The organism is Gammaproteobacteria bacterium (assembly GCA_041395725.1).
In the GTDB taxonomy this organism is placed as follows: domain Bacteria; phylum Pseudomonadota; class Gammaproteobacteria; order Pseudomonadales; family Pseudohongiellaceae; genus NORP240.
Genome location: JAWKZW010000001.1, coordinates 4,822,501 through 4,879,671, shown reverse-complemented (window position 1 = coordinate 4,879,671; position 57,171 = coordinate 4,822,501). Strand labels below are relative to the sequence as shown.

The window sequence follows — 57,171 nt, the reverse complement described above, 5'->3', positions numbered from 1 at the left end:
GTCGCGATTGCACTCTGGAGGAAAAGCAGGATCCTAATTACCAGCCCTTGCCCCGCTACTGGGTAGATCGATGGGAAGTGACGTTACGAACTGCGCAAGCTCCATCAGATGTCATTAAGGCCTGTAAGAAAGTTGATACTGAAGCGCTTTTGGAGGCGCTTAAGCAGTGGGCTGCAGGACAAGCTCGAAGGAATAGGCAGGAATCGCTAGTGAATGAAATTTTGCAGCCGCCCAGTCACTCAGCGACTGGCGTGAGAGATGCTGTTACCGATGATTGGTTCGCAGATGAAACAACAGGGCTAGCTGGGGATGCCGAGCTTAATGCTGACCAGTACCCATTAGAATCCGATGAGCTTGAAGATTTGGTTCAACTACTTCGAGCTCAAGAAGCGGATAACTTGTGGGATTGGGTGAAAACGGCACTTGAAATAAGGTGTCCGAAATATCTATTGGGATGGCGTGACATATGCCGTTCGACAGATGAGCGGACTGTGATTGCTGGGATTGTACCATTGAGTGCAGTTGGGAATAGCTTCCCTTTAGCTCATCTTGGGCTAGAAATTGATGCCAGGAAGATCGCTGCATTCGTTGGGAGCTTGGTTTCATTGACCTTTGATTTTGTCGCTCGGCATAAAGTTGGCGGCACGCACCTAAATTTTTTCATAATAAGGCAATTGCCAGTTTTGTCACCAGATCAATACAAGGAAGGTCATCTGGACTTCATCTCGCCTAGAGTTGTTGAGTTGACCTTTACGGCCAAGGATTTAAAAGTATTCAGCGAGGAAAATGGCGTTAGTTGTGATCCTTTTGCATTCAATCCTCTTCGGCGGCATCAGCTCAAGTGCGAACTAGATGCCTACTATGCAAAACTCTATGGGCTATCTCGCAATGAGCTGCGTTATATTCTGGATCCCTCCGACATCATGGGAGTCGACTACCCTTCTGAAACGTTCAGGGGGCTCAAGAACAAAGAGCTAAAGGAGTTTGGCGAGTACCGTACTCAGCGGTTGGTCCTTGAGGCTTGGGATAAGCTGGAAAGTGGCGAATTACATTGAGAATCAAATGAGAACAGATTGCATCATAAGGACATGATTCGCCATGACGCTTGAAGAACAAATACAGCATGAGCTTTCATCTACTCCCGGGCAGACGGCGCGTAAGGTTGCCGTCAAGCTGGGAGTAGACAAAAGGGAGGTCAACAGCCTGCTCTACGGCCGGTTAAGTGGAAAATTCAAGCAGGACAGTAAATACTGCTGGTGGCCACAGGGCAGTGCGGCTCAATCCCAGTCGGAGTCGATCCAAAAACCGGAAGCGACTTTTGCAGATACCCCCCTTGCCGATCTGGCGCGCTACTACCTGGCCTGTCTAGGGCAAGACGATGTTGGTGAAGTTAGTGTCTGGGCGCGTAGTAATCACAAAGACTTCGACTATGTAGAGCTGAATGAACTTCCCCAGGACAATATCCAGGGTGCCCTTCAGAATCCTCAGGCGGCAAACCTGCTGAATAAGATGCACCGTGACCGTACGCCCAAGATCTTCTATTTGGGCTATCCCATTTCCATTCATCGCTTTACTTCAAAGGCGGGCAACGTGATTCACCGGCTGCAGCCAGTCTTCGTTGTTCCGATTGAGTTTGAGGGTCCAAACAATCGAGGAGCCGCAAGTTTGGCGTCCGATTTCCCCATTATGAACATGGCGGTTCTCAAACGCTTCTCCAATTCAGATCAGGCAACGGTGATGAATGAATTGCTGCAACTGGAAGACGAGCTAGGTTATTCCGACAGCATGGAGCCGCCCGATCTGGATGATGTGGCACGCCGGCTGTTTGAAGTGCGTAGCGAGTGGCCTTGGCGGGAAGAGTGTGTGCCCGAGGAGTTGAGTGAGGAGCTACCGATCAGTGAGTTGGAGGACCCGGGAATTTACAATCGCGCCGTTTTACTCGCTGCAGAGCGTAAACCCTATACGCAGGGGCTAGAAACAGAGCTGCGAAACCTTGCCAAGTTGGCCGAGTCTGATTACGCCAATACAGCATTAGGGGCGTTAGTCAATTCGAATATCAAATCAGATGCGGGTAAGGCAATCAAGGAACCTCTTCTTGAGGTGCTACCGGCTAACACAGAGCAGCGTCAAGCGATAGGTAGCTCACTGACGCAGCCCTTGACCATCATCACCGGTCCGCCCGGGACCGGGAAGTCTCAGGTTGTGACCAACTTGCTCATAAACGCTGCTTGGCAAGGTAAAAAAGTGCTGTTCGCGAGCAAGAACAATAAGGCAGTGGATGTTGTGGAAACGCGTGTTAACAGCTTAGGTCCTCGACCGCTGTTATTGCGCATGGGATCTAATGAGTATCAAGTTAGGTTGAAGGATTACCTGCAAGCGTTGCTCTCCGCAACGGCTGGCCAAGATGAGAAGAGGGAGTACGAAGAACGCTTGCAAATACACAAGAAATTGGCCGAGAAAAGCGCCAAGTTGCAGTCACGACAAAATAAGGTCATCAATTTACGGAATAAGGTGGACGCCTTAGAGCAACGAGTGGAACCTTTGCGTGAGAAACTTAGCGCAAAACTCTTTTCGGCTGTCCGTTCGCTAGATCTTGCCAGGCTGTCGGAAGATCTTGACGGCCTGCATAATGCTACTATCAATGCCTCTAAAGCGCACCAAGGGTTGCTCACTCAACTAACCTGGCCGCTACTGCGAAAATCGAGATTTGAAAGACTGTCGATTTCTTGTGAAGAGCGGGGAACTCCACTACTAGCTATTCGGGTAAAGGCACCTGATAAAGTACCGTCAGATCTATCGATTGCGATCTGGCTCAAATTCAGTGAATTCATTAAAAATCGTGTTGAGGATCTAAAGTCTGTCAGAGAATACTTTGATGCGCTGGAGGCGCTAGAAAAGGAAGATTCACTAGAAACATTGAATCAATCAATACGAGATGTCATGGAGGAGATCTCGGTGAATTCCGGGAAGCTGTGGTCAAGCTGGCTGCGTGTGCGACCCTCACAGTTATCCAGTGATGATCGTCAGTTGCTTTCCAAGTACGTCTCAGTGCTACAGATAATTACGGACAATAACCAGGGCCAAACCAATAGGGGGGTCTGGCGCCAGTACTATGAATTAACGGAAAAAGTTTCTCATTTGCTGCCATGTTGGGCGGTCACGTCTTTATCGGCCCGAGGCAAAGTACCTTTTACCGCAGCGTACTATGACTTGGTTGTCTTTGATGAGGCCAGTCAGTGTGATATTGCTTCAGCACTACCACTGTTGTACCGAGCCAAGAATGCGGTAGTGATTGGTGATCCCATGCAGCTTTCCCACATCAGCGGGATTCACAAGCATCAGGACCAACAGCTCCTGGAGCGGTTTGATTTGCAGGAGAATTTTCTGCAATGGGCTTATTCGTGGAACTCTTTGTTTGACATGGCGCGTTCCTATGCGCGGGGAGAAGACATAGTCAACTTGAGGGACCATCACCGTTCCCACGCAGATATCATTAATTTCTCAAACAATTTCTTCTACGAAGGGAGATTGCGTGTAGCCACTCGCTACGACTGGTTACGGAGACCTCAGACAGATTCGCCTGGCGTTCGTTGGATCGACTTACCGGGGCGAACTATCCGCCCACCAAATGGCAGTGCAGAGAATCCACCGGAAGCACAAGCCATTGTTGATGAGTTGAGACACCTAGTATTGGAGCAAGGGTACAAAGGCTCAATCGGAGTCGTCAGCCCGTTCCGGGCACAAGCTAACCAAATTAAGAATCTCTGTAACCAAGACAGGGAGCTGCAGAATAGGCTCGATGAACTTGAGTTTCTCAGCGATACCGTACATCGGTTTCAAGGTGATGAGCGGGACGTTATGGTATTTTCGCCAGTAGTATCCAATGGGGCGGCAATCCAGTCATTGGGCTTTTTGAAGAGGAACGGCAACCTATTCAATGTTGCAATAACGAGAGCCCGCGCCATGCTGCTTGTCGTGGGAGACAAGTCGGCGGCAAAGAATAGTGGTGTTGAGTACTTGGCTGAATTTGCGAAGTACGTGGACAACTTAGATGACTCTGAGGTAGTAAGAGAGCATGTGCAACGATCCGACTTGGGGCCTGAATATCCAACTACAGTTGACTTATCAAAGGTTTCGGAGTGGGAAATAGACCTTTACAAGGCGCTTTACCAGGCAGGTATTCGTCCAATACCACAATATCCGGTAGAACAATATTTATTGGATCTGGCGCTTATTGAGGGTAACAGGCGGTTGGATATTGAAGTAGATGGTGAGCGCTATCATCGAAATTGGGACGGAGAGCTTTGTCGTCGAGATCAAATAAGAAACCAACGAATGTACGAGCTGGGCTGGGATGTTCAGCGGTTCTGGGTATATGAGATCAGAGACGACCTAGATAAATGTATCGCGCGGATCCAAGCTTGGGTAGAGGGCGCCGAAGATGAGTAGATATAACCCGCACAACGAAGTTGATCGTATTTTTGAAGTCAGCCAGCAGTGGAAGGACACGTGCCTACTCGGAGGTGGAAGTTTATTTAGCAGTAAGGATCTTTGGCAGTCAGAGTATGTTGACGAGCTGATTAAATATTACGTAGAGAATCTTGATACGGGTGAAGGAAATTTTCTTGATAAGCTAGAGCTCCAGCTTGAGCCAGCCAACGAAAACACCAAACTCCTTGCTGCTGAAATTCTGTATGTGCTTCTGCTAGCGCCGAGTAATATTAAGCCAGAGAAAAAGCGGGAAAATGTCAGCACAATATGGAACTGGGCAAGTCAATCACCTGTACCAGCAGATCATCCACTGTTTGAGGATAAAGCTTTGGGGGGCTGTGGTAGTGGAGGAGTTGGATTTAATAATTTCAGGTGGAAAGAGCTTGTTTATGCCATCCAATTGTTCAAGACGCTGTTGAGTTTGCCCCTGGAGAAACGCAGACAAATACTTTCAGATGGTTGGGAATTCGCGAACTGGCTTGAGGAAGTTCCGGATAGTGAGAATCGTCAGTTTAGACACATGCTTTTACATTTGTTATTTCCCGATCAGTTTGAGCGAGTATTTGGTGGTACGGACAGGGTAGCAATCGTATCAGGATTTCTGCAAGAGAGACCCTCTAGGGTAAAGCGTAAATCGGCTATTCAAATAGATCGGGACTTTAAGGCAATTAGAGAGAAAGCCGCCGAAGAGTACAAATCGGAAGAGCTGGATTTCTACGCGCCGCCACTCGAAGAAGAATGGCATCGTAACAAAACTACCAACTGGCTTTTTACTTGGAATCCGCGGAAGTGGGCTTGGGATAACTTGACCCAAGATATACAGAGGGTTGCGCAAGGTGAAACGATCATTCAATCTTGGAGTTGTGTCAACAAGCATGTTTCTATTGGTGACAAGGCTTGGTTAGTTCGTGTTGGGGAATCGCCGAAAGGAATCTTTGCGGTTGGAAATGTAGTTTCTGAGCCTTATGAGTCTGAGCACTATGACGAATCAAAGTCGGAGGCTGGAGAGAAACACCAAGTCGTGGATATTGAATTTACCACCATCAAAGATGTATTTAACGATGCATTTATTACCGACAAAGACCTGTCCCGCATAACGATAGATGGACAAACCTGGTTTCCGCAAGCATCGGGAATTGAGATTAAAAAAAGAAGCGCCGGCCTCCTAGAAAAAATATGGGGGCAACTCAGCACTCCATCTTCAGTTCAAGAAACCACTCCCCAAAAGCGAATTTACCCGATCAACCGAATTTATTACGGCCCTCCTGGCACAGGTAAAACCTTTAAGCTCGCCAAGCTCAAGGAAGAATACACTGCTACCGCAATAAGTGCTTCGCGCGAGCAATGGCTTGCCGATCAGTTGAGGGACAAGCGATGGTTTGACGTGCTTGTGTTAGCACTACACAATCTTGGTGGTCACGCTTCAGTGTCTCAGCTTTTAGATCACGAATTTGTGGTTCAAAAATCAAAAGCACAGGTGAGCGTTAGTAATCTGCGACAGAGTGTTTGGGGAACCCTACAGGTACATGCTGCCGAAGATTCGTCGACGGTAAAGTATTCTCAGCGACGATCACCATTGGTCTTTGATAAGAAAGAAGACAGCACTTGGTATTTGTTGGATAACTACAGAGCAGATTGTCCTGAGTTGATTAATCTAGCCAATCATTTGGACCGGGGCCCGGGTGCAGGTGAGGCTACGCATCGATTTGAATTCGTCACCTTTCACCAGGCTTACAGCTATGAAGATTTTGTCGAAGGCATCAGGCCTGTTAAAGGGGATGAGTCTAGTGATATCTCCTATGAGGTCGTGCCAGGAATTTTTAGACGAATTTGCCAGCGGGCTAAAGAAGATGAACGAAATAAGTACGCGCTATTCATTGATGAAATTAATAGGGGCAATATAGCAAAAATATTTGGCGAATTGATAACGCTCATAGAGCAGGATAAGCGCGCCGGTGCGGATAATGCGATGCAGGTGACTCTACCGTATTCGGGCGATTCTTTTAGCGTGCCGATCAACTTAGATATTTACGGAGCGATGAATACGGCAGACCGCTCAATAGCGCTGCTTGATACTGCCCTCCGTAGAAGGTTTCGGTTTCATGAGTTGATGCCAGATTCGGGGTTAATTAAGGGGTCTAGGGGCGACGGCTATATTGAAGATGGCGAAGGAGGCGTAATTAACCTCAGAGACCTCTTGGACACCATGAATCAAAGGATTAGGTTTTTACTGAATAGAGATCTTACGCTGGGGCACGCGTTCCTTTACAGGGTGCGTAGTTTTGATCAACTGAGAGAGGTGTTCATCGATCAGTTTATTCCTCTCCTTCAGGAACATTTCTATGACGATTGGCGTCGGATTCAGTTGGTATTTGGGGATATTACGCAGGGCGATCAGGCGGTGGAACCGCAGATAATCGAGCACTCTACTTTAACTAAAGAGGCAGTCTTGGGGTTCGACGAGGAAAATTATGATGATCAGGTGGAATACCGGGTTGCGAAGCGTGAGGAGATAACACCTGATGCGATCCGGAAAATCTATGCGTAGTTAAAGTTCAATAAGATGGCCAAAATCCTAAGTTGCATAGAACATGAGACTATTACGATTAGCGCGGCAAGTGCGTCAGATAGAAAATCAATCGATGAGTCTTATGTCAATAGATTAGTAAAATTCACCTCGCATATGCCTCCTGGGGCATTGAGCTGGGGCCACAGATCAATCAAATTTTCCCAGTTTTGTGGCGTAATTCAGCTTGATGATCTTACTATTGAAATCTTACCAAAGGTGTATGGTCGGGAACATGAGCCTGGAGCTTCCCGTCATGCCTTAGTGCAGATGTTAAGAAAGTCTGGATTCTTAATAAGCCATAAAGGTTCACAGGCAGCCATCAACATACAGCGCCACAGCGTGCTAGACATTTTCATATTGCATTTCTGCGGTGAATTGGCGGCCTTAATGACCCAGGGTTTGCTGCGTGAATATATTGGTCTCGAGGACAATTTAAACGTAATCAAAGGCAGGCTAATCACTGAAGTCCAATTGAAGAAAAACTTTCATCACAAGGAGCGCCTTTATTGTCGGTACGATGAGCTAAAAGAAGACATACTCATTAACCGAATAATTAAGTATACGCTTCGAGTATTGTTCACGCTGGCTCGCTCAGGGGAGACCAAGCGGCAGGTGAATGAGCTTTTAATGCAGTTTGATTCGGTTGGCGACACACCAGTCGCTAAACAAGATTTTTCAAAGCTGGTTTTTGGTCGATGCAATTCTCGGTATCAACCTATTGTTGAGCAATGTCGTATGTTTATTAGCGGTTGTAGTCCTGATGTGCTCGCTGGTCGCGGTAGTGCGGTATCGCTACTTTTTGATATGAACCGACTCTTTGAGAGCTGGGTAGCTGCGATATTGAGACCCATTGCGTGGCGACAGGGGCTGAAGTTAAGGACGCAGGGCCCGCAAAAGAATCTTGGATATTGGTTGGATAGTGATCAAGCAGTGTTTCAGCTGCGCCCGGACATTTCACTTTTAGCACAAGATAACTCTATCGAGGTTATCGCTGATGCAAAATGGAAAATACTAGATGAATCAGATAAGAAATTGGGTATTTCACAAAGCGATCTATACCAGCTTCAAGCCTATGCAAACCGCTACGGTGTTCATAAATTGAAACTCTACTATCCCAAGCAATCGGGCTTAAGCACGAATAAGACATTGGTCATGCAGGGGATACATCAGGCAAGCCTGGAGGTCGTACCCCTCGATATGACCAATAAATATCCGATTAACGAGATAAGTACAGAGTAAGTTGTCGATGCCCCTGATAAGGCGAGTTCAAAATTTTAATATTGAACGTGGCATGTGAACTAAATGGTACTAACTGGCGAAAATCGTAACACTTATGGTTTTAGTATTATGCGAACGTTGGATTGATGGCAGAAGTGCCTGGATCACGAGTTCAACTGATCAAAAGGGAGTCTTATAGAATTTCTAAGTTACTGATAAATAATAAAGATATTTATTTCCCAATTCCATAATGTGGTCTTTACTGTTGCATTTAGGTTAAAGATCAGTAAGCGTCCAGCCAACCCACCTTGCTATTCCGGTATCCAGTTATGTGGCAACAGGTCATTAATGCGACTTGCCTTCTGAGTCGGTAGCCTGGCCAGCACATCTCTGAGATAAGCATAGGGGTCAAGCCCATTCATACGAGCTGACTGTATCAGACTCATCACAGCAGCGGCACGCTGACCACTGCGCAACGATCCAGCGAATAGCCAGTTGGAGCGACCCAAGGCCCACGGGCGTATCTGATTCTCGACCCAGTTGTTGTCGATAGGCACCGCGCCATCTTCCAGATACCGGGTCAAGGCACGCCAGCGTTTCAGGCTGTAATCGATAGCTCTGGCTGTAGCTGATCCGTCCGGTACCTTTTGCCGTTGCGTAAGCAGCCAGGCGTGGAAGTTCTCCAGCAGTGGGCCGGCCCGTTGTTGTCGCAACTGACAGCGCTGATCATTATCCAACTCTCTGGCCTGACGCTCGATCTCGTACAACTGACCGATAGTATTCAAGGCACTGGCCGCCAGGGTGCTCTTGTTGGCAGCGTGCAGCTCAAAGAACTTGCGCCGGGCATGGGCCAGACAGCCGATCTCGATGACGCCCCGGCCGAAGCCCGCCTTGTAACCACTGTAATCGTCACACACCAGTTTGCCTTGCCATTCGCCCAGGAAGGTGCGGGCATGTTCCCCGGCACGGCTGGGCGCAAAGTCATAGACCACTGCTCGGGTCTGGGCATTGTGCGTTGTGCAGTAGGCCCAGATATAGGCGCGGTGGGTTTTCTTCTTGCCCGGCGACAGCATTGGCACCGGCGTCTCGTCGGCATGAACCACCGGCTGGCTCAGGATAGTCTCGCGCAAGGCATCCGCCAGTGGCTGCAACGCCACGCCGCAGCGGCCCACCCATTCGGCCAGTGTGGAACGGGGAATGCCCAGACCGGCACGCTCGAAGATTCGTTCCTGGCGGTACAGCGGCAAGTGGTCGGCGTACTTGGCCACGAGCACCTGGGCCAGCAGACCAGTGGTGGGCAGCCCTTTGTCGATAACATGAGGCGGCACCGGAGCCTGTACCAGCGTTTCGCAGTCTTTACACACCCATTTGCCACGGACATGCCGTTCAACGGTAAATTCCCCGGGGGTATAGTCCAGCTTCTCACTGACATCCTCGCCAATCCGCTGGAGCTGACAGCCACACTGACACCGGGTGTTGTCCGGTTCGTGCTCGATCAGCCGGCGTGGTAGCTCCGGTGGCAGGGCTACACGCTTGGGTTGCTGTTTTGGCTTGGTCTGTGAGAGCGGGTCAGCCTGCGCCGCCTCCAACTCCGCCTCGATGCCGCCCACGTCGGCGTCAACGATGTCTTCCAGGAGAGTGCGTTGCAGAACGTTCAGTTGTTCACTGTGTTTGCCAAAGCGATGGCGTTTGAGTAACGCCATTTCGTGGGTCAGTTTTGCATTGAGCGTTTCAAGAAAGCGGTTGCGATGCTCAAGGCGAGTAGCATGATCCGCTTGCTGTTGCAGGATCTCTTCCCGCTGTTTCAGTGTTCTCAGCGACGATTCCTGCTCGGCGAGGCGCGAGAACAACGAGGCAGTCAGGGCTCGTAGTTGCTCGGCATTAAGCTGGCTTACGTCGGGATGTGACATGGACCAAGTATGCCACCGATGGGAGGTCAGTGCGACACAAACGGGGCCCGGCATTCACTACAAAGCACGAATGACGCCAGCCTCACCCAGACGCTGCCAGGGTAGTCCCTGAACGAGCGCCTGAAGTTGCTCCTCATCCACAACCAGGTGCTTGCCGCGCCAGGGTTCGGCCCAGTGAAACTTGCCCCGGTTCAGACGTCGGGCACAGAGCCAGACACCAAGGCCGTCATGCACCAACACCTTCATACGATTGGCGCGTTTGTTGGCAAAGGCATAAGCGCAATGGGGCCTGGCACTGCCGAACACCTGGACTACCCGGGCCAGTGCCTTATCCGGCCCGGCACGCATGTCCAGCGGTTCGGTGGCCAGCCAGATCTGGTCAATGCGGATCACTGCAGCAGGTCACGCAGCAGCGCCAGACAACGATCCGACTGAGAGACTGGCCAACTCACCTTGATCGATTGTTGCCGGAAGGGAATCTCAAGGCGGACACACTCGTCCACTCCGCCACCTAAACTGGATGACCGGTAGTGCTACAAAAGCTGGCGTAGTTACCGGCAACGAATTCGCCTTGGCCTGACGAATCCACTTATGGACCAGGTTGGCATTAAGGTCGTGTTCCCTGGCAATTCTCGCAACAGACGCACCGGGTTCTTTGCAAGCTGCTACGATCCTGTGTTTGAAATCCGGGGCAAACCTTCGACGCTTAACAGGTGGGGCGAATACGCTTAACTCGTTCATGATAGTGTCCACTTAAAAATAGGTGGACACTATCGATAGATCAGGCAGAACTAGCAAGATGGGTTTGCCGGACGGTTACAAAGATCAAGCTCTTCAGTAAGTTTTAGCGTTTGCGAGATTAATGAAATAATTTGGCACCGCAAAATCACCCGACTTTAGTTTCTAACCGGTTCTCACTTTCATGCTTAGTGTGTAGTGTTATCACTAATTACGTGGGATATTAGGCCTCCATCAAGAAACTGCTCAGAGGGAGTGTTCAAATGCCATTAGGAGATTTCAGATCAATTTATCTGCCATACTGCTTAGAACGACAGGAAAATGGATCGTATGCAGTTCTAAACCGAGAATATAAACCTGTCGGGTTTAACACTAACGAGCATATAAGCTACGAGGACTATCCAGTTACTACCAACTTCAAAAAGCTTGGCCCAATGACAGCAAAAAGACTTTCATATGATCAGTCCGAGTCACTCGATAAAGTTTATCTGTATAACGACGGATGTCTTCCTACTTCCTCAAAAGAATCTATGGAAGCTTATCTGGAGAAGATAGCTGTTCTGGCCAAGCTTGAAGTAGACGATGCATGACCTTGGTAAATTATCGTCTTGAGCTGTAGTAAGAGGCTCTACGAGGCAAAGTCAGAACCTGTGGTGGCGTCCAGGTTTGCTTCTGAACAGTCCCACTGTACTGGCTCATCATTATTGAATCAAACATATTGGGCGATTCGATCTTCAGTTTCTTCATGTCTTGCTTATTCATAATTTGAATCAGGCCGTGGGGATTCGGTTTTTCAGGTATTCTGCATACTTCAGATCTAAGCCTATCCATCTCGGGAATCCCTTTCGATGCCAGGCTGATCATTTCAGCGGGATCTATATACTGGCCTTTCACCACGGCTAGGTAGGTTTTGTAGAATTTGTCCCGCAGCAACCAGGAATACTGTGCTCTATTGTTCTTAAACGTCTCTGCGTAGGTCTTAGGTCTGGAGTCGCTTTCATTATCAACGGGCAAATAAACGCGATCAGCGTTAGTCTGCCGATTACCAGATAATGATCCTCTAAACATATGGAATTGGGTCTTCGTTCCTGAAAATGCGTTGGCAACTTGTCGCTTCAATCCAGCGCCCATTCCGTCACCATCCCAGACAAACCAATCAGCGTTGTCATTACGAGCATTACCAGTTGCCCAATCACAACCTTCATCGATCTCGCCGGCGTCTAGTGATTCTGCGCGTAAAATTACCGATCCATGTCGTAAGCAGTAACCCTTTGCATCACTGCCTAGGTCCGATGGATCATGGGCTGCCACTTTAGCTCCGTATGGTTTAAACATGGCAGAGAAGCGTGGATCGAGGTGCGCATCTACTGCTGCATCAAACCACTCAGTTTTAATGATTGAATTGTCTACTTCATCGTTAAAGTGGCCCTCCCAGATCCAATTGTATTTCGCTCTAGAGAGGTTTTCGTAGTCCCATAATCTGAGTGTTTCGCTTTCTTCATTCCACCAGGGGTTCTGTCGCCAGTTCATCTTGACGATAAGGTGAAGCTCATCCTCGTAGAATCCATCCCTATCCAGTTGTTTCTTATAGGGAACTATAAAACGTTGACTGAATGGATCGGCAGATGATTGTGGGTTGGCAGAGAACCAACACTCGGCGCCTGGATTTCTAATAATGGTAGGCAGCAATTTGTCCAAGGATTCCTGGCTCGCTCTATGTGCTTCCTCGAACCAGGAATATTTATATCCTTGTGCCGACTGGATAGAGTCAGGATTTCGGGCCGCACCCCTGTAAGTGGTTTTGGCTCCGGTTGGTGCAATGACGGTATTTTCCTGGATACGAAATCCTTCGATTTTTAACCGCTTAAGAATGGAGTCCTTGAAAACTCTGTGGACAGAGTCCGATAAAGAGTCTTGGTATTCTCGCAGGCAATAGATATCTGCAGCCTCAGTGCACATTTTCATGGTGAAGATATCTCCGAAACCAATACTTTTGCCTGAATTCCTACCTCCGATTGCAACCTTGATCGGTTTGCTCTTGGTTAAGAAAGGCTCAAGCCTGCTATTTATCTTTAGATTTGGCATCTATGAACTCCACTGTGAACTGGTGGTCGACTTGGATAGGATCCCCGTTAGGCCCAGACACGATCTTCTTGGCTTGGAAAGCTTGGATGTCGATGTGATTGCCTATCAACTGCAGCGCTCTGGCAGCGGCAGCCGCATTGAATGCATAGACGGGACGGCCATCCTCCTTAATGTGATTCCCCCTACTATCAGTAACCGGACGTACTTCTTGCATGCATCTCTCATGCAACTTTATTGCTTGTTTCAAGACATAGTCAGCCTTTATACCAGTGCGTTCCGACCGTTCTGTAAGCGCTTCTTGGATGGCTTCGGCAACGACAGGTTTTGATAGGTTCTCAGTGCCTATTTGTTTAGCTGTTTTTGAACTATAGCCAGCACGGATTGCAGCTTGCGTTGCGTTCAGGTCGACTAGATATTCGTCGACGAACGCTTTTTGTTTATCTGTTAACTTGGACATAATCATCAACCATTCATATTAGGTCATACTTACCACTTGCCGAACACGCGCATCAAAAAAAAGCATCTATTTAGCTAGGGGATCTAGGGGCAAGGTAGAAAACTAGAGCTCTATATACTCATTCATATATAATTTTTATTACGCTATCTAGTAGTCACCTAAAATCCTATATTCCCTAAATCGGACGTCATGAAACCTTGTTGGACCGTAATGGAGCTAGGGGATACGCTAGGTTTTTAAGTACTAGAACCTATTTCCAATAGTTCGATTAATCATCTAGTTGGTTGCGCGATCGTTTACTTCGTTAGCCTTACAAACCATGTAGCTCAGAGAAACGTTTGTGCTCCCGGCTCGATCGAGTCTCCTCAGAACGAGCCCATCTACCATTCGGTCCACGAACCTATTCAACTGTTTTCCCAGGCGAATTCTATTAATGCCGTCTGTTCCTGGAGCTATTTCAGAAATAAGTGTACGTAGCCGCCCTTGCTCTCCTGTCGCGACTGGAGGTATTTGTGAAAGATCTGAAACCTGGAAAGAAACGCTATTGGGGTAAACAACTGACAAAAGGCTAAGTAAGTCGTTCAGCAGTGCCTTGTCTGGGTCTACATTTCGTAGCCGGTCCTGTGAATCAATGGGGTTTTTATATCCGAGCCAAAGCAAGCAAGACGCAATTCTCCTATACCATTCTTCGAAACTTCCCAGAGCTGCAGAATTGACTTGGGGAGAGCCTGCTAGTTGATACGCTCTAAAAATTGTGAATAGCGCCGAAATCAATTCGGCTCTGTTATTTATCACATAGGTTTCGAGGCCGGTAATCTTAAAATTTCTCAATTCTGGTCTTTCAACGTTTGGGCTTAACCTTAATGTCAGCGATCGCCTAGTCATGTCACCTTTCATCACTAAGTTGTTTCCGGTTGCTGCCAGCGTAACTTTTGTTGGTAAACTGATGGTTTCACTACTACCCAGAATTCTGTCTGACCAGATTTCGGAGGTTAGAAGTACATTCATGGATTCGCCTCCCACTGGAGTTGTCCAGTTGTCGAGAACAACAGAAGAGTCGCCCCGGCTCAACATCGCTGTAATGCGCTTTCTCGTCTCTTCCTCCGCAGCGGAACCTTTCACTGGAGGCATTATGGATGGTCTTCTCCCGCGTACGACCAGATTTGCACAATTCACCAATAGGTCTTTACCGCTACCTGGAGTGCTTGCATCAATAGCGAACATTGGTGCAGTAGGTAGTTCGGCTCGGATGACCATTGTCATCATGTATGAAAGAAGTACAGACTTGTCTTGATCATGATCTACGAAAGGGAACTCGCTAAACACCTCCAGTAAACGCTCGCTTGCAGCCTTTACTTCATCGCTCGAAGGTGAATTCGGTACCGTTAAACCGGGTACCGAACCTGTGAGATACAGTCCAGTATCTGGATCATAACCATTAGCATTCACAAGTTGGCCGTTTGGCTTCAAAACGGGAACATCACCTAAACCGGCTAGCTGAGGAATTCGCTTCCATTTATTTGGTGATTCCAGTAAGCCTGCCACTGTTATTTCACAGGGGTTTGTTGATTTAGAAGAAGTTCCTCTTAACCAGGTTGCTACCTCGCTAAGTAATACTCTCAGGCCTGCCGATTTTAGCTGCCTTATGGTAGCTATCCCGGAACTTTCAGTACCCCCGGCGGAGATGACTTCGACTAAACGTTGTGCTCGTTGAAAGACTGTTGGTGGTGCCATTTCGGCAAGCGAGTCAGCTGCCTTTTGTACTCGCTTATCTAGCGGGGTATCGGTGATATGAATTATCTTCGTAGTAGGTAGGGGTGTCGAAAGGGAGGCGTTGAAAACCTCTGGACCGCGGGCCAACCTACTTTTTGGATTCACCCAGCCATTGCGCTGAGCTTTAGCAAATATTGATTTATAGTTAGTCCTATCCGATGACAAGCTATTCCAGGTTATCAGACAATCGTTCATGTCTACATAGTTTTGGCATTCCGCTGATCGATCGTGCCAGATGGAAAATGCTGCGTCGCCAAGACTTTTTAGTGCTGAACCAGTTTCGATCCATAAAGCCCGCTCGCCTAGGTCTAAATGCTTAATTGCGCTTTGAAGTTCTTCCGCGAGCTCATCTGTCAGCTGCTCGCAGGGTTGTATGAAATTGGATTTCTCCTCCCCAGGGACTGAGATTGCACTTTTGTCCAGGGGTGGATTTTCGTTTGATTCCACGAGGCGGACCATGAACGGGATTCTAACCACGCCTTTAGTTTTATTTGCCTTTTGATGGTAAAACCCGGCTAATCGAAGAACACGGGCTCTATCCTTAGCGTTGGGGTCGCTATTAAAAGCTTCGACCATGTATTGCTGATAAGGCTCAAATTCTTCTGGTGCCAAGCCATCTACTAATACATAGTGATGATACTTACCGAGGGAGGTAACCACTGTAAAGTGCGAGAAGTCTGGCTTTATCCCATCTCCGTCGTCGTCAACCCAAAGAGCTCTTATTCGCTTAATATTTTCTGATTTGCGCCCCTTCCCGTCAGTCTCGTTTACAGTAATAAAAATTCCTGCGCCAGCCAAATTGAGGGCGCTAAGTTGATCCCAGTGCTCATCTAGGGAACCATGCAATTCCTTCGTCAAAGATCGATCTCGCCGATCTGAGTCATCGTCAAATGTTAGGAACGTGAAAGTAGTTGCTTTGTTGTCTAGAAGTGATAGGTGACGCTGTGCTTCGCTTTTATTTGGAGTCATCGCCGCGTCACCTCTTGTTGAATTGTTTTTTTGATCCACGCGTCGACTGAGTCAGATGACCAGCCTACAAGTCGTGCACCGAGAGGGAATGATTTAGGGAAGCTTGGATCGTATTGTTTATGATTGGGATTTTGCAGGTTATAAATAGTAGATCTGCTTAATCCAGTTCGTTCTTTTACCTCAGGGAGGCGGAGAATCGTTACCATTGCTATGTACTCCTGTGTAGTTGTATAGCAATGGTAACTGATGATTTACCAGCTGGACTTTAGCACTTTTTAAATTGGGTAATTATTTTAATTGCGGCCTTCTGGCTAATTGATGTTGTAAGATACCGCAGGGGGAGTCCAGAGGAATATAGTCCACGGAACTATATTCCGCTTTGTTTAGCTTAGTTCTGATTGTGCCTTATGGATGCGCATAGACCACCATTCCATCATTTCTCTTCTTTGCTCTAAGAAGTCCGAACGTTGATATGCTGCCCTAACTTGGTTTTTATCGACGTGGGCAAGCGCTATTTCGATGAGCTCGGGGTCGAATCTCTGCTCGTTGAGAGTTGTACTGGCGAGAGACCGAAAACCATGTGCGACCAATTTTCCCTTAAAGCCCATGCGCTTCAGTGCCATATTGGTATTTTGACTGTTGGTCGGCTTTCTAGGATTTCGATCTGCGGGAAATACATACTCCCTATGACCACTGAAGGGTTTGATTTCCTCAAGGATTTTCAGCGTTTCATCTGTCAAGGGCACTCTATGTTCCCTGCGGCGTTTCATTCGTTCCGCTGGAATCGTCCAAATTTTCTTCTCGAAATCAATCTCATCCCACCTGGCACCCGCAGCCTCTGCTGGTCTTGTCATTGTGTGAAGCTGCCACTCAATAAGAGCGCGAGTAACGATCCGAATATTTGCGGTCTTTATTGCCTTCATTAAAGCAGGCAGCTCATCTGGAGTAATAGAAGCGAGATGTTTTCGCTCAGGGGAGGGAAAAAGGTTTTTAAGAGATCTAATCCGGTTTGTTTCGATTATCTCCAACAATAGAGCGTGTTCCATTATCTGATTGAGAACTTGAAGCAGGCGCTTGATAGTTTCGAGCTTACCTTGTTTGACTAGCGGTTGAAGCGTCTCGCGGAATTCTTTTACACGGATCTCGCCGATCGGGCGATTACCCAGGTATGGGAAAATGTGAAGTTCCAATGCGCGTTCTAAATCCACAGCATAATCTGGAGTTACCTTCGGCTTCTTGGTTTCCAACCAGTCGAGCGCGATATGCTTCAGTGTATTGAGAATTGCCTCGAGCTTTTCCTGGGCGGCTCTTTCTCTATGTTGTTTCGGGTCGACTCCGGCAGCCAGTAACTCCCGAAATTCGGTACGAGTTCTGCTGGCTTGTGAAAGAGAAACTTCGGGATATTTCCCGAGGCTGATATTTGTTCGTCTTTTCGTATAAGGGTTTGAGTATTGAAACAACCAAGTTTTTGAGCCGCTAGGCATGACGCGAAGGTAGAGTCCGTTGCCGTGTGCAAGGTTGTACTCCTTGTCCTTCGGCTTAGCATTTTCGACCTGCGTATTGGTCAATCTTTTGATCGATTTGGGCATGTTTTTTGGCTGAGAGTTGAACTAATTTGTTGCATCCCATGTTGCAAAAACCGAAAAATGTAGCAAAATGGCGATGGACACCATTAAACCAAAAAATGGAAAAAATGTAAATAAATCAGAGAGATGGTGGACGTCGTTGGACGTCGCTAGATAGGGTGTTGGTGGAGGCGGGGGGAGTTGAACCCCCGTCCGTCAGTCCGCTGCCTTTGGCTCTACATGTTTAGCGTCGTCTATTGAGTTAACCCGTGTCCGCCCGACGGGCAGGGTGACTTGGGCGAGCCTGGTACTTTTTAGCGGTTTGGTCCCAGACGAACCTCCCTCGCGATCCTGTTCTATATGACGATTGCGATCACTGGTTTACAGGCATCCCGGTGGCAATCGCTAGCGGCCTTTTAGGCTGCTAGAGCGTAGTTGTCGTCGTTGGCAACTATAAAGTTGTAGTAATTGATTTACGAGACTTACTACCCTCTCGACATGCACCTCAGGGTTTGGCACCGGCGTCGAATCCGAATCGCCCCCAAAACCTGCGTAAGAACCCGGTTCTTTCCGTTGAGCCCTTACCGGTGAAAACTGAATCCCGTCAGCGTTGGGATTCTTTTCACCACCTTACAAGACCGGTATGCCGGTCTGTTTCGTTCGCAGCCCTGGCGGCGCTCCCCGTCAGATCTGCGTGCGCAGTGTATCAGTTGCCTGCGCCGTTGTATCTATATTGGCCCTCGGTGAGACTTTTTCAAGTTGGTTCGGGTGCTGGCTTAGTGGTCGCCGGCGGACGCTAAGAGTGGTAATAGCACCGGCAAAGCAGGAGATTATCTATGTGGGATTGCAGGTTGGGGGCTTAAGCCATTAATTCACCCTCGTTCCTGTGATCCATCCTTGAATGGTCAAATCCTGGCGATTCAGTGGCTGGCTGACTACTTTTATCTCTGGAGCACTAATTGTTGGCATATACGGCATTGCCGTACTTCCAGAGCTATGTTATTTATAGAAACACGGACGTTCAGCAAGTTATTGCCGGCCTATCTTTCGGACGAAGACTTGTTGCTTTTGCAGGAATACTTGTTGCAGCAGCCAGATGCCGGGAGCCTTATCAGAGGCAGCGGTGGGTTACGCAAGATTCAATGGGCCGGTGATCTTAAGAACAGGCACAAAGGTAAAAGTGGCGGTGTGCGAATTATTTACTTTTGGAAAAAGACTGCTGATGAAATCTGGTTATTGACGGTATATTCGAAGTCGGAACGTGCCAACATATCGACAAAGGATTTGAAGGAAATAAGCAGGAATTTAAAAGATGACGAATCGCAATCTTGGTAAGGAAATTCGTCAGGGGCTGGACGAAATCAGGCGCTTCAAAGCCGGTGAGATCAGTCTGCGAACTGAGACTCTCTCGGAGCCCTGTGCTCCTCAGATAATCCGGGAGCGGCTGGCGCTTTCCCAGGATCAGTTTGCCGGGCTCCTGGGAGTCAGCGTGCGGACTCTGCAGGATTGGGAGCAGGGGCGCAGGCGCCCTCAGGGGCCGGCCCTGGCGCTGCTGCGGATTGCTGAGCAGCACCCGGCCGTGTTTCTGGATTTGTGGTAGCGAATCACTGTTTCGACATCTATTTATTTCAAATGCCGCTGAAACCACCCCAGCAATGAGATAGCAGCAATCTCCGCCGCCTGGCCGGTGAACAATCCGTGTGGCGCTCCCTGCATGACCAGAAACTCGGAGGTCACGTCGGCTTTCTGCAGGGCGGAAAACAGGCGTTCGCTGTGGCGGATGGGCACCAGTTCGTCGGCGTTGCCGTGGATCAGCAATATCGGTGGGTCGTCGCTGCTGACGTAGTCGATGGGGGAGAGGGTGGCTTCCTGGGCCGGGTCGAAGTCCAGTGCGCCGAAACTGGAGTTGGGGCCGGCCATGCCGCGCAGGTCGGTGGGCGGCATGTAGGCCACCACGGCGGCGGGGCGGAAGGCATCCGGCTCACCGCTGGCGGTGTGGTCGTTCAGACCCAGCAGCAGTGACAGGTGGCCGCCGGCGCTGATGCCGGAGACGCCGATGCGCGCCGGGTCGACGCCGTAGTCACTGGCGTGGGCGCCGATGTACTGGAAGGCCTGCGACACGTCGCTCCAGGCGTCCGGCACCTTGTAGCGGGGGCCGCTGCCGTGGCGCACGGCGAACACCGTAAAGCCCTCGTTGACCAGCGGCATGAACATGCTTTCGTAGGCCTGCTGCATGCCCAGGCTGGACATCCAGCCGCCGCTGATCAGGTAGGCGACGCCGGCGCCGTTGGAGAAGCCGTTGGGCTGGTAGACATCCATCACCAGACCCATGCCGTCCTTGTGGCCGTAGATAACGTCGCGGGCGGTCTCGGCCCGGGCGGTCAGCGTGAGGCAGGCAAAAACCAGGGCGGTGACCAGGGTGGTGGATCGGATCTGGGTCATCAGTGTTTCCTCGCTGCGTTGCCGGGCCAGCCCGGTGGTTTGACTGCCTGTTATTGCAGTCTGTCCTGGCATAAACTGCTGGCCTGGCTATCAGGTTTAAAAGAACAAGTTTAAAAGAACAAGTTTAAAAGAAAGTGCTGTGACGTTTAAATGAATCAGAAACCATACAGGAAAGTAAATTTTGTAACAGCCTGGAAGCGCCAGGCAGAGCCTGGAGATCGCCCATGAACAGACTGTCCGCCCTGATAGTGACCCTGCTGATGGCGCTGCTGCCGATACAATCGCCTGCCCAGGATGAGTCTGCGGTGTTCTACTCTCCCCTGGCGGAAGACTGGTACCGTGCCGGCAGCTACTTCGAATGGACGTCCACGGTGTCCGGCAACAATGGCGCCGCGCTCAATATCTTCTACCGCACCTTCGGTGATCCCGCCAACCCGCGCCTGTTGCTGGTGCACGGCTTTCCCAATTCCAGCTTCGACTATCACCGGCTGATTCCGCTGCTGGAGGACGACTACCACATTGCGGTGCTGGATTTTCCCGGTTCGGGATTTTCCGACAAGCCCCAGGACGGCTTTTCCTACCTGCTGGCCGACAATGCCCGGCTGCTGGATACCTTCGTGCGAGAGATCCTGGTGTGGGATGACTTTGCCCTGTACACCCATGATCGCGGTGTCAGCATCGGGCTGGCGTTTCTGGGTAACTACCTGGATACACCGGACCCCGGCTACTCCATCAATTACCACTTTCTTTCCAACAGCGGCATGTTCCTGCCCCTGGCTAATCTGTCACCCTTTCAGCTGGCGCTGCTGGATGCCGAGGCGGGCCCACGGCTGATCGCCCAGCGGCGGCTGCGACCAAGGCTGACCGAGGGGGATCCTGAGGCGGTGGCCTATAGCGATATCTTTGCCTTCAACGACGGCGACGGCGCGCTGCTGTATGTGGGGCGCTATCTGCTGGAACGGGCCGTCAACGAGCGGCGCTGGCTGGACAACCTGCCGCGCAGCCCCATACCGGTGGCCTACCTGTGGGGGCTGCAGGACACGGTGAACCCGGTGCGCATCTCCCAGTACGTGTGGACCACCTATTTGAATGAGCGGTCTGCGCCCAGCTCCTACTGGCTGCTGCCACTGGCGGCCCATTACCCGCAGCGGGAAAGTCCGCGAGCGGTGTCGAACGTCATTCGTCTGGCGCTGCAGGGGCAGTTGCCCGATCGGGCATCGGAGGCCGAGTTCATGGCTGAGTACGCCCGCAGTCGCCAGCCTGAAGACGCGGTCTATGTCGGCCATTCGACCATCCGCGAGCTGGACTTCCCCAGTTCCATCGAGTACTCGCCGGACGGCTACCGGGTTCTGGAACCGTAGCGGCGAACCTGTTCGGGTAACATTCCGGGAGTAGTGTGCCAATTGTTCGGTACCTGCCAGTAGGTAGCAGGTAGCTTTCAGTGCAGGTTGCGATCACGTGGCTGTCAGATAGATACCAGGCAGCTATGAGGCAACTATGAGGTAACGATCAGGCAGATAGCAGGCAGCTTTCTGTGCAGGTTGCTATCAGTTAGAAATCAGGCAGCTTTCCGTGCAGTTTGCGAGCAGGCAAATGCCAGGCGGCTTTCTGTGCAGGTTGTGATCACTCAGATATCAGGTAACTTTGTGAGCAGGTTGCCATCAGGCAGGTACCGTATAGTTATATGGGTAACAGTCAGGGTAGCTGACTATCAGCCAGCTGTCTGGAAACGATAAGGCCGTTATCAGCTTCCGGTTTATAGTTATGCCATTGCGGTGCCGGCCGATCATCTGCCCGCTCGGCAGTTCCCGGGCGCCGATAGCCGGGTCAACCGGCTTTCCTTTCGCGCGTTTATTCGCTGTAATGGGCGTCATGATTTTTTCTCGCTTGATTAGAAGGGTTCCGGGACGGTTGCTGGCGACTGTCATGGCGGTGTTGTGCTGCCCTGGCGGTCCACTGCGTGCCGCAGAGTCTGCCGGGCAGCAGGGAGCGCCGGCGGCCGTGGCGCCCGAACTGGCAGGCGAGGCCGGGGTTGTGGAGCAGGTGGTAGCGCCGCCGGTTGCCGCGCCGGCGCCGTCTCGGCCTTTCTTCGGCGGGTCCTGGGAGAAGGATTTTGGTCGCAGCGATCGCTGGGAGGATGAGCTGTCGCGCCAGCTGGATCAGCTGCGCCGCGACGCGGAGCGGGGCTATCAGCTGGAGACCCGCCGGGTTCCGGCGTCGTCGCTGAGCGGCAGCCGCCGCGCCCGCAGTGGCGCCAATATAATCGAGCTGGCCCAGCTTGCCGGTTTTATCAATCGTCAGACCACCCTGCGGATCCAGCAGTCGACAGTGGAAGTACGGGTCGAGCGCAAAGGGGACGCGGACCTGGTGTGCAGTACCCTGGAGAACGTCACCTATTCCTGGGAGGACATTACCGGGGAGGAGGTCTGCGGTTGGGAAGGCAGACAATTGGTTTACAGCATCAGTCTGCCGGAGGGGGTACAAATTCTGCATCGCTTCAGTCTGTCTGACGACGGCCAGTGGCTTAATATGGCCACCACCACCTCGTCTGCCTCGGCGACTTTCACCCAGATCCAGTTCTTCTATCGCTACGATTCTCCCAGTGAAAACTACACCTGTATTCAGACCATCAGCCGCGGCAATACCTGCAGCCTGCGGGATTCGGTGCAGTATGATTAAGTTTGACAGAGATGGGTGGGGCAGCGGATTGCTGACAGAATTCTCTGCGACGATAGCAAGAGCGACTGCAGTAAAAGCCACAATAGTAGATGCCACTAGAGTAAACGCCACCGGAGCAAAGGCCACCACAGAGAAGTCCACCACAGCAAGGGCCACTGCAGTAAAAAGAGTGACTAAAGCCGCGCGTGTGACCCTGGCGTTGTTGCTGCTACCGGGCCTGATAGCCTGTGGCAGCACCACCCAGCCGGGGCGCGCCCAGGCGCCGGTGCAGAACCTGGTGGGGCAGGTGGATCTGCTGCGTTCCGAACAGGACCCTGCCGGGCCGGCGCTGCTTGATATCGGCGTACAGGTGTTTGCGGCCGCCCCGGTAGACCCGGATACCGCTCAGATAGCTCCCTGGCTGGTGGAAGAGATTCGCGCCAAGGAAACCCATTACCTGCCCTATGTGCTGCGCAATGCCCTGGCCGCCTCCAACCAGTGGGGCGCGGTGCGGGTGCTGCCCGCCCAGGACCCGTCGGTGGACCTGCAGATTGCCGGTACCGTGGTGCATTCGGACGGGCTCAATCTGACGTTGCAGGTGCGAGCCTGGGACAGCGCCGGGCGGGTCTGGCTCGATACGCTCTACAGCGATGAAACTGAAAACCGCGACTATGTGGGCAACCAGTCTTACTACGGTGAGGAGCCGGTCGAGGCGGTGGATCCTTTTGTGGATATCTATGCCCGTATCGCGAACGACCTGCTGGCGGTGCGCGACAGTCTCGATACGGAACAACTGGTCAATATCGGCCGCGTCTCACAGATGGTCTATGCCAGCGATCTGTCTCCGGAGACTTTTGACCGTACCCTGGTGACCGACGGGGCAGGCCGACGCCAGGTTGTCAGCCTGATGGCGGATGACGACCCGATGCTGCGTCGGGTGGGCGAGATGCGACTGCGCCATCATCTGTTTATCGATACCGTGGATGACTACTACCGGTCACTCTATGACGAGATGCAGCCGCTCTATGACCTGTGGCGCAGCTATTCCCGCGAGCAGATTCTGGAAACCCGGGAGCGGGCGCCGGGCTCCCGTGAGCTCGGTGGCGGCTCCGGTATTCAGGCGCTGACCCAGAGCTATAACCGCTACAAGTGGGCGCGTATTTACGAGCAGGAATTCACCGGCCTGGCCCAGGGCTTCAATAACGAGATCGCCCCCGCGATACTCGATCTCAACCGCCGTGTGCACGGCCTCAGTGGTTCACTGGAGGAGCAGTATTCTCAGTGGCGGGAGATACTGCGTCAGCTGTTCGAGCTGGAGACCGGGCAGGAGTTATCCCGGTCGCAATGAGTGCAGAAGCTACCTAGCGGTTATGCTGGCGCACAATCCGCTGCTTGTCGATATTCCACTCGCGGTCTTTCTCCGTGGCTCGCTTGTCGTGAGACTGCTTGCCCTTGGCCAGCGCAATCTGGGCTTTGACCAGGTGGTCCTTCCAGTACAGCTTGGTGCACACACAGGTATGGCCCTTGGCCTCGGTGGCGGAGAACAGCCGTGAGAGTTCATTCTTATGCAGCAGCAGCTTGCGGGTGCGATCGGGCTCGCAGATGCTGTGGGTGCTGGCGGTGTCCAGTGGCGTAATACGGCAGCCCAGCAGCCAGGCCTCGCCACCTTTCATCAATACGTAGCTGTCCACCAGCTGCACTTTCTTCAGGCGCAGTGCTTTCACTTCCCAGCCTTGCAGGGCGATGCCGGCTTCGAAGGTGTCCTCGATAAAATAATCGTGGCGCGCCTTCTTGTTGACGACGATGGTGTTGTCAGAGATTTTGGGTTTCTTGGCCATGGGCGCGGATTATAGCGGAAAAAACCAGCCAGGCAGGAAAAAGCAGCAAAGAACCTGGATTCCTGGTGCCTGGATTGAGAAAAAACCCGGGCGCTGGCGAGGTGTGGTGCTCCGGCAGCGAAAAAACACCGCACCGAGCGAAGGAGGCCGCCCGCCAGGCCGGGCTTCCGAGGCCGGGAGGGAGGCCCGGAGCGTTGCGCGTTTTTGCATGAGCTCCTACCCGAACCATTGCTGTGCCCGGGCTGCTTGCCGCCGACCCTTGAGCTTGTTGTTGAGGGTCTAATTTTCACTAGCTCTGTAAAAAGGGGTTGACGGTATTTAGATATTTAGATAGTTTTCTAAATATCTAAGGAGTAACCCATGCGATCCATTCAGAAAGTTCTGGAAGCGATATCCGATCCAACCCGGCGCAAGGTGCTGGATCTGTTGAAGAAAAAGGAAATGAGCGCCGGTGAACTGGGTGCCCATTTCGATATTTCGGGGCCTTCCATGTCGCATCATCTGAACAAACTGAAGGCCGCGGACCTGGTGCAGACCACCAGGCGGGGGCAGAGCATCGTGTATTCCATCAACACCAGTGTGTTCGAAGATGCGGCGCAGTTTGTGGTGGATTTTTTTCAGGACCACAAACAGGGCAACAAGGAACAGGACCAATGACAGGGGCAATGACAGGACCAATGACAGGACCAATGACAGGACCAATACAAGTGCCGAAATCTAAGTCGCGGGTCCTGTCCGCTGCCGAGGCAGGACTGCGGCCATGAGCCTGTCGCTGCCAGGACTGATCTATCTGCGGGTGCTGACCCACAGCACCTTTTCAAGCCAGTCGGGCCGTGTCGGCGTGTCGGATGCTTTTGAACAGTTCTTTACTCACACTTTTTCTGGTCAGAACCAGGGGGAACTATGAATTTCTTACAACGCAGTCTGCCAGGTCTCTTTACCCTGGTGGCCATGATGGTTTTCAGTGCTGTGGTCTTTGACAGCCTGCCGGAGCAGGTGCCCAGCAGTTACAGCTTCAGCGGCGAGGTGACTGATACCCAGTCCCGCGGGCTGATAGTCAGCCTGGCGCCGGCGCTTTATCTGTTCATTCTCGCGCTGGTGTATGGCCTGCTGCGTATCTCGCCCGAGAAATTCTCCATGCCCAACAGCAAGCGTGCCGTGGACGTCATCCTGTTCGGTGTCGGGGTCATGGTGTTCTTTATCCATGTTGCCATCATCGAGGGGGCAGGTGACATGCAGCGCTACCTGTTCTTCTTCTCCTACGGTATGGCTGCCTTCCTGGTGATCACCGGTAATGTGTTTGGCAAGACCGAGCGGAATTTCTTCATCGGCATCCGCCTGCCGTGGACTATCGCCTCCGCCGCCAACTGGAAGGTGACCCACCGCCTGGCCGGCAAACTGATGGTGGCGTTCGGCCTGGTCCTGGCTGTCATCAATACCTTCTATGTAAATCTGTGGCTGATGCTGGCGTTGTGTATCGGGCCACTGCTGCTGCCGGTGCTTTATTCTCCCTGGTACTACTTCAAGCATGAGAAAACCGCTGAGGGAGAAAACGAAGACATTTGATGCCGGGAAAACATAGCCAATAAATCCGCCCCTATTTGTTGTAGAATCAGCCCGGCTGATGCCGATAAAGACTAATTAACGAGCTGAATAACAAGGGGTTTTGCATGGTCGAAGATCGCGGGCAGTTTAGTTCCAGGCTGGGGTTTGTGCTGGCGGCCGCGGGCTCGGCGGTGGGCCTTGGCAACCTGGTGGCGTTTCCGGTGATGGCCTCCAAGAACGGTGGTGCCGCCTTTCTGTTTGTTTACATCGCCTTTGTGGCGCTGATTTGCTACCCGGTGATGCTGTCTGAAATCGCCATGGGCCGAAATTCCCAGCGTAACCCGGTGGGCGCCTTTACCTCGATCACCGGCGGTGGCGGTATCTGGCGCTGGGCCGGCAAGCTGGCGATTCTTACCCCTTTTATGATCGCGGTGTTCTACACGGTAATCACCGTGTGGATTGTCATGTACCTGATCTATGCCATGACCGGCAACCTGGACTACCTGAGTGAGCCCACCACCTTTGGCGAGGTGACCACGTCCACAGCCTTGTTCATCTACCTGCCGCTGCTGCTGGGGGTGATTTTCTACATTCTGATGGGCGGCGTGCGACGGGGCATCGAGCGGCTGGCCCGCATACTCATGCCAGCCCTGGCGATCATGCTGATTCTGCTGGTGCTGTTTGTCCTGACCCTGGACAACGCCAGTGCCGGGATCGCCTATTACCTGGTGCCGGATTTTTCCAAGATCAATGGTTCGGTTATAAACGGGGCGTTAAGTCAGGCATTTTTCTCCCTGTCTCTGGGTATGGGGATTCTGATCACTTATGGGTCTTATTTCAGTCGGGACGACAACATTCCCCAGTCCACCCGGATGGTGGCTGTTGCCGACACGGCCATTGCGTTCTTCGCCGGTATGTTGATCCTGCCTGCCATTTTCGCGTTTGATCCGAATACCAATCCCGATGATCTATCCACCAGCAGTGTGGGGTTGATTTTCAGTTTTCTGCCGCAGATTTTCCTGTCCATGCAGGAGGCGGTGGGTTATGTGGGTGCCAGTGCCGTGGCTTCTCTGTTCTTCATGCTGGTGTTTTTCGCGGCCCTGACCTCACTGGTTTCCATTATCGAAATTCCCATCGCCTACATGGTGGATGAATGGGAAATGACCCGTAAGCGCGCGGTCTTTACCATGGCCGGTCTGCTCGCGACGTTCGCTGTGCCGGCCACTCTGTCGCTGGGCCTGGTGGATTTTCTGACCAGTTTCACCAGCTATGGCGGGGTGACCAAGTCTTTCTTTGACGTGATCTCCGATGTGTTCTACGAAACGATTCTGCCGTTCGTGGGGCTGCTGGTGTGCCTGTTCTGTGCATACCGCTGGAAGATGGGCGGGCTGTCCGAGGAACTGGCAATTGGTGATGAACGTTACAAGGGCTCGCGACTGGAGCAATACCTGAACTTCTCCCTGGGCACAGTGATTCCCCTGATTCTGTTGCTGGTGTTTATCAATACGGTGGCGAGTAAATATTTTGCAATCAGTCTGTTTGGTGTCTAGATTTATAAAGTGAGACAGAAAGTATTCGGGCTATGCCGGTAATGTTGTCTGGTAAGCCCTGGTACTTGATCAGAGGCTCCTTAAATTGATGACTGGCTTTCACAGAGATAAGCGAAAAGATGCCGAAACTGTCGCGGCTTAAAGTTGCTGCTTGCTGGTCAGGCAAGGCCGGGTAGGGTGACCCCGCGAATCTGTCGGCCGCCTTACCTATGTTGAAATAGTCGCATTTTACCCCAATTTAGAGAGTCTTGAGACTCGACGAGATTACACGCTTTCCTTGCCAGGCGGAGCCATGACCCGTATCGACCGCAGTGCCTTAGTCAATTTTTCGGCCGACCAGATGTTCAGGCTGGTTAATGATATCGAAAGTTATCCCCAGTTCATGCAGGGCTGTTCCGCTGCGCGGATCATTTCCGCTGACGAAGATGAGCTGGTGGGAGAGCTGACCCTGTCAAAAGCGGGAATCAAACAGACTCTCATCACCAGAAACCTGCTGGTTCCCGGCCGCAGGATGAGTATGGAACTGATTGAAGGCGCCTTCCGCTCTTTCAGTGCGACCTGGTACTTTAATCCGCTGACCGAAGAGGCCTGCAAGGTCAGCCTGGAGATGGAGTTCGAGTTTGCGGGCGGGCTGATGGATTTCGCGATGGAGAAGCTTTTCAGCAGCTCGGCTAATTCGCTGGTGGATGCTATTGTTCGGCGCGCTGAACTGGTCTATAAGGCTTAACCGGCTGTTGAAAAACTATTGCGTTTGCCAGGACTTCGTTAAATACTGGCTCAAAATGCTCTTTTATCCCTGGTAAACCGCGCTTTTCCGTCAGCCTTTGCCTTGTCCTGGCTGCGCTCATACCGTTTTTTAACAGCCTGTTAATTAAAGATCGGGATCGGGATCGGGCAAGAGTCAGAGCCGAGTCCTGATCTGAAACCGGATCCAGATCCGGGACTGGAGCAGCGGATAAATAAAGGTAAAGGTAAAGGTAAAGGTAAAGACCGAGACCAAGGCAAGGCCCAAAACTAAGACAAAGACAAAGACAAAACAAAAAAATCGGCCCCTGGACTGCATGTATGTTGCCAAGCAGGGCTGGAACAGGACAAGGCACAAAGCCTGGTGCGAGTGCAGGAAGAAAAACGGGGCGGGAGCAGAATGGCAGATACCCAGAAACAGCAGAGCGCCCAAGGGCCGTCAGGCCAGGCCGGGCTGGAGAGCAGCGCTACCATTGCTGTGGAGGTGGCTTATGCCACGCCAGAAAAGCAGTTGATTATTCCGCTTGAAGTTCCCGTCGGTACCACGGCGCTGGATGCGGTCAGGCTCTCGGGCATTGCCAGGAAGTTTCCGGCCATCGATCTGGACAACGATCCCATGGGGATTTTTTCCAACCCACTCAACGGCAAGGACTGGCCACTCCCTGCTGATTACTCACTCCAGCCCAGTGACCGGGTGGAAATCTATCGTCCACTGCAGATTGATCCCAAACAGGCCCGCCTGGCGCGCGCCAATAAAAAGCGTGGCACCCCATGAAGCTCGTCATTGGTAACAAGAATTATTCTTCCTGGTCATTACGGGCCTGGTTGTTCCTCACCTGGCACGGGGTGGAATTCGAAGAGGAGCGAGTGCCGTTGTTCGAGCCTGGCTACAAGGAAAAGCTGCTGGCTTATTCCGGGGCAGGACAGGTGCCAGTGCTGCTCGACGACGAGGTGCAGGTCTGGGATTCTCTGGCAATCTGTGAGTATGTGTCGGAGCAGTATCTGTCGGGTCGAGGCTGGCCGGACAATGTGGCGCAGCGGGCCGAGGCGCGCTCGGTGAGTGCAGAGATGCATGCCGGATTTTCCGCCATCCGCAATCAGCTGCCGATGAATGCCAGGGCTCTGCATCGCCAGGTTGAAAGGAATGCTGCGCTTACGGCTGAGATAGACAGGATCGACCAGCTGTGGGGCGACCTCAGGAGCCGGCATCATAACAGCGGGCCCTGGCTGTTTGGCGCATTTTCCATTGCCGACTGCTTCTATGCGCCGATGGCTTTTCGTTTCAATACCTACGGTGTGCAGCTCTCCGGCAAGGCGGGGGAATACCTGCAATCCCTTCTCGAGGCCCCTGCGATGCAGCAATGGCTGAAAGCGGCGCAGAGCGAGAAGGAAGTCATCGCGATGGCAGAGGCAGGGATTGCGGCCAATGACGGTGGCCAGTAAGCGGTGGCCGATCAAGGCGCCGGAGCCGGCCTGACGAATGCCCGCTGGCCACAGAACCCTGGAGCTCTCTGCTTACAAAGCACCCAGGATTGATTCAAGGGACGGCACCTACTAGACTTGCCGGGTAACCCAACCACACGAGTGCAGCGCGCGTGAAAAAAACCACAGGCAGTGACAAGGGCAGAGATAAAGGCTGGAATGAAGGCGGTCTTGGCAATGGGCAGTCTGTGGATCAGGCCGATGAGCGGACCGGTGAGCCGATAAACCAGCAGGCCGGTGAGCAGAGAAGCGAGCAGGCCTCGGTGCATAAGAAAGTGGAGAGCAAAACGCAGGCCGCTCAGCCCGCCAGGGAACAGCAGAAAGGCCTGTTCCAGCGCCTGAACGACAATCTTTACGAGTTCTATGTCGCACCTTACCGGCGCACTTTCGCCCGCGCCCAGCGTGACGAAGAGGATCTCTTCATGCTGCTGGTCTTTGCCGAGAGTCTGGGTGTGCCCAACCCGGCCGCTTACTACACGATGGAATTGCTGCCGGTGGTCTACGAGCGTTTTCACGAGTGGCACAAGCGCATGGGTATCGAGAAATCACCATTGGACCACGTACATTGCTGCTAGAGTTAGCCCGCGGGCGCAAGATTCTGTTTTTTGGTGGCAAGGGTGGCGTGGGCAAGACCACGGTCTCCGCAGCCACGGCTCTGGCCATGGCCAATGAAGGCAAAAAGGTACTGCTGGTCTCCACCGATCCCGCCCATAATCTGGGGCATCTGTTCGATCGCCCCATCGGCTCCCGGCCGGTAAAGCTGAGTCCGGGGCTGGATGGCCTGGAACTGGACCCGGAGGAAACTGTCAATCAGCACCTGGAAGAGGTCAGCTCGGCTCTGTACCGGCTGATGCCCATGGAGCTGCGCGGCGAGGTGGACAAGCACCTGGAGCTGTCCAGGGATGCCCCGGGGATGCAGGAAGCCGCGATCCTGGAAAAAATTGCCGAAGTAGTGGAGCAGGGCTTAAAAGAATACGATCTCATCGTGTTTGACACGGCACCTTCCGGGCACACCGCGCGCTTGATGGCGCTGCCGGAGTTGATGTCGGCGTGGACCGAGGGGTTGATCAAGCGCCGGGAAAAAGCCGATAAATTCGCCTCGATAGTAGCGGATCTGGGGCGCGAGTCAGATCAGGATCTGGGCGGTAAATATTTCAATGAAGCCCCGGAGGCTCAGAAAGAAAGTCGCATCCGGCAGATTCTGCTGCGGCGGCGAAAGCGCTTCACCAACCTGCGGGATGCGCTGACCGATCGGGAAAAAACCACCTTCATCATTGTGCTGGCCGCGGAACGTCTGCCGGTATTGGAAACCATCGAACTGGCCGCCAAGTTGAAGCGTACCGGTGTGGCGGTAGGGGGGCTGGTGGTCAATAAACGCATGCCGGCCGGGGTCAGTGAATTCATGGATGAGCGGAAGGCTCAGGAGGAGAAGCACCTCAAGGTGCTGCGCGAAGCGCTGCCGGATATTCCCCGCCAGGACCTGTTGCTGGTGGCACAGGACGTGGTCGGACGGGAGGCGCTGGAAATATTTGCCACCCGTCTGTAATCGGGCGCAGCCGTGTATCCTCTGGCAACGGCAGGCAGATTGACGATAATCTCCCGCTTCGGTGCGGCGGATTGACGGCGGGAGCGGCCACAGAGAAGTTCCATTTTTTGGGGAATGTTGGCATACTCGGCGCTTAATTTGCTCCGTGGGCATAAAATCAACTGATCATGCTGACTACAGGTCTATTAACTTCCCGCCGAAATCGATCATGGCTGCTTGTAGCCGCGCTGGTCTTTCTGCTGGTGCAGACCATCACCCTGCAGCATACCCATGAGGGCGATTTAAGCCTGCACCCGGATTGCCAGATCTGTCTCAAGCTGGGAACCCAGAACGATGTCGCTGTCGCTGACTCCGTCCTTCTGACTGTCACGGTCGCGCGTTACTGGCTTCAGTTTGAACTTCCTCAGCGGGTATTCGGAGTTCTTCCGTCGCCCAGGTCCCGTGCCCCACCTTCCCTATCCTGATCTGGCGGGCAATCAGCCCAAGCGCCAGCAATGATTGGCGCTGTGAGCGTTTTGTCAGCAGGTGCGGTTGTGCAACCCGGTTTCGAAGCAATTGATCCGGGTTTGTAGTCAACTCCAGCAGTAACTCCAGAAGCAGTCACTTACGTACTGAATTTCGGCTTGGTCCGATGGGCAATCGCTTTCCGGTTATTGGCTTCAGCGTTGCATCCGGAAAGCCGCGATAGATCTGAACGTTTTTCACGGACAATGTCGGCTGCAGGTACCAGGAGAAAAGGGATGTATCCAGCAGGAATCTTCAAAACAGTGTCGGCGCTGAGCCGGTCGCCGTCCGATCGCGCAGTCGGGCTGGTGGTGCTGTTATTTTTCCTTGTTCTGTCTGCCCAGACTATCGAACTGGCCCATGTTCATGAAGACTTCAAGGCCCAGACTGATTGCCACATCTGCCTGAAACTCGGCTCAGGTGCTAAAGCTGTCAGCCAGTCTTTCAGTTTCATTGCGGTAGCGGCGAAATCCTTCCCCAATGCCCTGTTCGCCCTTGCTTTTCCTGCTGTGGTTCTGCTCGCGCACCGGTCTCGCGGACCACCGCGGGCCTGGCTCCGAAGACAGACCGCAAGACGCCCGCGCCACCTGCAGCGGAGCCCGGAATCGGATCTCAGCAGCGTGCCATGCGGACAGTGCTGAACCAAGCAGTTGTTGATTGAATACCAGGAGCAGACATGTTCAAAGCAAGTAAGACTCAAAAACTATCCCGAGCCATCGGTCTGGCACTGACACCGGTGCTCTTTACAACCACGGCAGGTGCTGCCGAAGAGAGTAACCACCGTTCAGAAGCCCTGGAGGAGATCCTGGTGACGGTGCCATTTCAAAGCAATGTTGCCGAAACGGCGTTACCGGTCGGAGTGCTCTCCGGAGAGGAGCTGCGCGAGAAAGTGGGCAATACTCTTGGCGACACGCTGCGCAATGAAATCGGCGTCAACAATGCCTCGTTCGGCCCCAGTCTGGGGCACCCGGTTATTCGCGGTCAGAGTGCCAGCCGGGTCAGTGTATTGACCAACGGCGTGGGAGTGACCGATGCCTCCAACCAGAGCCCGGATCATGCCGAGGGTGTGGAACCGGCTCTGGCCGAGCGCCTTGAGGTAATTAGAGGGCCGGCCACGCTGTTGTACGGCAGCGGTGCCGTGGGCGGCGTAATAAACGTGATCGATAATCGAATACCCGATCGCTTGATTGATGAGCCCACTTTTTTCATCGAGCAGAGTCACAACACAGTCAGTGACGAAAACAAGACCGTGTTTCGTTTCGACGGGTCAAGTGGAAATTACGGCTTCCATGTCAGTGCTTTCAGGCGCGAGAGTGGCGATGTGGACATCCCGGGCCTGGCGCTGGACGAAGAGGGTCTGGAAGCCCTCGAGGAACTGACTGCGGAGTTACTCGGAGAAGACCACGATCATGAGGATGAACACGACGATGAACACGGTGAAGAGGAATTCGAGAACACCAATGGGTTTATCAGTAACTCCAGTGCCGAGGCAGAGGGTGGCAGCGTCGGCCTGTCCTGGGTAGGAGAGCGTGGTTTCATCGGTTTCTCAGTTAACATCCTGGAGAATGATTACGGGTTGCCGGGAGGTACTCACAGTCACGGCCATGGTCATGATGAGGACCATGAAGAACACGAAGAAGACGACCATGACGACGATCATGAAGAAGGCCATGACCATGGCGATGTGGAGTTCGTGCGTATTGACCTGGAGAAAATCCGCTATGATCTGCGGGCCGGCCTGGATCTGGACAACAGCTGGTTCGATCGATTCGATGGTACGCTGGGTTTCACCGACTACGAGCACGGTGAGGTGGAATATTTCGAAGACGGTGATCAGGAAACAGGAACACTTTATTCCAATAGGGGGTTCGAAGGGCGCTTTACGCTCAGCCATGCACACTCCGCCGATCGCTCCGGCGTGTGGGGGTTGCAACTGACCAATACTGAGTTTTCCGCCATCGGCGAGGAAGCTTTCATCCCTGAATCGGATATCAGCAACATCGGCATCTTCGGCGTGGAACGGCTGACCAGCGGGCGCTACACTGCAGAACTCGGTGTGCGTGCGGAACGTGGTGCCGTAGATGCCGGGTCCGGTTGCGACAATAGTGACATGGCTGTCAGTCTCAGTGGCAGTCTGCTCTACGATCTCAATGATGAGAACAACGTGTTGCTCGGCCTGAGTCGTTCCCAGCGGACCCCCACCGTGGAAGAGCTGTATTCCAATGTTGATGCCGGCGGTTGCGAGGTTTACAGTGACCCGGAGCAATTCACCCTGCACGCTGCCACCAATCTGCTGGAAATCGGTAATCCGGACCTTGATGTGGAGACTTCCAACAACATTGAGCTCGGCATTCGTAGGTTTGCAGGGCCTTTCACGGGACAGCTGAGTGTTTACCGTAACGAGATTGATAATTTCGTATTTCTCGATCTGACCGGCGAGGAATTTGAAGAGCAGGCCATAGCGCGCTACCTGTCCCGCGATGCCACCTTTACGGGCATTGAGGGCGAGGTGGCTTTTTCCCTGCTGGATCGCGGTGATACTTCCATGGAGTTAAGTGTATTTGGTGACTTCGTGCGGGCAGAACTGGATTCGGGGGGGAATATCCCGCGTATTCCTGCCGCCAAGCTGGGAGCCGAATTACGCTTCTTCAATTCGGACTGGAGCGCCCATCTGCATGTCACGCGGGTCAATGAGCAGGATGATGTTGGCAAGGTTGAGTTACCCACCGATGCCTACACGGTGGTGTCACTGTACGCCGATTACCATTGGCAGCTCATGGGCGACTCGGAGTTGAAGTTGTTCATTCGAGGCGACAATCTGCTGGACGAGGAAATTCGCAATCATGCCTCGTTTCTCAAGAATTATGCCCCGGAACCCGGTCGCAGCTTCAGGCTTGGCCTGCGCTTCGACTACTGATGCAGAGCCTGTCAGCCGGTGGCCCTTATTACTCCCGGGCCATCGGTTGATTCGCTTCTGAGCATCTCTGTGTCAGCCATCAGACAGCCCGCTGCGCAAAGGGCTGCCTGGTGGTATTGTTGTCAGGAAGGTACGAAGGGAGTGGGGTGGCCGGGCGTTCTTCAGTTGAGCGCATCCGGGTTGGGCTGATAGTCGCCGGCGATGCGCACCAGCTGGTCATCCTGAAAAAACACCGTGACCCGCTCTCCGACCCGTTGCCCACCGCCGGGCTGAAAGTTGTAAACATAGTCCCACCGATCCTGATGGAAGGGATCTCGCACCAGCGGTGTCCCCATGACGAAGATGACCTGACGCTTGGTCATACCTGGCCGCAGCTGGTCGACCATGTCCTGGGTGATGATATTGCCCTGGGGAATGGAGATCTTGTACACGCCCGGAAACTGAAAGGGGCCGCAGGCACTGAGCCCGGCCATGGCCAGGGTGAGCAGGAGGGCCCGGAAAGCTGGTAGTGCTTTTACTGTCATCGTTAAACCGGTGTGTCGAAAGTGATCGTAGTGTGAGTAATGAGAGTCTTAGTAGCTGACCGCGACTTTCGGGATTGGTTCCGGCACTTGCCCATAATCCCGCGAAATCCGGTCCAGAGAGCCTCTGATTAATTTCCGCAACGTACTGCCGGCGCATTGCAGTGGTTAATCAGAGACTCCCTAACTTTCATCCGGCTGGTTAAAGCGGCATAATAACCCACTATTTCGCTCGACGAAATGCCTGCAACGTTATGGAGTCTCCACGGCTGATTGCCAGGGTCCCGAGACTTCGAGAGAGAGTGATATGGCAACGGAAAATCAGGATCTGCGGAATGCAGGTCTAAAAGTCACGCTGCCGCGTGTAAAAATTCTGCAGATACTGGAAGGCTCGGAAGACAAGCATTTTAGTGCCGAGGATGTCTACAAGGCACTTATCGAGGCCGATGAAGATGTTGGCCTGGCCACCGTGTACCGGGTTCTGACCCAGTTCGAGTCTGCCGGGCTGGTAATGCGCCACCACTTTGAAGGTGGCCACTCGGTCTTTGAACTGAACTCCGATGATCACCACGATCATATTGTCTGCACCAAGTGTGGCAAAGTGGAGGAGTTCTATGACGAGGTGATCGAGGCGCAGCAGGATAAGATTGCGGAGAAGCTGGGGTTTGAGATTACTGATCATTCCCTGTATATCTACGGCCTCTGCCCATCCTGCCAAAAAACGGGCGAGTAGCGGTCTATTTCCCCGATAGCCGCGTTGGCTCCGTGCTCGGTTGCTCACTTATTTTCAATAAGCTCACGCCCTGCGCGCGGTGCCGCCTTGCTCTCGGGAAAATATCCTCGCTCCTCGCCCGTTTTTGCAAGGCTTGGGCTGTAGCTGCTTTTTCCGGGCAACAGGCCTATCGCAGTCTATTTCCCCGATAGCGGCGTTGGCTCCGTGCTCGGTTGCTCACTTATTTTCAATATGCTCGCGCCCTGTGCGCGGTGCCGCCTTGCTCTCGGGAAAATATCCTCGCTCCTCGCCCGTTTTTGCAAGGCTTGGACTGTAGCTGCTTTTTCCGGGTAACAGGTCTTTCGCGGTCTATTTTCCCGATAGCGGCGTTGGCTCCGTGCTCGGTTGCTCACTTATTTCGAATTAGCTCGGTTGCTCACTTATTTTCAACCGGCAACCATTTGCTCGGCATGGGCTAGGGACTCGTTGGTGTAGTCTTCGCCGCCCAGCATCCGGGCGATTTCCTTCACCTTTTCCTGCTGCCCCAGGGCCGTGATGACGGTGCGGGTGGTTTGTCCCTGAGTTTCCTTGCGTACCACCAGGTGGTGCTGGCCCTGGGAGGCCACCTGGGCCTGATGAGTGACACAGAGGATCTGGGTGTGCTCTGACAGCTGTTGCAACAGCTTGCCTACGGCTCTTGCGACACCACCGCCGATTCCCACGTCCACTTCGTCAAACACCAGGGTCGGGGTTTTCGAGGTTTGCGCGGTGATTACCTGAATGGCCAGGCTGATGCGGGAAAGCTCCCCGCCCGAGGCGATTTTCGCCAGGCCTCGAGCCGGCTGCCCGGGATTTGTCTTGATCAGAAATTCCACGGACTCCATGCCCGTGGCGCTTGGGTCGCCAGCCTGCACCGGTTGCAGCTTGACCTCCAGGCGCGCCTCGGTCATTCCCAGCAGGGCAAGCTGCTTGTTGATACTGCTGGCCAACTTTTTCGCCGCCAGTTTGCGCTGCTTGCTGACCTGGTTGGCTACGTCGGTGTAAAGGTTGCGCAATTCCGCATCTTTTTCCCCGAGTTCCCGCAACTGTCGATCAGAATGGGCGAGCCCCTGCAGCTGTTCGGCCAGCCCCTGGTGCAGTTGATACAGTTTTTCCGGTTGGACTTTGTGCTTTCTGGCCATTCTGTGCAGCGCCGCGAGTCGCTCGTCCACCCATTGCTGACGCTCCGGGTTGACTTCGATTTGCTCGAGCCGATCTTCAACGTCACTGGTGGCTTCGTCGATCTGGATTGCGGCGGTGTCCAGCAGCTCCAGCGCATTGCCCAGTTGCAGACCCTGCGGCAGCGCCCGCAGCAGCGTTTTGGCCTGGTTGATTGCCTGGGTGATGTTGTAGGTCTCGTCATCCTGACACAGGGTGAGCACCTGTTGCAGGGTTGCCATGCTGCTTTCAGCGTTGGTGAGCAGCTGAAACTCTTCTTCCAGATTCTTGAACTCTTCCTCGCCTGCAGCCAGCTCATCCAATTCTTCTACCTGATAGCTGATCAGCTGGCGCTGGGCATCCAGTTCCTCGGCCTGCTCCTGCAGTTGCTTCATAAGGTGTTGATTGTGCTGCCAGTCGCGGTGGTGACTGCCAAGTTCAGTAAGCAGTTTAGCTTCTACTCCGAACTCATCCAGCAATTGCCGGTGGGTGGACTTGCGCAGCAACGAATGGTGTTCGTGCTGGCTGTGAATGTCCATCAGCATTTCACCCAGTTCGGACAGATTGCCCAGTGTTACCGGCACACCATTGATGTAGGCCCGGGAAGTGCCGTCGGCCGGCACCACACGGCGTACCAGGCACGTGTCGGCGCCCTGGTCGGGGTCCAGCAGGTCGCGGTGCCCAAGCCAGTCGCGGGCGGCGGGATTGTCCGCCAGATTGAACAGGGCACTGATGTCTGCGCGCTCCGAGCCGGCCCTCACCACGCCTTTATCGGCCCGGTCTCCAAGGGTAAGGCCCAGCGCGCCCAGGATAATGGATTTGCCTGCCCCGGTTTCTCCGGTGATAACCGTCATGCCATGGCTCAGCTCGAGATCGAGAGCGTCGACAATCGCGTAATCCCTGATGGTCAGCAGACTTAACATGGGGAAAGTATATGGGCCCTGCTTCAGGATTGAAAAGCTTTCAGAGGATAAAATTATCGCGCTGGTCACCTGGTTATCGGCAGCGGACTTAATCAGACGCTCCTTAAAAGCAATCATCAGCTTGAAACTTAACGACCAGACCCCATATACGCGTGGTCTGGAAGCAACACGGCTTTCGGACCCCGTTACAGCACCGGGTCAGACCATCGGTTCAAGGATATAGAAGGGTAGGGTAATGAGCGAAGAGACAAATTCTTCCCCGCAAACCGGCTCGTCGCAGGCCAATGACGAGAGTCAGAAAGAAAGCAGAGACGGCAATGATGTGACGCAGGCCGAGATTCAGGCGCAACTTAAAAAAGCCTATGAGATCAAAGTGGAAGGCGAGGGTTCTGAGCCCGAATCTCCCACCATGGAGGATATCGAGAGCCAGGCAGAAATAGACCTGGGTGAGGCCCTCCGCCGCCTTGAAGAGGCCGAGGATATGGTCCGCAGGCACCAGGAGGACATGCTGCGTCTGCAGGCTGAAATGCAGAACCTGCGGCGTCGGACCGAGCTGGATGTGGAAAAGGCCCATAAGTATGGTCAGGAGCGCTTTGCCACGGAGTTGCTGAGCGTCATCGACAACCTGGAGCGGTCTCTTGAGGCTGCCAGGCCGGATGAATCTGATCCGCAGGCCGGGGCCGGGGTGGAGTTGGGAAAACTGAAAGCCATTCGGGAAGGCGTGGATCTGACCCTCAAGAGCTTCCAGGACTGTTTTCGCAAATTCAGTATCGAAACCATCGACCCGCTGGGTGAGCCGTTCGATCCCCAGCGCCACGAGGCTATGGCCACCGTGGAAAATGACAAGGTAGAGCCCAACACGGTTACCGCGGTAATGCAGAAGGGCTATGCCCTGCATGGGCGCGTCATTCGCCCGGCGATGGTAATGGTGAGCAAGTAGGCAATCTGGCAGCTGCCTCCTGGCACAGACCGTACATCAGGCCTTGAAATTGGCTGAAGCGGGCCAATATTCAGGGACATAGCGTCAATTGTGACGATCATGAGGGCCGGCAGACTCAAAGCCGGCGCAGCTGGAAGGCTGACAGATTTAAAACTTAGTGGATTGGAACAGCGGCTCGCAGCGCAACCTAGGTTCGACAGCAGCGCAGAAACATCGGAGACAGTGAATTATGGGTAAAATTATTGGCATAGATTTGGGTACAACCAACTCCTGCGTTGCTGTAATGGATGCTGGCAAACCCAAGGTTATTGAAAACGCCGAAGGCGATCGTACCACGCCGTCGATCATTGCCTACACGAGCGACAAAGAAACCCTGGTGGGTCAGCCGGCCAAGCGCCAGGCGGTGACGAATCCCAGCAATACGCTGTTTGCCATCAAGCGTCTGATCGGTCGTCAGTTCGATGACGGGGTCGTACAGAAGGACATCAAGATGGTGCCCTACAAGATCGTCAAGGCGGATAACGGCGACGCCTGGGTGGAAGTGAACGGCGAGAAGATGTCGCCGCCGCAGATCTCCGCGCAAGTGTTGAAGAAGATGAAGAAGACAGCGGAAGACTACCTGGGTGAGCCCGTCACCGAGGCGGTGGTCACGGTGCCTGCCTACTTCAATGACTCGCAGCGACAGGCCACCAAGGACGCCGGCAGGATCGCCGGGCTGGACGTGAAACGTATCATCAACGAGCCCACCGCCGCGGCCCTTGCCTACGGCATGGACAAGAAAGGTGGCGACAGCACTATCGCGGTCTATGACCTCGGTGGCGGCACCTTCGATATCTCGATTATCGAAATCGCCGAGACTGATGGTGAGCACACCTTTGAAGTGCTCTCGACCAATGGCGATACCTTCCTGGGCGGTGAGGACTTCGATCTGCGGTTGATCGACTACCTGGCGGATGAGTTCAAGAAAGAATCCGGTATGGATCTGCACAGTGATCCCCTGGCCCTGCAGCGCCTGAAAGAGGCGGCAGAAAAAGCCAAGATTGAGCTTTCCTCGTCTCAGCAGACAGAGATTAACCTGCCTTACATTACTGCAGATGCCAGTGGTCCAAAACACCTGGTACAGAAGCTGACCCGCGCCAAGTTCGAATCTCTGGTAGAGGGGTTGGTCGACCGGACTCTCGAACCGCTTAAAATTGCCCTGCAGGATGCGGGCCTGGATGTATCCAAGATAGACGATGTCATTCTGGTTGGTGGTCAGACCCGTATGCCGCTGGTGCAGAAAAAAGTGGCTGACTATTTTGGCAAAGAAGCGCGTCGCGATGTGAATCCCGATGAGGCGGTTGCCATGGGTGCGGCTATCCAGGCTGCGGTGTTGTCCGGCGACGTCAATGACGTGTTACTGTTAGACGTGACACCTCTTTCTCTGGGTATCGAAACGCTCGGCGGTGTGGCCAGTACCCTGATTGAAAAGAACACCACTATTCCTACCAAGAAGACCCAGGTTTTCTCGACGGCGGAAGACAATCAGACTGCAGTGACGATTCACGTGGTCCAGGGCGAGCGCAAGCAGGCAGCACAGAATAAGTCGCTGGGACGCTTCGATCTGACCGATATTCCAGCGTCTCCGCGGGGTACGCCGCAGATTGAAGTGGCTTTTGATCTTGACGCCAACGGTATCCTGAACGTGTCCGCCAAGAACAAGGCGACAGGAAAAGAGCAGTCTATTGTTATCAAGGCTTCCAGTGGTCTGACAGATGATGAAATAGATAAGATGATCAAAGATGCCGAGGCGCACTCGGCGGACGATAAGAAATTCGAGGAGCTGATCACCGCTCGCAATACCGCGGATGGCCTGGTGCATGCCACCAGGAAGACGCTGGAAGAGGGTGGCGATAAGGTTTCCGCGGAGGAGAAAGAGAAAATCGAGGCAGCCATTACCGCCTTGGAAGAGGCCGTCAAGAGTGGCGACAAGGAAGCCATCGAGGCAAAGACCAAGGACCTGACCGATGCGTCTTCCGACCTGGCTCAGAAGATGTACGCCGAGCAGCAGGCCCAGTCCTCTCAGGGTGGTTCTGATGGGGCAGCGGAGTCGGACGGCGGCAGAGCCGAGGACGATGCGGTGGATGCCGAGTTCGAAGAGGTGAAGGAAGAAGACAAGTAAGCGCTTGGCAGCTGGCGCCAGGCCACATTGGTCCGGCGCCGACTTTTCTGCTTCAAACAAAGACCCCGTGCTACAGTGGTTTCCTCTGCTAAGAGGAGTCGGCTGCAGGTGCGGGGTTAACGTGTTTAAGGGGTGTCCGTAATCGGGTTACTCCACCGACCGGCCAGGTAAGCCAGACGAGAGTAGAACAACCTATGTCGAAACGAGATTATTACGAAGTACTGGGCATTTCACGGGAAGCGACTGAAGGCGAGATCAAGAAAGCTTATCGACGCGTAGCGATGAAGTTTCACCCGGACCGTAATCCCGACAACAAAGAAGCCGAGGACAAGTTCAAGGAAGCCAACGAAGCTTTCGAGGTTCTGTCGGACAGCACCAAACGTACCCGCTATGATCAGTATGGCCATGCCGGGGTGGATGGGCAGACTTCCGGCGGCTACGCCGACTTCAGTGATATCTTCGGCGACATTTTCGGTGACATTTTCGGCGGTGGCCATGGTGGTGGTCGACGCAGCCATGTGCGTCAGGGTGCCGATCTTCGTTACACCCTGGAAATGGATCTGGAAGAGGCAGTGCGCGGCACCACATCCCGGATTAAAATTCCTACTACGGTAACCTGCCAGACCTGTGATGGTTCGGGTGCCAAACCCGGCACTTCGCCGGTGGACTGCTCGACCTGTAACGGTGTCGGCCAGGTGCGCATGCAGCAGGGCTTCTTCTCAGTGCAGCAAACCTGTCCCCGTTGTCGTGGAACCGGCCAGCAGATCAAGGATCCCTGTCATACCTGTCATGGCCGCGGTACTACCGACGAGCGCAAGACGCTGTCCGTCAAGGTGCCCGCAGGCGTTGATACCGGTGATCGAATCCGCCTGACCGGCGAAGGCCAGGCCGGTATTCACGGTGGCCCGCCAGGGGATCTTTATGTCGAAGTCTCAGTCAGATCACATCCTATCTTCACTCGGGATGGTCGCAACCTGCACTGCGAGATCCCCATCAGTTTCGTCGATGCGGCCCTGGGTGGGGAATTGGAAGTGCCAACACTGGGTGGCCGCGTGAAGCTCAAGATCCCTGCCGAAACCCAGACCGGAAAGCTGTTCCGTCTGCGTGGCAAGGGTGTCACGCCGGTCCGTGGTGGATCTGTCGGTGACCTGTTGATCCGGGTGGTGGTGGAGACACCGGTCAACCTGACCAAGCGGCAGAAGGAGTTACTGGAGGAATTCCAGGGTATTCACGAGGAGCATGGCGAGAGGCAGAGCCCGCGCAAGTCTGGTTGGTTTGATGGGGTCAAATCCTTCATCGACAACCTCGGCCTTGGCAACTGAGGAGCGGCTGCGCTTTCGATTACTGCGTTAAAAATTGTTTCGATCGCCTCATTTACTGAAAGTAAACTCGCCAATCTCAACAATTTTTGCCGTGTCTTCGCTGCGCTCGTGACGCGCCACAGTCGCCAAGGGGCTTGGTCTGTCGCTGCGCTCCGCAATACTTCGTTGAATCCCAGCTCAAAATGCTCTTTTACTAAAAGTAAACTGCGCTTTTTCGCCGGGATTCGCCTCGTCTTGCGTTCGCTCGCGACTGGCTTTTTTTAATCTTTGGTTACCAGTTTCTGGACGCGCCAGTTGATCAGCTCGCCGACCCAGATCTCGTCTTCCGACGGGCAGGCGATGGCGTGTATCCAGCCGAATTCGCCCAGGTTTCTTCCGGGCTGACCGTAAACACCCAGCACTTCGCCTTGTAGCGAAACCTTGTAGATGCGGCTGGGGTACAGGTCGCCCACAAAGAGAACCGGATTCGGGCCTGGAGTCATGCACAGCGCATCAGGAGCGCCGGGAGATTGTGAACCCGTTGTTCCGTGTGGGTTCTCGCGGCCGTAAGTGATCTTGCCCCGCGAGGTGTCAACCGGTACATCAATGGTGAATTCGCGGATGTAGTTACCTTCCTGGTCAAAAACCTGGATTCTTCGATTGCCCCGGTCAGCCACATAGATTTCATCATCGGGTGACACGGCAACGCCATGGGGAGTATCGAACTGACCGGGTCCTGAACCCAGTGAGCCCCAGCTTTTCTCCCACTCGCCCCGGGCATTGGCTTTGCCGACGCGGGAGTTGATGTAGCCATCGGAGAAATAAGAATTGCCTTCGGAATCCCATGCGACATCTGTAGGTTGGTTAAAAACATTGTCCTGGTGGACTGGCACCGGCATGCGAGGGTTTTTGCCCTCAGGAATGTCGATATCGACGCCCATCCGCTCCAGCATACGGGCCATCTGGGTTTCGTAGTCAGGCGGCACTTGCAGGTGAGAAGCTTCCCCTTTACGGCCGAACACCCAGTCCACGTGGCCTTCCGGCCTGAATCGCAGAATCATGTTGGAGCCTTTGTCGACTACCCAGATGTTGTCCTGGGGGTCGATGCGCACCGCGTGGGCATAGGACCAGGCGTTCAGGTTCTTGCCGATTTCGCGAACGAAGTTACCCTCGGCGTCGAATTCCAGCAGCTGTGCGGCGGTGGCCATGTAGGCTGGCCCCTGGGCGCTGCCGCCCCGCGAGAACACGAAAACATGACCGTGTGAATTGACCGCCACTCCGGCGATCTCACCGAAGTGCAGGTCCGGCGGGAGTTTTAACGGATCAGGTACCGATTCGAAGGGCAGTTCCGGTACGGTTTGCGCCAGTGCGCTGGTCAGTGACAGGCCACAAACAATAGCCGCGAGAATCATACGTTTCATGGAGGTACCTCTTTTCGGGTTTTATTTTCGGGTTTTAGTGATTGGGGGGCTGGGTTGGCAGGCCCTAAGCCAGCCTGTTATTTTTATTGGTTCTCACTGTAGTCTAATTTACTGCCCGGGCAAACTTCTTTTTTGAGCAACCTCGATGTCCGCAGAGAATTGATGGCGGTAAGGCGCGTACGCCCAATATGCTGAGTGGTCTGGACATTCGCCCACGAGAGAGCTACCTTCTGTCCGTCTTACACGTACAGCACATACAACAATAAGGAGCATGTATCATGAGTAAGGGCAAGATCGCTGGCATTGCAGCTGGAGTGGTGATTGTGGGGGGTATTCTGGCCTGGATGTTTACGGCGCCTTACCTTTCCAACACCGGGCTGGCCCGTACACCCGGTATCCTCATTGGTGGAACTCGCACCGCACCGCCCAGTGACTTCACGCCACTGAATGCGCAGGTTCAAGGTCCTCTGATGATGCAACAGGCCGGCTTCCCGCCGTTCGTTATCTACCTTTCATGGGTGGGCACGCCAGACGGCGTCATCACCGCTACCCGGCCGGATAACGGTTACTGGGCGCGACGAGTACGGGAGCGGGGCGGTGACGGCCTGCTGCGTATCGGTGATGAGACCTATGAAATGACCGCGACAGAAATACTCGACGAGCGGCGCCTGCCGATGATGCAGCAATGGGCCGCCAAATCCGGCAGGACGCTGGATGAGCCACTGTACGCCGGTTCAGAACCACTTCGTGAATGGGAAGTATTCTTCTGGACCCCAAGGTCCTGAGCCAGGCCTGAGGTTCAGTCAGCCCGTAAGCCGGCCAGATTGAGGATCTTTTCATGCGCCTCGGTTGGCAGGCGCGGGCCGAAGCTCGCGACAGTAGTGGCCGATGCCAGGCTGGCCAGTTTACCCGCCGTTTCAAAGTCATGACCGTGGGTAATCCCATAGAGAAAGGCACCGGCGAACATATCGCCGGCACCGTTAGTGTCCACGGCGTCCACAGGGTGGGCGCCGATGTCGATATACTGCGAGCCATCGTATAATCTTGCCCCGCGAGCGCCCCGTGTCACAACAAACTGTCTGGCCTGCTTTTTCAGTTGTTCGCAGGCTGATTCGAAATCGGCCGCATCAGTCCACAGCAGGGACTCTTTTTCATTACAGAACAGCAGATCGACCCCTTCTCCTAACACTTCCGCCACCGCCTCGGTAAAATATTCCACCATCGACGGGTCAGAAAAAGTCATGGCTGTTTTGACACCATTGGCCTCTGCGACTCTCTTCAGTTCTTTGACCGCCGCCTTGGCGGTAGGTGAAGTAACCAGGTATCCCTCAATATAAACGTATTCAGAAGCTCTGATAGCTTCGACGTCTATTTCTTCAATCGATACATTTTCCGAGACACCCAGATAAGTGTGCATGGTGCGTTCCGCATCGGGGCTGATCATTACCAGACAGCGCCCGGTCGTGCCATGGTCGCGCTCGTCGCCCAGATTGGTTTCAATGTTGTGGTGGCCCAGCTGTTGTACATAGAAATCACCGGTCTCGTCACTGGCAACTTTGCCGGCGAAGTAGGCATTGCCGCCAAACTGGCTGAGGGCGTAGAGGGTGTTGGCTGCGGAGCCGCCGCCGGAGCGTTTGCGCAGGCCGACTTGGCTGGTCAGCAACGCCAGTAATTGCTCCTGCTGTTCATGGGTAACCAGGGTCATGAAGCCTTTTTCTATGCCATGCTCAGCGAAAAAAGCATCTTCGACTTCGAATTCCTTGTCGACCAGCGCGTTGCCAATGCCGTATACGTGATATTTTTTCATGTTGCTTATTCCCTTAAATTCGAATCATCCGTTATTTTGCGCGATTGCGGCGAAGGCCAGCTCGGCAGCGCCCAGTGTCAGCTGAATTTCCTCGTCACCGTGGGCGGCCGAGACAAAACCGGCCTCATACGCTGAAGGTGCCAGGTATATTCCATTTTTGAGCATGGTATGGAAAAAAGTCTGAAAATGCCCCATGTTGCACGCGGTGACCTGGTCGAAGCGGCTGATTTTATCCTCCCCGCTGAAAAAGCACCCGAACATGGCGCCGACTTGATTGGTTGTAAAGGGCACCTTGGCTGCATCGGCACGTTCCTTTAGCCCGGCCAGCAGCCTGGCGGTAGAGGATGATAGACCGTCATAAAAGCCCGGCGCTGATATTTCCTCCAGCGTGGTCAGGCCGGCGGCTACCGCCAGTGGATTGCCGGATAGCGTGCCCGCCTGATACACAGGCCCATTGGGGGCCAGGCGGTCCATGATGTCTCTGCGGCCACCAAAAGCACCTACCGGCAGCCCTCCGCCGATCACCTTGCCCAGGGTGGTGAGGTCGGGCTTGACCTGGTAAACCTGCTGGGCTCCTCCCAGGGCGACGCGAAAGCCGGTCATCACTTCGTCAAAAATCAGCAGCGCCCCATGCCGGTCACAGACATCCCGTAACGTTTGCAGAAATCCCGGCTCAGGTGTCACCAGGTTCATGTTGCCGGCGATGGGCTCCACGATGATACAGGCGATCTGGTCGCCGTCCCGGGCGAACAGGGCTTCGACGGCTTGTGCGTCATTGTAAGGCAGGACATGGGTCAGCTCCGTGAACGCCCTGGGTACTCCGAGAGAATCCGGCTCACCCAGTGTCAGTGCTCCGGAACCAGCCTTGACGAGCAGGCTGTCGACGTGGCCGTGATAGCAACCCTCGAACTTCACCACCTTGTCCCGTTGTGTATAGCCGCGTGCCAGTCGGACGGCGCTCATCGTGGCTTCGGTACCGGAATTGACCAGGCGCACGGTTTCAATGGACGGCAGGATGTCGCAGATCCTCTTGGCAATCTGTATTTCCGCCTCGGTCGAGGCGCCGTAACCCAGCCCGAATTCCATCTGCTTCCGCAGTGCTTCCATCACCGGCGCGTAACAATGGCCAAGAATGAATGGACCCCAGCCCCCCACGTAGTCAACGTAGTGGTTGTCGTCGGCATCGATCAGGTAAGCACCCCGACCGGCTTTGAAGAACAGGGGGTGGCCACCGACACCTTTGAAGGCCCGCACCGGTGAGTTGACCCCGCCGGGGATGTAGCGAAGGGCCTGGTCGTAAAGTTCCGTGGAGTGTCTGGTAGTGCTTTGGGTCAGGGTCATGACATCCTCTGATTGGATCAAGTAAGGGTAATGCGTCGGTATATCGCGTTCAATTCCCGAGCCCGGGATGCTATATCCCGGGCGGAAAACAGGTAATTTATCACAGCCAGCATGTCGGCGCCTGCCGCTACGGCCGCTGCTGCATTGCTGGCATCTATGCCTCCGATTGCCACGATCGGGATGCTAAGGCGCTCCCGAGCGCGGACCAGCAGGTCAAGCTCGGCGGGGGGTGCGGCGGGTTTGGTTTGAGAGGGGAAAAAGCGGCCGAAGGCCACATAGCTGGCGCCGGACTGTTCTGCCCGGCTGGCTAACGCCAGGTCTGCGTGACAGGTAATGCCTATAATTGCCTGGTCTCCCAGCGCCCGCCTGGCAGCAAGAATGTCGGTATCCTGCTGGCCGAGGTGTACGCCGGCGGCGCCGGATTGAAGGCACAGTTGCACGTCATCGTTGATCAGCAAGGGTACCTGATGGGCTGCGCACAGTACCTGCAGGGCTTTGGCCTGTGCCCGCCGCTGTGCCGGGTCAGACTGTTTGTCCCGGTACTGCAGCAGACTGATGCCGCCCTCAAGAGCCTGCTCTACCGCCGTGAGCAGCGATTGCCCCGGTGTCAGGCTACTGTCGGTAATCCCATAGATACCTGCCAGCTTCATAGCGCGTCGACCCTAGAAACCCTGCTTGCTCCAGGCACTTCGATTGGGAATATGCTGGCCAAAGCCGATACGGGTACCGTGGCTGAGGGATTCCCAGGTGAAGCGCTGCGCCTGTTGAACTGCATCGCGCAGGTCCAGCCCGTGGGCCAGGTAGCCAGCCAGGCTGGCGGCCAGAGTGCAGCCGGACCCATGATAGCTGTGTTCCAGACGTGGCCAGGTAAACAAAGAAAGGCCTTCATGGTGGGAAAAAAATTTGTTGACCACATCCGGCGTTGCGGCATGGGCGCCGGTTACCAGGATATGCTGGCAGCCGGTCTCAAGCAACTCGTTGGCGCAGGCTTCAATGCTGTCTGCGCTGGGAGCCAGCTGCATAATCTCCTCGGTGTTGGGTGTCAACACAGTGGTAAGTGGCAGCAGCAGCGAACGAATGGCTTCAACCAGCTCCCGGGAGCCAAACTCGAACCCGCCGCCGGCCCGGATCACCGGGTCCACAACCACGGGTATATCGGCATAATCCCGCAGCAGGGTATGAATGACCTCGACGATGGCGACATCGCCGGTGAGGCCTATTTTAAAGCAGTTTACCGGCACGTCCTCCAATACTGTCCTGGCCTGCGCGACGATGAGAGCCGGATCGACCGGTGACATGCCGCTGGCATCCTGTGTATTCTGAACGGTGAGGGCGGTAGCAATCGGCAATGTGTGACACCCGGTGCTGAAAAGGGTTTCGATGTCTGCCTGCAAACCCGCTCCACCAGTCGGGTCGAGTCCGCTAAAACACATGACATTAGGTTTGGTATTGGTCATTACTGGCGTACCGGCTGGTTAATGCGGATGCAGGTCACGGCTTCACCACTACCAGAATTACGATAGCAATTAACAGAACCACCGGGAATTCATTGAAGTAGCGATAAAAAACATGGCTGCGTGTGTTCCTGTTATCACGGAACTCCAGCAGAATCCGCCAGCAGATCACGTGGTAAACAAGCAGGACAGCCACCAGGCCCAGCTTGGCATGCATCCACCAGGCTGACAGGTAATAGGCGGGATTGAAGGAGATCAACCACAGTCCCAGCGCTACGGTGGCGATGGCTGATGGCGTCATGATGCCGCGGAAAAGCTTGCGCTCCATAATCGTAAAGCGGTCTTTGCTGACCTGGTCCTCGCTCATGGCGTGATAGACGAACAGGCGGGGCAGATAAAACAGCCCGGCAAACCAGCAGATGACAGCGATGATGTGGAAGGATTTCACCCACAGCATTTGAATTTACCTCGTGATTCAGAGAACGCAAACGTTACCACAGGCAGGGCTGCTCATGTAGTCAATATTCCCACCAGGGAGGGCGCCTTTGGCTTTTGCATTATCGAAAGGTGCGTGTAAGATACCGAGTCCGGTCCGCCCGGCACGGGCTTGCGCCTGGCTGCCGGGAATCGGGTTTTTGCGGGTCGTCTGGCGCACAGTCAATCAGGCAGGCAGCCTGCCAGATAAGCAGTCGGGCAGCCAGGCCCCGCGGTTGGACAGTCAGTCCATTAAGGAGAGACAGGTGGTCAAAATAGGTGTGGTTGGTGCGACCGGTTATACCGGTGTTGAGTTATTACGATTGCTGGCGAACCGCTCGGATGTTCGTCTGGACGTGGTAACCTCACGCGAGCGCCAGGGCACACCGGTCGCCGAGCTTTTTCCCAGTTTACGCCGCATTTGCGACCTGGAATTTGCCGCGCCTGACAGCCCCGAACTGGGTGACTGTGATATCGTATTCTTTGCTACTCCCCATGGCGTGGCCATGGAGTCGGTCCCCGCGTTGCTGGATCAGGGGGTCAGAGTGATCGATCTTTCTGCTGACTTCCGTCTGGAGGATGTCGAGGTCTGGGAGCACTGGTATAAAACTACCCATCGCTGTCCGCACCTGATACCGGAAGCAGTGTACGGATTGCCCGAGACGAATCGCGAACAGATCAGCGGTGCCCGTCTGGTGGCTGCTCCGGGATGTTACCCTACGGCGGTCAAGCTTGGATTTATTCCGTTGCTGCGGGCCGGCCTGGTGGATGTTTCGCAACTGGTTGCCGATGCCAAGTCCGGTGTCAGCGGGGCCGGCCGCAAGGCTGCTATCGACTACCTGGTGGGGGAAGCCAGTGAATCCATAAGAGCCTACGGGGTGTATGGCCACAGGCACGGCCCCGAGATCGAGCAGGGCTTGAACCGGCACAGCAAACAGGCCGTCAATCTGACTTTTATGCCCCATCTGACGCCCATGATCCGGGGCATTCTCGCCACTCTTTATGCCCCGGTCAGGAGTGGGGCTCAGGTGACCGCCGAGGACCTGCAGGATATCTACCAGGACTTCTACAGGGGCGAGGCTTTTGTGGATGTGCTGCCACTGGGTCAGTTTCCGGCCACCCGTGATGTCAGGGGTGCCAACATCTGTCGGATTTCCGCCAACTACCTGCCTAACAATAACCGGGTAGTTGTTCTTTCTGCCATCGACAACCTGATTAAAGGTGCCTCGGGGCAGGCGGTGCAGATCATGAATATCATGCTGGGGCTGCCCGAGACCACCGGGCTGCAGCATGTCGCGCTGGTGCCCTGACCGGGATTAACCGGTTGTTATATAAAGAACTTCGGAAAGTCGGCTTATGCCAAATGTCGTAAAAGGCAGCAAGCAGGAACGAATGGTGGTTGTGCCGTATCGGCCTGGTCGACGCCTGCTGGCTGCTGTCGCCCTGGTCGCTCTGCTGATCGGTGGCACATTGACGGGGCACTGGCTTGGCGTTCGCGAAACAGGGTTTGCGGGCGGCAACCTCAGTGCGGCCGGCCAGCGTCTGGCTGATCTGGAAGCGGAAAACGCTTCACTGAGACAGGAGCTGGCTCTGTTGGAACGCGGCAGCGTTATGGATCAGCAGGCTAACAGTGAAATCCAGGTCACGATGACGGAGCTGCGTGAGTATATTGCCAGCCTCGAAAAGAATCTTCAGTATTACCGACAGGCGATGACGGACGAGTTTGCGGACGTCGGGCTGGTCGTCGGACAAATGGATCTGGAGCGGGCGGGTAGTGAGCGTCGCTTTCGCTACAAGCTGGTTATGCGTCAGGAGGAGTCTGATGGCGATTACCTGACGGGGCATGTAAATGTCGAAGTAGTGGGTAATCGTGAGGGGCAGCGGGTTTCCATCCCGCTGCGCGATTTGACCGAAGACGAAAATCAGTTAGATATCAAGCTCAGGTTTCGTTACTTCCAGAACATCGAGGGCGAGCTGGAGCTGCTGCCCGGATTCGTTCCAGAGCAGATAGAGGTTAAAGCGGTCGCTACCGCGCCGATGGCCAAGTCGGTCAGCAAGGCATTCGACTGGGTTGTAGAAGGAGAGTAAGACATGTTCGGTTCCGGAGAAAAGACCGACAATCAAGGACCAGCCCACACCCTGATTTCACATACTACTGAAATAGCTGGTGACGTTCATTTCAGTGGCGAATTGATTGTGGAAGGGAAGATAAAGGGAAATATTTACGCGGACGACGCTTCTGAGGCGCTGATCCGGGTTGTGGACCAGGGTTCGGTAGAAGGGCAAATCTGCGTGCCTTCTGTCGTTATCAACGGGCTCGTGCAGGGCGATGTGCGTTCCTCCAAGCACGTGGAACTGGCTGCCAAGGCGGTAGTTATGGGTAATGTCTACTACAATCTGATTGAAATGGTGATGGGCTCCGAGGTTAATGGCAAGCTGATGCATCTGTCTGCGTCCGACCTGGCTCCCAAGCAGCTCACTGCGGATACTCAGGCATTGCCGGAAAACGGCGAGAGGCTTGAAAACAGCGAGTAGCGGCGCAATATAATACCTGACTGTTACCCTTGGTTATTGGTATACTAGGTCGTCTTCCGGCTCTGCAACGCCGGAAAATGGTGAATTCTGATAGTGGTATTAAAATGTCCGTAGTTGAATCACAAGAACCGGTTTTGCTCAGCCTGACCGAAAACGCCGCGGCCAAGATTCATAGTCTGGTCGAAGAGGAAGGTAACGATAACCTGAAGCTGAGAGTGTTCGTTACCGGTGGCGGCTGTTCCGGCTTTCAGTATGGGTTCTCGTTTGACGAAGAAGTCAACGACGACGACACTGTCGTCGACAACAGGGGCGCCAGTCTGCTGGTGGATCCACTCAGCTTCCAGTACCTGGTCGGATCGCGCATTGATTATGTGGAGGGGCTGGAAGGCGCCCGCTTCGTGGTCGATAACCCGATGGCCACCACCACCTGTGGGTGCGGCTCCTCCTTTTCAATCTGAGCGGATAAACCGGGTCAGCCAGGACTGACACTGACAGCCGGGAGCTGTCGGTAAGCGCCAGGTCGGGCAGGTCAATCCGGTAAATCAATCCGGTAAATAGACGCCACCAAGAATGACCGGTCGGGACGCGCCCGTAACACCGGTGGTGTCCAGTGCGGTTTCCGCCATTCGTTGTTGTGCCAGCCAGGCAAACGTCATCGCCTCGACCCAGTCCGGAGCCATGCCCAGTAGAGCCGTCGAGGCTACCTGGCTGTCCGGAAGCAGCTGCTGCAACCGGCTTACCAGCGCGGTGTTGTGAACGCCACCCCCACAGACAAACACTTCGTCCGCTACAAGCTGATTTTCAATTTCCATCGCGACTGTACTGGCTGTCAGCTCCAGCAGGGTTGCCTGTACGTCTGCCGGCGCAGCTGGGCTGGTCAGTTTCGCCAGCCTGCGCTCCAGCCACTGGCCGTTGAAATATTCTCTGCCTGTACTCTTGGGCTCGGCAGCTGCGAAGTAGGGGTCATCTAGCAGCAGTTCCAGCAATTCGTCGATCACCTGTCCGGATTTCGCCCACTGACCCTGAAGATCCACCGGCTGATGCAGATTCTTGTCGATCCAATAGTCCAATAGAACATTGGCTGGACCGGTGTCGTAGCCGACAAAGGGCCTGTCCTGGGCAATGATCGAGATATTACCGATGCCGCCCAGATTGAGGATAACCCGCCGCTGCTCAGCGGACTCAAAAACATGCTTGTGAAAAAGTGGCGCGAGTGGTGCTCCTTCGCCGCCAGCGGCCATGTCTTTGCGGCGAAAATCCGCTACAGTGGTGATGCCGGTGTTGTAGGCTATGGTGCTGGGATCGCCTATTTGCAGGGTAAACGGCAGCGGCTTTTCAGGTTTGTGGAATACCGTCTGTCCGTGGCTGCCGATCGCTTCGATCTGGCCTGCTTCCAGTTTCTCTCTGGCCAGCAGGTTGTTAACAGCGGCTGCAAAGTGCTGGCCTACCGCGATATCAGCCTCGCCCAGGCCTTGCAGGGAAATGTCTGGTTGTGTGCACAGCGCAAACAGTCGTTTGCGGAGATCCTGCGGATACGGGTGGGACAGGCTGGCATGCAGCACCGGCCTGCCGCTGTCAAAACTGACTAACGCGCAGTCGATGGCATCCATGCTGGTACCTGACAGCAGTCCGATATAGTAGGCGTGTTCTGCCATGGAATTGCGGCCCTTACTCGGCACCCAGTTGCTGTCGAGCGAGCAGCTGCGTTCGCTGCATCTGATTGAACTGTTTCAGGAGGGGAATCACCTGCTCCCGGAACCTGCCCCGCTCCTGTTCTGGAACCGAAACCGCCTGGGGTAATTTGTCCAGCACGGTGCGGGGATCCTGATGCGAGCCGTTGACCAGGAACTCGTAATGGAGGTGTGGGCCAGTGGCGCTGCCGGTGCTGCCGACGAAGCCAATCACGTCGCCCTGCCGGACCCGCATACCGCGCTTGATGCCATTGGCAAAACCGTTAAGGTGTGCGTACTTGGTCTCGAAGCCTCCGTCGTGTCTGATCACGATCAGGTTACCGAAGGAGCCGCTCCGCGACGCCTGGGTAACGGTGCCATCACTGGTGGCCCTGACCGGCGTTCCTCTGGGGGCAGCGTAGTCTGTGCCCTTGTGAGCGCGCACTGTATTCAGGATGGGATGTCTGCGTGCCGGGCTGAAATTGGAGCTGATGCGAAACACGTCCAGGGGCGTGCGCAAAAACGCCTTGCGCATGCTTTCGCCGTCCGGGTTGTAGTAGCCGATATCACCGGCTTCATTCTGATACTGAACCGCAATGTATTGCTGCCCCTGGTTGGTGAACTGGGCAGCGAGTATATTGCCGGTACCGACGAATTCACCGTCCAGGTAATTTTCCTCTACCAGGATGCTGAAGTGGTCTCCCAATCTGGTATCAAGAATAAAGTCTACAACCCCGGCGAAAATATCGGCCATTTCCATGATAGTCAGGGCCGGGATCTGCTCACGCTGTCCGGCCAGGAACAAACTGTCGGTAATAGTGCCCTGTTTAAATACCTGTCGAACTTCCGGCTCACGAATGATGGTCTCAACATCATAGAAGCCATCTACGCGGGTAAACAGATAGCCCTCCATCGGTGATTTGAGCACCTGCAGCTGTTCAAGCTGGCCGGGCTCGGGAATGAGGAAGCTCAGCTTGTAACCGGGGTAAATTCGATTCAGCACCTTGGCCTCTTCGTGGCTGTTCACCACATGGAACAGCTGGCGGTCAGACAGGCCGACCTTACTGAAGAGAGTCGACAGGTTGTCGCCGGGCTGGACGACCACATGCTGCCAGCCAGGCTGGTCAGCACCCGGGCCGGGTAACGCTTCAGATTCCTGTGTTCTTACAACTTCGCCGTGATTGTCGGTATCTTCCTCGGCGTAAACCGGTACCGGCTGGTCGTCGACGGCAGCGGCCCGGGTGGTGCTCGCGGCTGCAGATTGCTGCCCGGGTCGGGTGGCGGCGCGGGCTGAAACGGTGCCTGGCAGTTGATCGATATCGATGACTGGCCGCACCAGGTCTGCACGTTGCTGGCTGGCATGGCTCGCATCGCGAGTTGACAGCGCCAGCATGAAGACCAGCAGCAGACTGAGGAAGCCTGCGGCAATCATATGTTGTCGGGGGTAGTACCTGCGCAGAAACTGCCTGGTGAACTCGATCGGACTCATACCTGCCTGACTGTTCGCGCGCCACCGCCAGCCGGTGTCACGCATAAACATGAAATTGTAGCAGCAAGGCACTGGTAACACTATCCGAACCAGTCCTGCTTTCCCCTTAAGAAACCTCTGACATTCTATCTACCAGTGCATTGCGGTAACTGACCAGAGGTACCTTAAATTGACAATTCTCCGGGCAATTCGTTCCCCGGCGAGATTTTTAAAGTCCCACTGGTGTAGAATCCCTGCTTTTTCCGCGGCCGGCAAGGGACCCTGTCCCGACCACCGGCGCCTTCTGGCTGCAGGCTTCTCCGGCCGCGGTGTTCTACCTACGAAATCAGTTTGGAAAGCAGCAGGTTCAAGTTATGGCAGCAGGTGCCCAGGACGTCATTGCGGATCTTCAGAGCCGGGGGTTGATCACTCAACTGGCTGGCGGCGAGGAAGTGGTTGAGCATCTCGGTGAAGCCAGTCGAACGGTTTACTGCGGGTTCGACCCGACAGCAGAAAGCCTGCATGTCGGCAGCCTCGTGCCGCTGCTGGCCCTCAAGCGCTTCCAGCAGGCCGGGCACAAACCCATTGCTCTGGTGGGAGGGGCAACCGGCATGATCGGAGATCCCAGCTTCAAATCCAGTGAGCGGCAATTGAATTCGACCGATGTAGTGGCGGAGTGGGTGGAGCGTCTTAAGCCACAGCTGAGCCAGTTTCTGGATTTCGATTGTGGTGATAATTCCGCGCTGCTGGTCAACAACCTGGACTGGATGCAAGGTTTCAGCGTGCTGGATTTTCTGCGTGACGTGGGCAAGCATTTTTCGGTCAACGCGATGATCCAGAAAGAATCGGTAAAGCAGCGCATCGAACGCGAAGGAGCCGGTATCTCCTTTACCGAATTCAGCTACATGATCCTGCAGTCCTACGACTTTGCCGAGCTTAACAAGCGCTTCGGCTGTACAGTGCAGGTGGGTGGCAGTGATCAATGGGGCAATATTACCGGCGGCATCGATCTCACCCGTCGGCTGCATCAGCAGCAGGTGTATGGCGTCACGTTGCCACTGGTCACCAAGGCTGACGGGACCAAGTTCGGCAAGACTGAGTCAGGCACGATCTGGATCAGTCCCAACAAGACTTCGCCTTACGCTTTCTATCAGTTCTGGCTGAACGTGGCCGACGCGGACGTTTATAAATTCCTTAACTACTTTACTTTCCTGCCGGTAGAAGAGATTCGTGCCATCGAGGCCGCCGATCGGGTTTCTACGGGCAAGCCGGAAGCCCAGGCTATACTGGCCAGAGAGGCCACCCGGCTGGTGCATGGCGAGGCGGGGCTGGAAGCGGCTATCCGGATCAGCAGGGCATTGTTTTCCGGCGACATTCAGAGTCTCACGGATCAGGATCTTGAGCAGCTGGAACTGGACGGGCTGCCCTGCACAACGCTGGCTGACAGGCCCTATTCAATAGTAGAGGCCCTGGTCGCCACGGAGTTGGCAAAGTCCAATCGCATGGCGCGTGAGTTTCTGGGTAACGGCGCAGTCAGTGCCAATGGACAGCCGGTGGACTCTGACGCGTTTCAGCTGGGGCCGGAGAATGCCCTGAGTGGCAAATTTTATGTACTCAAGCGTGGCAAGAAGCTTTTTCATCTGGTCAAGATTGCTGCCTAGCGCGGGGAGCCTGCGGCGTGGTGCCACCCGCGGCATGTGCCAGGAATTGTCTCAGCCAGGGCTGAAGCCTTATAGTCCGCAGGGGCTTGAAGCTGCCCCATGCGGCGCCCTGGCTCCGCTGCATCGACGCTCTCTCGGGAAACTCGACCTGGGCCGGGCTGGACGGGGCCGGAAACAGGCCCGGAAACAGGCCCGGAATACGGCCTCTCAGAGGCGTTCAGATTTCTTTATAAATCCTTCATTAAGGCCCTTGCCAAACAACGCTAAGGGCGTATAATACGCCCTCCCTGACCGAGGAGGTTAAGGGAAGTTCTTTAAAAAAGCGGATCAAGTAATAGAGGTGGGTGCTTGCTGGGACGGTAGGCTGTCAAAAGCAATACTGTCAAAGTAAGCAACTTGCGTTTATTCATTTAGTAGTAAAAGCAAACGAGCTGTTGTGTTTTTCAGGTGTTACCCAATACCTGGGGGTTGGTCTTAGGGCTGACAGGACATGACAGTCAGTAGTTGTGATCTTTGAGCATACTTTGCTGGTGTTGTTCTGGTTGGGATTTAGTAGTCGACCGCAGTAGAGCAATACCGGTTAT

At 54.1% G+C, this 57,171-nt stretch carries 53 protein-coding genes and 1 other RNA gene (1 of these 54 only partly in view); 32 read left to right on the top strand and 22 right to left on the bottom strand.

All coding sequences use genetic code 11. The features are described from left to right. The 4 genes in view from R3F50_21510 to R3F50_21495 are tightly spaced (at most 43 nt apart) and all read left to right on the top strand, a layout consistent with a single transcriptional unit that may run on beyond the window. A protein-coding gene (locus tag R3F50_21510) for an N-6 DNA methylase (protein ID MEZ5492863.1) crosses the window boundary here: on the top strand, window positions 1-1,055 show its end. 3,208 nt of this gene lie to the left of the window's left edge; the window shows 1,055 of its 4,263 coding nt (coding positions 3,209-4,263); the start codon falls outside the window, past its left edge; it ends in the stop codon at window positions 1,053-1,055. 43 nt (window positions 1,056-1,098) lie between these two features. Next, a complete protein-coding gene (locus tag R3F50_21505) occupies window positions 1,099-4,449 on the top strand; it encodes an AAA domain-containing protein (GenBank protein MEZ5492862.1) in 3,351 nt (1,116 codons plus the stop codon). Then, complete coding sequence (locus R3F50_21500) at window positions 4,442-7,039, top strand: AAA family ATPase (protein MEZ5492861.1); 2,598 nt, start codon at window positions 4,442-4,444, stop codon at window positions 7,037-7,039. The genes R3F50_21505 and R3F50_21500 overlap by 8 nt, the downstream gene beginning before the upstream one ends. Window positions 7,040-7,054: 15 nt before the next feature. After that, on the top strand, window positions 7,055-8,299 hold the full coding sequence (locus R3F50_21495) for an McrC family protein (GenBank protein ID MEZ5492860.1): 1,245 nt from the start codon (window positions 7,055-7,057) through the stop codon (window positions 8,297-8,299). A gap of 290 nt (window positions 8,300-8,589) precedes the next feature. Here R3F50_21495 and R3F50_21490 read toward each other — a convergent pair whose 3' ends face one another. The 3 genes from R3F50_21490 to R3F50_21480 all read right to left on the bottom strand — a co-directional run bounded on the left by R3F50_21490 (window position 8,590) and on the right by R3F50_21480 (window position 10,929). Further along, window positions 8,590-10,188, bottom strand: coding sequence for an IS66 family transposase (locus tag R3F50_21490; GenBank protein ID MEZ5492859.1), 1,599 nt, complete (start codon window positions 10,186-10,188; stop codon window positions 8,590-8,592). Between the two features lie 57 nt (window positions 10,189-10,245). Further along, a complete protein-coding gene (gene tnpB, locus R3F50_21485; protein MEZ5492858.1) occupies window positions 10,246-10,581 on the bottom strand; it encodes an IS66 family insertion sequence element accessory protein TnpB in 336 nt (111 codons plus the stop codon). Window positions 10,582-10,668: 87 nt separating this feature from the next. Then, a complete protein-coding gene (locus tag R3F50_21480; protein ID MEZ5492857.1) occupies window positions 10,669-10,929 on the bottom strand; it encodes a transposase in 261 nt (86 codons plus the stop codon). Window positions 10,930-11,189: 260 nt separating this feature from the next. Between R3F50_21480 and R3F50_21475 the strand changes: the two genes are divergently transcribed. After that, complete coding sequence (locus R3F50_21475) at window positions 11,190-11,516, top strand: hypothetical protein (protein MEZ5492856.1); 327 nt, start codon at window positions 11,190-11,192, stop codon at window positions 11,514-11,516. A 10-nt stretch (window positions 11,517-11,526) separates the two neighbouring features. Here R3F50_21475 and R3F50_21470 read toward each other — a convergent pair whose 3' ends face one another. The 6 genes from R3F50_21470 to ssrA form a co-directional block, all read right to left on the bottom strand. Then, complete coding sequence (locus R3F50_21470) at window positions 11,527-13,011, bottom strand: PBSX family phage terminase large subunit (GenBank protein MEZ5492855.1); 1,485 nt, start codon at window positions 13,009-13,011, stop codon at window positions 11,527-11,529. Next, a complete protein-coding gene (locus tag R3F50_21465) occupies window positions 12,989-13,468 on the bottom strand; it encodes a terminase small subunit (GenBank protein MEZ5492854.1) in 480 nt (159 codons plus the stop codon). Before R3F50_21465 ends, R3F50_21470 begins: the two co-directional genes overlap by 23 nt. Window positions 13,469-13,744: 276 nt before the next feature. Continuing rightward, window positions 13,745-16,210, bottom strand: a complete 2,466-nt coding sequence (locus R3F50_21460) for a PriCT-2 domain-containing protein (GenBank protein ID MEZ5492853.1) — start codon at window positions 16,208-16,210, stop codon at window positions 13,745-13,747. Next, window positions 16,207-16,416, bottom strand: coding sequence for an AlpA family phage regulatory protein (locus tag R3F50_21455; GenBank protein ID MEZ5492852.1), 210 nt, complete (start codon window positions 16,414-16,416; stop codon window positions 16,207-16,209). The genes R3F50_21460 and R3F50_21455 overlap by 4 nt, the downstream gene beginning before the upstream one ends. A 177-nt stretch (window positions 16,417-16,593) precedes the next feature. Then, entirely contained in the window at window positions 16,594-17,799 is a 1,206-nt protein-coding gene (locus R3F50_21450; GenBank protein ID MEZ5492851.1) for an integrase domain-containing protein, read from the bottom strand. 159 nt (window positions 17,800-17,958) lie between these two features. Then, window positions 17,959-18,318, bottom strand: a transfer-messenger RNA (tmRNA) gene (gene ssrA / locus R3F50_21445). 453 nt (window positions 18,319-18,771) lie between these two features. On the opposite strand from ssrA, the gene R3F50_21440 reads away from it, so the two are divergent. Together R3F50_21440 and R3F50_21435 are read left to right on the top strand one after the other, a co-directional pair. After that, complete coding sequence (locus R3F50_21440; protein MEZ5492850.1) at window positions 18,772-19,110, top strand: type II toxin-antitoxin system RelE/ParE family toxin; 339 nt, start codon at window positions 18,772-18,774, stop codon at window positions 19,108-19,110. Continuing rightward, window positions 19,088-19,375, top strand: a complete 288-nt coding sequence (locus R3F50_21435) for a helix-turn-helix domain-containing protein (protein MEZ5492849.1) — start codon at window positions 19,088-19,090, stop codon at window positions 19,373-19,375. The genes R3F50_21440 and R3F50_21435 overlap by 23 nt, the downstream gene beginning before the upstream one ends. A 23-nt stretch (window positions 19,376-19,398) precedes the next feature. On the opposite strand, the gene R3F50_21430 is transcribed toward R3F50_21435, so the two are convergent. After that, the gene (locus R3F50_21430; GenBank protein MEZ5492848.1) at window positions 19,399-20,217 is read right to left on the bottom strand and encodes an alpha/beta hydrolase; all 819 of its coding nucleotides are present in this window, start codon (window positions 20,215-20,217) and stop codon (window positions 19,399-19,401) included. Between the two features lie 224 nt (window positions 20,218-20,441). Here R3F50_21430 and R3F50_21425 point away from each other — a divergent pair, with 224 nt between their 5' ends. Continuing rightward, on the top strand, window positions 20,442-21,578 hold the full coding sequence (locus R3F50_21425) for an alpha/beta hydrolase (protein MEZ5492847.1): 1,137 nt from the start codon (window positions 20,442-20,444) through the stop codon (window positions 21,576-21,578). A 300-nt stretch (window positions 21,579-21,878) separates the two neighbouring features. Here the strand turns inward: R3F50_21425 and R3F50_21420 are convergent, their stop codons facing one another. Next, entirely contained in the window at window positions 21,879-22,091 is a 213-nt protein-coding gene (locus R3F50_21420; GenBank protein ID MEZ5492846.1) for a hypothetical protein, read from the bottom strand. Window positions 22,092-22,104: 13 nt separating this feature from the next. On the opposite strand from R3F50_21420, the gene R3F50_21415 reads away from it, so the two are divergent. After that, complete coding sequence (locus R3F50_21415) at window positions 22,105-22,896, top strand: hypothetical protein (GenBank protein MEZ5492845.1); 792 nt, start codon at window positions 22,105-22,107, stop codon at window positions 22,894-22,896. Beyond that, the gene (locus R3F50_21410) at window positions 22,889-24,223 is read left to right on the top strand and encodes a hypothetical protein (GenBank protein MEZ5492844.1); all 1,335 of its coding nucleotides are present in this window, start codon (window positions 22,889-22,891) and stop codon (window positions 24,221-24,223) included. The genes R3F50_21415 and R3F50_21410 overlap by 8 nt, the downstream gene beginning before the upstream one ends. Before the next feature lie 13 nt (window positions 24,224-24,236). On the opposite strand, the gene smpB is transcribed toward R3F50_21410, so the two are convergent. Continuing rightward, a complete protein-coding gene (smpB, locus tag R3F50_21405) occupies window positions 24,237-24,713 on the bottom strand; it encodes an SsrA-binding protein SmpB (protein ID MEZ5492843.1) in 477 nt (158 codons plus the stop codon). A 360-nt stretch (window positions 24,714-25,073) separates the two neighbouring features. Between smpB and R3F50_21400 the strand changes: the two genes are divergently transcribed. The 12 genes from R3F50_21400 to R3F50_21345 all read left to right on the top strand — a co-directional run bounded on the left by R3F50_21400 (window position 25,074) and on the right by R3F50_21345 (window position 35,001). Next, entirely contained in the window at window positions 25,074-25,370 is a 297-nt protein-coding gene (locus tag R3F50_21400) for an autorepressor SdpR family transcription factor (protein ID MEZ5492842.1), read from the top strand. A 103-nt stretch (window positions 25,371-25,473) separates the two neighbouring features. Beyond that, window positions 25,474-25,620, top strand: coding sequence for a hypothetical protein (locus R3F50_21395; GenBank protein MEZ5492841.1), 147 nt, complete (start codon window positions 25,474-25,476; stop codon window positions 25,618-25,620). Further along, on the top strand, window positions 25,617-26,279 hold the full coding sequence (locus R3F50_21390; protein MEZ5492840.1) for an SdpI family protein: 663 nt from the start codon (window positions 25,617-25,619) through the stop codon (window positions 26,277-26,279). The genes R3F50_21395 and R3F50_21390 overlap by 4 nt, the downstream gene beginning before the upstream one ends. 104 nt (window positions 26,280-26,383) lie before the next feature. Beyond that, the gene (locus tag R3F50_21385) at window positions 26,384-27,808 is read left to right on the top strand and encodes a sodium-dependent transporter (protein MEZ5492839.1); all 1,425 of its coding nucleotides are present in this window, start codon (window positions 26,384-26,386) and stop codon (window positions 27,806-27,808) included. 292 nt (window positions 27,809-28,100) lie between these two features. Then, window positions 28,101-28,535, top strand: a complete 435-nt coding sequence (locus R3F50_21380) for a type II toxin-antitoxin system RatA family toxin (protein ID MEZ5492838.1) — start codon at window positions 28,101-28,103, stop codon at window positions 28,533-28,535. A 489-nt stretch (window positions 28,536-29,024) separates the two neighbouring features. Then, window positions 29,025-29,327, top strand: a complete 303-nt coding sequence (locus R3F50_21375; GenBank protein MEZ5492837.1) for an RnfH family protein — start codon at window positions 29,025-29,027, stop codon at window positions 29,325-29,327. Further along, entirely contained in the window at window positions 29,324-29,995 is a 672-nt protein-coding gene (locus R3F50_21370) for a glutathione S-transferase family protein (protein ID MEZ5492836.1), read from the top strand. Before R3F50_21375 ends, R3F50_21370 begins: the two co-directional genes overlap by 4 nt. A 365-nt stretch (window positions 29,996-30,360) precedes the next feature. Continuing rightward, entirely contained in the window at window positions 30,361-30,609 is a 249-nt protein-coding gene (locus tag R3F50_21365) for a cory-CC-star protein (GenBank protein ID MEZ5492835.1), read from the top strand. Beyond that, the gene (locus R3F50_21360) at window positions 30,600-31,580 is read left to right on the top strand and encodes an ArsA family ATPase (GenBank protein MEZ5492834.1); all 981 of its coding nucleotides are present in this window, start codon (window positions 30,600-30,602) and stop codon (window positions 31,578-31,580) included. Before R3F50_21365 ends, R3F50_21360 begins: the two co-directional genes overlap by 10 nt. 167 nt (window positions 31,581-31,747) lie before the next feature. After that, window positions 31,748-32,044: a hypothetical protein gene (locus tag R3F50_21355; protein ID MEZ5492833.1), complete on the top strand. Its 297-nt coding sequence runs from the start codon at window positions 31,748-31,750 to the stop codon at window positions 32,042-32,044. Between the two features lie 276 nt (window positions 32,045-32,320). Further along, window positions 32,321-32,725 carry a hypothetical protein gene (locus R3F50_21350; protein ID MEZ5492832.1) on the top strand — a complete coding sequence of 135 codons (405 nt, stop codon included), beginning with the start codon at window positions 32,321-32,323 and terminating at the stop codon, window positions 32,723-32,725. Between the two features lie 35 nt (window positions 32,726-32,760). Then, window positions 32,761-35,001 (top strand): TonB-dependent receptor, encoded by a 2,241-nt coding sequence (locus R3F50_21345; protein MEZ5492831.1) that lies wholly within the window; start codon window positions 32,761-32,763, stop codon window positions 34,999-35,001. Between the two features lie 161 nt (window positions 35,002-35,162). On the opposite strand, the gene R3F50_21340 is transcribed toward R3F50_21345, so the two are convergent. Then, on the bottom strand, window positions 35,163-35,525 hold the full coding sequence (locus R3F50_21340) for an outer membrane protein assembly factor BamE (protein ID MEZ5492830.1): 363 nt from the start codon (window positions 35,523-35,525) through the stop codon (window positions 35,163-35,165). 304 nt (window positions 35,526-35,829) lie between these two features. Here R3F50_21340 and fur point away from each other — a divergent pair, with 304 nt between their 5' ends. Continuing rightward, a complete protein-coding gene (fur, locus tag R3F50_21335; protein ID MEZ5492829.1) occupies window positions 35,830-36,255 on the top strand; it encodes a ferric iron uptake transcriptional regulator in 426 nt (141 codons plus the stop codon). Between the two features lie 425 nt (window positions 36,256-36,680). Here fur and recN read toward each other — a convergent pair whose 3' ends face one another. Continuing rightward, window positions 36,681-38,471, bottom strand: coding sequence for a DNA repair protein RecN (gene recN / locus R3F50_21330; protein ID MEZ5492828.1), 1,791 nt, complete (start codon window positions 38,469-38,471; stop codon window positions 36,681-36,683). Between the two features lie 118 nt (window positions 38,472-38,589). Here recN and grpE point away from each other — a divergent pair, with 118 nt between their 5' ends. From grpE to dnaJ, 3 genes are all read left to right on the top strand, one after another. Beyond that, entirely contained in the window at window positions 38,590-39,294 is a 705-nt protein-coding gene (gene grpE / locus R3F50_21325) for a nucleotide exchange factor GrpE (GenBank protein MEZ5492827.1), read from the top strand. A 229-nt stretch (window positions 39,295-39,523) separates the two neighbouring features. Then, the gene (gene dnaK / locus R3F50_21320; GenBank protein MEZ5492826.1) at window positions 39,524-41,455 is read left to right on the top strand and encodes a molecular chaperone DnaK; all 1,932 of its coding nucleotides are present in this window, start codon (window positions 39,524-39,526) and stop codon (window positions 41,453-41,455) included. 194 nt (window positions 41,456-41,649) lie between these two features. Beyond that, window positions 41,650-42,777: a molecular chaperone DnaJ gene (gene dnaJ / locus R3F50_21315; protein ID MEZ5492825.1), complete on the top strand. Its 1,128-nt coding sequence runs from the start codon at window positions 41,650-41,652 to the stop codon at window positions 42,775-42,777. A 260-nt stretch (window positions 42,778-43,037) separates the two neighbouring features. Here the strand turns inward: dnaJ and R3F50_21310 are convergent, their stop codons facing one another. Beyond that, the gene (locus tag R3F50_21310; GenBank protein ID MEZ5492824.1) at window positions 43,038-44,177 is read right to left on the bottom strand and encodes a peptidyl-alpha-hydroxyglycine alpha-amidating lyase family protein; all 1,140 of its coding nucleotides are present in this window, start codon (window positions 44,175-44,177) and stop codon (window positions 43,038-43,040) included. Between the two features lie 278 nt (window positions 44,178-44,455). Here R3F50_21310 and R3F50_21305 point away from each other — a divergent pair, with 278 nt between their 5' ends. Then, window positions 44,456-44,962 (top strand): hypothetical protein, encoded by a 507-nt coding sequence (locus R3F50_21305; protein ID MEZ5492823.1) that lies wholly within the window; start codon window positions 44,456-44,458, stop codon window positions 44,960-44,962. Between the two features lie 14 nt (window positions 44,963-44,976). Here the strand turns inward: R3F50_21305 and R3F50_21300 are convergent, their stop codons facing one another. From R3F50_21300 to hemJ, 5 genes are read right to left on the bottom strand one after another with little or no spacing between them, the layout of a single operon-like run. After that, window positions 44,977-45,984: an adenosine kinase gene (locus R3F50_21300; GenBank protein ID MEZ5492822.1), complete on the bottom strand. Its 1,008-nt coding sequence runs from the start codon at window positions 45,982-45,984 to the stop codon at window positions 44,977-44,979. A 24-nt stretch (window positions 45,985-46,008) separates the two neighbouring features. Then, a complete protein-coding gene (gene hemL, locus R3F50_21295) occupies window positions 46,009-47,325 on the bottom strand; it encodes a glutamate-1-semialdehyde 2,1-aminomutase (protein ID MEZ5492821.1) in 1,317 nt (438 codons plus the stop codon). Window positions 47,326-47,342: 17 nt separating this feature from the next. After that, on the bottom strand, window positions 47,343-47,975 hold the full coding sequence (thiE, locus tag R3F50_21290) for a thiamine phosphate synthase (GenBank protein MEZ5492820.1): 633 nt from the start codon (window positions 47,973-47,975) through the stop codon (window positions 47,343-47,345). A 12-nt stretch (window positions 47,976-47,987) separates the two neighbouring features. Next, complete coding sequence (locus tag R3F50_21285) at window positions 47,988-48,782, bottom strand: hydroxymethylpyrimidine/phosphomethylpyrimidine kinase (GenBank protein MEZ5492819.1); 795 nt, start codon at window positions 48,780-48,782, stop codon at window positions 47,988-47,990. 34 nt (window positions 48,783-48,816) lie between these two features. Further along, entirely contained in the window at window positions 48,817-49,236 is a 420-nt protein-coding gene (hemJ, locus tag R3F50_21280; GenBank protein MEZ5492818.1) for a protoporphyrinogen oxidase HemJ, read from the bottom strand. 283 nt (window positions 49,237-49,519) lie between these two features. Between hemJ and argC the strand changes: the two genes are divergently transcribed. From argC to erpA, 4 genes are all read left to right on the top strand, one after another. Continuing rightward, window positions 49,520-50,563 (top strand): N-acetyl-gamma-glutamyl-phosphate reductase, encoded by a 1,044-nt coding sequence (gene argC, locus R3F50_21275; GenBank protein ID MEZ5492817.1) that lies wholly within the window; start codon window positions 49,520-49,522, stop codon window positions 50,561-50,563. 46 nt (window positions 50,564-50,609) lie between these two features. After that, complete coding sequence (locus R3F50_21270) at window positions 50,610-51,341, top strand: DUF6776 family protein (GenBank protein ID MEZ5492816.1); 732 nt, start codon at window positions 50,610-50,612, stop codon at window positions 51,339-51,341. 3 nt (window positions 51,342-51,344) lie between these two features. Continuing rightward, a complete protein-coding gene (locus tag R3F50_21265; protein MEZ5492815.1) occupies window positions 51,345-51,788 on the top strand; it encodes a polymer-forming cytoskeletal protein in 444 nt (147 codons plus the stop codon). 104 nt (window positions 51,789-51,892) lie between these two features. Next, a complete protein-coding gene (gene erpA, locus R3F50_21260) occupies window positions 51,893-52,246 on the top strand; it encodes an iron-sulfur cluster insertion protein ErpA (GenBank protein MEZ5492814.1) in 354 nt (117 codons plus the stop codon). An 84-nt stretch (window positions 52,247-52,330) separates the two neighbouring features. Here the strand turns inward: erpA and R3F50_21255 are convergent, their stop codons facing one another. After that, window positions 52,331-53,443, bottom strand: coding sequence for an anhydro-N-acetylmuramic acid kinase (locus R3F50_21255; GenBank protein MEZ5492813.1), 1,113 nt, complete (start codon window positions 53,441-53,443; stop codon window positions 52,331-52,333). A 13-nt stretch (window positions 53,444-53,456) separates the two neighbouring features. Further along, window positions 53,457-54,947 carry a peptidoglycan DD-metalloendopeptidase family protein gene (locus R3F50_21250; protein ID MEZ5492812.1) on the bottom strand — a complete coding sequence of 497 codons (1,491 nt, stop codon included), beginning with the start codon at window positions 54,945-54,947 and terminating at the stop codon, window positions 53,457-53,459. A 353-nt stretch (window positions 54,948-55,300) separates the two neighbouring features. On the opposite strand from R3F50_21250, the gene tyrS reads away from it, so the two are divergent. Then, complete coding sequence (gene tyrS / locus R3F50_21245) at window positions 55,301-56,587, top strand: tyrosine--tRNA ligase (protein ID MEZ5492811.1); 1,287 nt, start codon at window positions 55,301-55,303, stop codon at window positions 56,585-56,587. Window positions 56,588-57,171: the final 584 nt, after the last annotated feature.

What these genes read in the sequence shown, in the direction of transcription:
- hemL (MEZ5492821.1), bottom strand. Translation starts at nt 47,325, where the DNA reads ATGACCCTGACCCAAAGCACTACCAGACACTCCACGGAACTTTACGAC.
- R3F50_21380 (MEZ5492838.1), top strand. Translation starts at nt 28,101, where the DNA reads ATGACCCGTATCGACCGCAGTGCCTTAGTCAATTTTTCGGCCGACCAG.
- R3F50_21490 (MEZ5492859.1), bottom strand. Translation starts at nt 10,188, where the DNA reads ATGTCACATCCCGACGTAAGCCAGCTTAATGCCGAGCAACTACGAGCC.
- R3F50_21435 (MEZ5492849.1), top strand. Translation starts at nt 19,088, where the DNA reads ATGACGAATCGCAATCTTGGTAAGGAAATTCGTCAGGGGCTGGACGAA.
- R3F50_21505 (MEZ5492862.1), top strand. Translation starts at nt 1,099, where the DNA reads ATGACGCTTGAAGAACAAATACAGCATGAGCTTTCATCTACTCCCGGG.
- R3F50_21385 (MEZ5492839.1), top strand. Translation starts at nt 26,384, where the DNA reads ATGGTCGAAGATCGCGGGCAGTTTAGTTCCAGGCTGGGGTTTGTGCTG.
- R3F50_21255 (MEZ5492813.1), bottom strand. Translation starts at nt 53,443, where the DNA reads ATGGCAGAACACGCCTACTATATCGGACTGCTGTCAGGTACCAGCATG.
- dnaK (MEZ5492826.1), top strand. Translation starts at nt 39,524, where the DNA reads ATGGGTAAAATTATTGGCATAGATTTGGGTACAACCAACTCCTGCGTT.
- R3F50_21265 (MEZ5492815.1), top strand. Translation starts at nt 51,345, where the DNA reads ATGTTCGGTTCCGGAGAAAAGACCGACAATCAAGGACCAGCCCACACC.
- R3F50_21250 (MEZ5492812.1), bottom strand. Translation starts at nt 54,947, where the DNA reads ATGAGTCCGATCGAGTTCACCAGGCAGTTTCTGCGCAGGTACTACCCC.
- R3F50_21395 (MEZ5492841.1), top strand. Translation starts at nt 25,474, where the DNA reads ATGAGCCTGTCGCTGCCAGGACTGATCTATCTGCGGGTGCTGACCCAC.
- R3F50_21465 (MEZ5492854.1), bottom strand. Translation starts at nt 13,468, where the DNA reads ATGTCCAAGTTAACAGATAAACAAAAAGCGTTCGTCGACGAATATCTA.
- R3F50_21350 (MEZ5492832.1), top strand. Translation starts at nt 32,321, where the DNA reads ATGTATCCAGCAGGAATCTTCAAAACAGTGTCGGCGCTGAGCCGGTCG.
- smpB (MEZ5492843.1), bottom strand. Translation starts at nt 24,713, where the DNA reads ATGGCCAAGAAACCCAAAATCTCTGACAACACCATCGTCGTCAACAAG.
- erpA (MEZ5492814.1), top strand. Translation starts at nt 51,893, where the DNA reads ATGTCCGTAGTTGAATCACAAGAACCGGTTTTGCTCAGCCTGACCGAA.
- R3F50_21305 (MEZ5492823.1), top strand. Translation starts at nt 44,456, where the DNA reads ATGAGTAAGGGCAAGATCGCTGGCATTGCAGCTGGAGTGGTGATTGTG.
- R3F50_21500 (MEZ5492861.1), top strand. Translation starts at nt 4,442, where the DNA reads ATGAGTAGATATAACCCGCACAACGAAGTTGATCGTATTTTTGAAGTC.
- R3F50_21475 (MEZ5492856.1), top strand. Translation starts at nt 11,190, where the DNA reads ATGCCATTAGGAGATTTCAGATCAATTTATCTGCCATACTGCTTAGAA.
- R3F50_21470 (MEZ5492855.1), bottom strand. Translation starts at nt 13,011, where the DNA reads ATGCCAAATCTAAAGATAAATAGCAGGCTTGAGCCTTTCTTAACCAAG.
- R3F50_21430 (MEZ5492848.1), bottom strand. Translation starts at nt 20,217, where the DNA reads ATGACCCAGATCCGATCCACCACCCTGGTCACCGCCCTGGTTTTTGCC.
- hemJ (MEZ5492818.1), bottom strand. Translation starts at nt 49,236, where the DNA reads ATGCTGTGGGTGAAATCCTTCCACATCATCGCTGTCATCTGCTGGTTT.
- R3F50_21400 (MEZ5492842.1), top strand. Translation starts at nt 25,074, where the DNA reads ATGCGATCCATTCAGAAAGTTCTGGAAGCGATATCCGATCCAACCCGG.
- R3F50_21420 (MEZ5492846.1), bottom strand. Translation starts at nt 22,091, where the DNA reads ATGACGCCCATTACAGCGAATAAACGCGCGAAAGGAAAGCCGGTTGAC.
- R3F50_21340 (MEZ5492830.1), bottom strand. Translation starts at nt 35,525, where the DNA reads ATGACAGTAAAAGCACTACCAGCTTTCCGGGCCCTCCTGCTCACCCTG.
- R3F50_21455 (MEZ5492852.1), bottom strand. Translation starts at nt 16,416, where the DNA reads ATGGTAACGATTCTCCGCCTCCCTGAGGTAAAAGAACGAACTGGATTA.
- R3F50_21495 (MEZ5492860.1), top strand. Translation starts at nt 7,055, where the DNA reads ATGGCCAAAATCCTAAGTTGCATAGAACATGAGACTATTACGATTAGC.
- R3F50_21450 (MEZ5492851.1), bottom strand. Translation starts at nt 17,799, where the DNA reads ATGCCCAAATCGATCAAAAGATTGACCAATACGCAGGTCGAAAATGCT.
- fur (MEZ5492829.1), top strand. Translation starts at nt 35,830, where the DNA reads ATGGCAACGGAAAATCAGGATCTGCGGAATGCAGGTCTAAAAGTCACG.
- R3F50_21440 (MEZ5492850.1), top strand. Translation starts at nt 18,772, where the DNA reads ATGTTATTTATAGAAACACGGACGTTCAGCAAGTTATTGCCGGCCTAT.
- R3F50_21285 (MEZ5492819.1), bottom strand. Translation starts at nt 48,782, where the DNA reads ATGACCAATACCAAACCTAATGTCATGTGTTTTAGCGGACTCGACCCG.
- dnaJ (MEZ5492825.1), top strand. Translation starts at nt 41,650, where the DNA reads ATGTCGAAACGAGATTATTACGAAGTACTGGGCATTTCACGGGAAGCG.
- recN (MEZ5492828.1), bottom strand. Translation starts at nt 38,471, where the DNA reads ATGATTGCTTTTAAGGAGCGTCTGATTAAGTCCGCTGCCGATAACCAG.
- R3F50_21410 (MEZ5492844.1), top strand. Translation starts at nt 22,889, where the DNA reads ATGATTAAGTTTGACAGAGATGGGTGGGGCAGCGGATTGCTGACAGAA.
- R3F50_21480 (MEZ5492857.1), bottom strand. Translation starts at nt 10,929, where the DNA reads ATGAACGAGTTAAGCGTATTCGCCCCACCTGTTAAGCGTCGAAGGTTT.
- R3F50_21300 (MEZ5492822.1), bottom strand. Translation starts at nt 45,984, where the DNA reads ATGAAAAAATATCACGTATACGGCATTGGCAACGCGCTGGTCGACAAG.
- R3F50_21460 (MEZ5492853.1), bottom strand. Translation starts at nt 16,210, where the DNA reads ATGACTCCAAATAAAAGCGAAGCACAGCGTCACCTATCACTTCTAGAC.
- R3F50_21425 (MEZ5492847.1), top strand. Translation starts at nt 20,442, where the DNA reads ATGAACAGACTGTCCGCCCTGATAGTGACCCTGCTGATGGCGCTGCTG.
- R3F50_21370 (MEZ5492836.1), top strand. Translation starts at nt 29,324, where the DNA reads ATGAAGCTCGTCATTGGTAACAAGAATTATTCTTCCTGGTCATTACGG.
- R3F50_21270 (MEZ5492816.1), top strand. Translation starts at nt 50,610, where the DNA reads ATGCCAAATGTCGTAAAAGGCAGCAAGCAGGAACGAATGGTGGTTGTG.
- grpE (MEZ5492827.1), top strand. Translation starts at nt 38,590, where the DNA reads ATGAGCGAAGAGACAAATTCTTCCCCGCAAACCGGCTCGTCGCAGGCC.
- R3F50_21355 (MEZ5492833.1), top strand. Translation starts at nt 31,748, where the DNA reads ATGCTGACTACAGGTCTATTAACTTCCCGCCGAAATCGATCATGGCTG.
- R3F50_21310 (MEZ5492824.1), bottom strand. Translation starts at nt 44,177, where the DNA reads ATGAAACGTATGATTCTCGCGGCTATTGTTTGTGGCCTGTCACTGACC.
- R3F50_21390 (MEZ5492840.1), top strand. Translation starts at nt 25,617, where the DNA reads ATGAATTTCTTACAACGCAGTCTGCCAGGTCTCTTTACCCTGGTGGCC.
- thiE (MEZ5492820.1), bottom strand. Translation starts at nt 47,975, where the DNA reads ATGAAGCTGGCAGGTATCTATGGGATTACCGACAGTAGCCTGACACCG.
- tyrS (MEZ5492811.1), top strand. Translation starts at nt 55,301, where the DNA reads ATGGCAGCAGGTGCCCAGGACGTCATTGCGGATCTTCAGAGCCGGGGG.
- R3F50_21345 (MEZ5492831.1), top strand. Translation starts at nt 32,761, where the DNA reads ATGTTCAAAGCAAGTAAGACTCAAAAACTATCCCGAGCCATCGGTCTG.